This window comes from Commensalibacter melissae, from assembly GCF_009734185.1.
Classification (GTDB): Bacteria; Pseudomonadota; Alphaproteobacteria; order Acetobacterales; family Acetobacteraceae; genus Commensalibacter; species Commensalibacter melissae.
The window spans coordinates 533187-590857 of sequence record NZ_CP046393.1; the positions used below are offsets into that span (position 1 = coordinate 533187).

47 protein-coding genes, 1 tRNA gene and 1 riboswitch (2 of these 49 cut by a window edge) are annotated in these 57671 nt (G+C 36.5%); of the genes, 24 read left to right on the top strand and 24 right to left on the bottom strand.

Annotated features, from left to right (window positions below; genetic code table 11):
- The 4 genes from GN303_RS02410 to GN303_RS02425 form a co-directional block, all read left to right on the top strand.
- Nucleotides 1-709: the final stretch of an FUSC family protein gene (locus GN303_RS02410; RefSeq protein ID WP_110438655.1), read on the top strand. It extends 1472 nt beyond the left edge of the window; the window shows 709 of its 2181 coding nt (coding positions 1473-2181); the start codon falls outside the window, past its left edge; its stop codon occupies nt 707-709.
- A 42-nt stretch (nt 710-751) separates the two neighbouring features.
- A riboswitch (TPP riboswitch) is annotated at nt 752-844 on the top strand.
- Entirely contained in the window at nt 836-3247 is a 2412-nt protein-coding gene (locus tag GN303_RS02415) for a TonB-dependent receptor (protein ID WP_110438656.1), read from the top strand. It overlaps the preceding riboswitch by 9 nt.
- Nucleotides 3248-3255: 8 nt before the next feature.
- Nucleotides 3256-4188 carry an ABC transporter substrate-binding protein gene (locus GN303_RS02420; RefSeq protein WP_231504055.1) on the top strand — a complete coding sequence of 311 codons (933 nt, stop codon included), beginning with the start codon at nt 3256-3258 and terminating at the stop codon, nt 4186-4188.
- Nucleotides 4189-4655: 467 nt separating this feature from the next.
- Nucleotides 4656-4967, top strand: a complete 312-nt coding sequence (locus GN303_RS02425) for a DUF805 domain-containing protein (RefSeq protein ID WP_231504056.1) — start codon at nt 4656-4658, stop codon at nt 4965-4967.
- A 711-nt stretch (nt 4968-5678) separates the two neighbouring features.
- Here the strand turns inward: GN303_RS02425 and GN303_RS02430 are convergent.
- Entirely contained in the window at nt 5679-6593 is a 915-nt protein-coding gene (locus GN303_RS02430) for a bifunctional enoyl-CoA hydratase/phosphate acetyltransferase (protein ID WP_110438658.1), read from the bottom strand.
- 3 nt (nt 6594-6596) lie between these two features.
- A complete protein-coding gene (locus GN303_RS02435) occupies nt 6597-7118 on the bottom strand; it encodes a DUF721 domain-containing protein (protein ID WP_110438659.1) in 522 nt (173 codons plus the stop codon).
- Between the two features lie 3 nt (nt 7119-7121).
- On the opposite strand from GN303_RS02435, the gene mutY reads away from it, so the two are divergent.
- From mutY to GN303_RS02455, 4 genes are all read left to right on the top strand, one after another.
- The gene (mutY, locus tag GN303_RS02440; protein ID WP_110438660.1) at nt 7122-8183 is read left to right on the top strand and encodes an A/G-specific adenine glycosylase; all 1062 of its coding nucleotides are present in this window, start codon (nt 7122-7124) and stop codon (nt 8181-8183) included.
- 25 nt (nt 8184-8208) lie between these two features.
- Nucleotides 8209-9210, top strand: a complete 1002-nt coding sequence (gene hemH, locus GN303_RS02445; RefSeq protein WP_110438661.1) for a ferrochelatase — start codon at nt 8209-8211, stop codon at nt 9208-9210.
- Nucleotides 9211-9273: 63 nt separating this feature from the next.
- On the top strand, nt 9274-9675 hold the full coding sequence (locus tag GN303_RS02450) for a POTRA domain-containing protein (RefSeq protein ID WP_110438662.1): 402 nt from the start codon (nt 9274-9276) through the stop codon (nt 9673-9675).
- A gap of 208 nt (nt 9676-9883) precedes the next feature.
- Nucleotides 9884-10207: a DMT family transporter gene (locus tag GN303_RS02455; RefSeq protein ID WP_110438663.1), complete on the top strand. Its 324-nt coding sequence runs from the start codon at nt 9884-9886 to the stop codon at nt 10205-10207.
- Nucleotides 10208-10266: 59 nt separating this feature from the next.
- On the opposite strand, the gene GN303_RS02460 is transcribed toward GN303_RS02455, so the two are convergent.
- The 5 genes from GN303_RS02460 to GN303_RS02480 all read right to left on the bottom strand — a co-directional run bounded on the left by GN303_RS02460 (nt 10267) and on the right by GN303_RS02480 (nt 15436).
- Nucleotides 10267-11262, bottom strand: coding sequence for an aldo/keto reductase (locus GN303_RS02460; protein WP_110438664.1), 996 nt, complete (start codon nt 11260-11262; stop codon nt 10267-10269).
- Nucleotides 11263-11459: 197 nt separating this feature from the next.
- Nucleotides 11460-12542, bottom strand: a complete 1083-nt coding sequence (locus GN303_RS02465) for an AI-2E family transporter (RefSeq protein ID WP_110438665.1) — start codon at nt 12540-12542, stop codon at nt 11460-11462.
- Between the two features lie 90 nt (nt 12543-12632).
- Entirely contained in the window at nt 12633-13442 is an 810-nt protein-coding gene (locus tag GN303_RS02470) for an ABC transporter ATP-binding protein (protein WP_110438666.1), read from the bottom strand.
- A 10-nt stretch (nt 13443-13452) separates the two neighbouring features.
- Nucleotides 13453-14565, bottom strand: a complete 1113-nt coding sequence (locus GN303_RS02475) for a glycosyltransferase 61 family protein (RefSeq protein WP_110438667.1) — start codon at nt 14563-14565, stop codon at nt 13453-13455.
- Nucleotides 14566-14608: 43 nt separating this feature from the next.
- Complete coding sequence (locus tag GN303_RS02480; protein WP_110438668.1) at nt 14609-15436, bottom strand: ABC transporter permease; 828 nt, start codon at nt 15434-15436, stop codon at nt 14609-14611.
- Nucleotides 15437-15748: 312 nt separating this feature from the next.
- Between GN303_RS02480 and GN303_RS02485 the strand changes: the two genes are divergently transcribed.
- Nucleotides 15749-17281: a lytic transglycosylase domain-containing protein gene (locus GN303_RS02485; protein ID WP_231504057.1), complete on the top strand. Its 1533-nt coding sequence runs from the start codon at nt 15749-15751 to the stop codon at nt 17279-17281.
- A gap of 1227 nt (nt 17282-18508) precedes the next feature.
- Here the strand turns inward: GN303_RS02485 and nfsB are convergent.
- The 6 genes from nfsB to GN303_RS02515 form a co-directional block, all read right to left on the bottom strand.
- A complete protein-coding gene (gene nfsB, locus GN303_RS02490) occupies nt 18509-19165 on the bottom strand; it encodes an oxygen-insensitive NAD(P)H nitroreductase (protein ID WP_110438670.1) in 657 nt (218 codons plus the stop codon).
- A gap of 503 nt (nt 19166-19668) precedes the next feature.
- Entirely contained in the window at nt 19669-19920 is a 252-nt protein-coding gene (locus GN303_RS02495; RefSeq protein WP_110438671.1) for a hypothetical protein, read from the bottom strand.
- Nucleotides 19921-20061: 141 nt separating this feature from the next.
- A complete protein-coding gene (locus tag GN303_RS02500; protein ID WP_110438672.1) occupies nt 20062-20754 on the bottom strand; it encodes an SDR family NAD(P)-dependent oxidoreductase in 693 nt (230 codons plus the stop codon).
- Complete coding sequence (gene purF, locus GN303_RS02505; RefSeq protein WP_110438673.1) at nt 20754-22232, bottom strand: amidophosphoribosyltransferase; 1479 nt, start codon at nt 22230-22232, stop codon at nt 20754-20756. Before purF ends, GN303_RS02500 begins: the two co-directional genes overlap by 1 nt.
- 57 nt (nt 22233-22289) lie before the next feature.
- Nucleotides 22290-22943, bottom strand: coding sequence for a CvpA family protein (locus GN303_RS02510; RefSeq protein WP_110438674.1), 654 nt, complete (start codon nt 22941-22943; stop codon nt 22290-22292).
- Between the two features lie 214 nt (nt 22944-23157).
- Complete coding sequence (locus GN303_RS02515; protein ID WP_110438675.1) at nt 23158-24891, bottom strand: Na/Pi cotransporter family protein; 1734 nt, start codon at nt 24889-24891, stop codon at nt 23158-23160.
- Nucleotides 24892-25229: 338 nt separating this feature from the next.
- Here GN303_RS02515 and GN303_RS02520 point away from each other — a divergent pair, with 338 nt between their 5' ends.
- The gene (locus tag GN303_RS02520; protein WP_110438676.1) at nt 25230-25439 is read left to right on the top strand and encodes a hypothetical protein; all 210 of its coding nucleotides are present in this window, start codon (nt 25230-25232) and stop codon (nt 25437-25439) included.
- A 256-nt stretch (nt 25440-25695) separates the two neighbouring features.
- Here GN303_RS02520 and GN303_RS02525 read toward each other — a convergent pair whose 3' ends face one another.
- Nucleotides 25696-26853: a polysaccharide pyruvyl transferase family protein gene (locus GN303_RS02525; RefSeq protein WP_110438677.1), complete on the bottom strand. Its 1158-nt coding sequence runs from the start codon at nt 26851-26853 to the stop codon at nt 25696-25698.
- Between the two features lie 90 nt (nt 26854-26943).
- Nucleotides 26944-30441, bottom strand: coding sequence for a methionine synthase (gene metH / locus GN303_RS02530; RefSeq protein WP_110438678.1), 3498 nt, complete (start codon nt 30439-30441; stop codon nt 26944-26946).
- Between the two features lie 432 nt (nt 30442-30873).
- Here metH and GN303_RS02535 point away from each other — a divergent pair, with 432 nt between their 5' ends.
- The 10 genes from GN303_RS02535 (at nt 30874) to GN303_RS02580 (ending at nt 45870) form a co-directional block, all read left to right on the top strand.
- Nucleotides 30874-33144, top strand: a complete 2271-nt coding sequence (locus GN303_RS02535) for a peptidase domain-containing ABC transporter (RefSeq protein ID WP_408735522.1) — start codon at nt 30874-30876, stop codon at nt 33142-33144.
- A 1-nt stretch (nt 33145) separates the two neighbouring features.
- A complete protein-coding gene (locus GN303_RS02540) occupies nt 33146-34714 on the top strand; it encodes an HlyD family type I secretion periplasmic adaptor subunit (RefSeq protein ID WP_110438679.1) in 1569 nt (522 codons plus the stop codon).
- A 38-nt stretch (nt 34715-34752) separates the two neighbouring features.
- Nucleotides 34753-36606: an SEL1-like repeat protein gene (locus GN303_RS02545; protein ID WP_110438680.1), complete on the top strand. Its 1854-nt coding sequence runs from the start codon at nt 34753-34755 to the stop codon at nt 36604-36606.
- A gap of 35 nt (nt 36607-36641) precedes the next feature.
- A complete protein-coding gene (locus tag GN303_RS02550; protein ID WP_146206658.1) occupies nt 36642-39728 on the top strand; it encodes a glycosyltransferase in 3087 nt (1028 codons plus the stop codon).
- 116 nt (nt 39729-39844) lie between these two features.
- Nucleotides 39845-40873: a hypothetical protein gene (locus GN303_RS02555; RefSeq protein WP_110438682.1), complete on the top strand. Its 1029-nt coding sequence runs from the start codon at nt 39845-39847 to the stop codon at nt 40871-40873.
- 70 nt (nt 40874-40943) lie between these two features.
- Entirely contained in the window at nt 40944-42218 is a 1275-nt protein-coding gene (locus GN303_RS02560; protein WP_110438683.1) for a glycosyltransferase, read from the top strand.
- A 151-nt stretch (nt 42219-42369) separates the two neighbouring features.
- Nucleotides 42370-43437 carry an ABC transporter substrate-binding protein gene (locus GN303_RS02565; protein ID WP_110438684.1) on the top strand — a complete coding sequence of 356 codons (1068 nt, stop codon included), beginning with the start codon at nt 42370-42372 and terminating at the stop codon, nt 43435-43437.
- Nucleotides 43434-44369 (top strand): ABC transporter permease, encoded by a 936-nt coding sequence (locus GN303_RS02570; RefSeq protein WP_110438685.1) that lies wholly within the window; start codon nt 43434-43436, stop codon nt 44367-44369. Before GN303_RS02565 ends, GN303_RS02570 begins: the two co-directional genes overlap by 4 nt.
- A 6-nt stretch (nt 44370-44375) precedes the next feature.
- Nucleotides 44376-45131 carry an ABC transporter ATP-binding protein gene (locus GN303_RS02575; RefSeq protein ID WP_110438686.1) on the top strand — a complete coding sequence of 252 codons (756 nt, stop codon included), beginning with the start codon at nt 44376-44378 and terminating at the stop codon, nt 45129-45131.
- A gap of 352 nt (nt 45132-45483) precedes the next feature.
- Complete coding sequence (locus GN303_RS02580; RefSeq protein WP_110438687.1) at nt 45484-45870, top strand: hypothetical protein; 387 nt, start codon at nt 45484-45486, stop codon at nt 45868-45870.
- Between the two features lie 77 nt (nt 45871-45947).
- On the opposite strand, the gene ppa is transcribed toward GN303_RS02580, so the two are convergent.
- The gene (gene ppa / locus GN303_RS02585; RefSeq protein ID WP_110438688.1) at nt 45948-46472 is read right to left on the bottom strand and encodes an inorganic diphosphatase; all 525 of its coding nucleotides are present in this window, start codon (nt 46470-46472) and stop codon (nt 45948-45950) included.
- A gap of 288 nt (nt 46473-46760) precedes the next feature.
- On the opposite strand from ppa, the gene GN303_RS02590 reads away from it, so the two are divergent.
- From GN303_RS02590 to GN303_RS02600, 3 genes are all read left to right on the top strand, one after another.
- A tRNA-Ile gene (locus GN303_RS02590) sits at nt 46761-46834 on the top strand.
- A 107-nt stretch (nt 46835-46941) separates the two neighbouring features.
- Nucleotides 46942-48621, top strand: coding sequence for an energy-dependent translational throttle protein EttA (ettA, locus tag GN303_RS02595; RefSeq protein WP_110438689.1), 1680 nt, complete (start codon nt 46942-46944; stop codon nt 48619-48621).
- Between the two features lie 80 nt (nt 48622-48701).
- Complete coding sequence (locus tag GN303_RS02600) at nt 48702-49214, top strand: GNAT family N-acetyltransferase (RefSeq protein WP_110438690.1); 513 nt, start codon at nt 48702-48704, stop codon at nt 49212-49214.
- Nucleotides 49215-49384: 170 nt separating this feature from the next.
- On the opposite strand, the gene GN303_RS02605 is transcribed toward GN303_RS02600, so the two are convergent.
- From GN303_RS02605 to queG, 7 genes are all read right to left on the bottom strand, one after another.
- Nucleotides 49385-51061: a sugar MFS transporter gene (locus tag GN303_RS02605; RefSeq protein WP_110438691.1), complete on the bottom strand. Its 1677-nt coding sequence runs from the start codon at nt 51059-51061 to the stop codon at nt 49385-49387.
- 189 nt (nt 51062-51250) lie between these two features.
- Nucleotides 51251-51889 carry a 5,6-dimethylbenzimidazole synthase gene (bluB, locus tag GN303_RS02610; RefSeq protein WP_110438692.1) on the bottom strand — a complete coding sequence of 213 codons (639 nt, stop codon included), beginning with the start codon at nt 51887-51889 and terminating at the stop codon, nt 51251-51253.
- Between the two features lie 59 nt (nt 51890-51948).
- A complete protein-coding gene (locus tag GN303_RS02615; protein WP_110438693.1) occupies nt 51949-52611 on the bottom strand; it encodes an MlaC/ttg2D family ABC transporter substrate-binding protein in 663 nt (220 codons plus the stop codon).
- Nucleotides 52612-52626: 15 nt separating this feature from the next.
- A complete protein-coding gene (locus GN303_RS02620) occupies nt 52627-53445 on the bottom strand; it encodes an MlaA family lipoprotein (RefSeq protein ID WP_110438694.1) in 819 nt (272 codons plus the stop codon).
- A 282-nt stretch (nt 53446-53727) separates the two neighbouring features.
- On the bottom strand, nt 53728-54558 hold the full coding sequence (locus tag GN303_RS02625) for a TerB family tellurite resistance protein (RefSeq protein ID WP_110438695.1): 831 nt from the start codon (nt 54556-54558) through the stop codon (nt 53728-53730).
- Nucleotides 54559-54728: 170 nt separating this feature from the next.
- Nucleotides 54729-54953: a ribbon-helix-helix domain-containing protein gene (locus GN303_RS02630; RefSeq protein WP_110438696.1), complete on the bottom strand. Its 225-nt coding sequence runs from the start codon at nt 54951-54953 to the stop codon at nt 54729-54731.
- A gap of 20 nt (nt 54954-54973) precedes the next feature.
- Nucleotides 54974-56032 carry a tRNA epoxyqueuosine(34) reductase QueG gene (queG, locus tag GN303_RS02635; RefSeq protein WP_110438697.1) on the bottom strand — a complete coding sequence of 353 codons (1059 nt, stop codon included), beginning with the start codon at nt 56030-56032 and terminating at the stop codon, nt 54974-54976.
- Between the two features lie 370 nt (nt 56033-56402).
- Between queG and GN303_RS02640 the strand changes: the two genes are divergently transcribed.
- Nucleotides 56403-57647, top strand: coding sequence for an NAD(P)/FAD-dependent oxidoreductase (locus GN303_RS02640; protein ID WP_110438698.1), 1245 nt, complete (start codon nt 56403-56405; stop codon nt 57645-57647).
- On the opposite strand, the gene GN303_RS08920 is transcribed toward GN303_RS02640, so the two are convergent.
- Nucleotides 57648-57671, bottom strand: partial view of an NINE protein gene (locus GN303_RS08920; protein ID WP_110438699.1) — the 3' portion only. The gene runs 291 nt beyond the window's last position; the window shows 24 of its 315 coding nt (coding positions 292-315); its start codon lies off the right edge, out of view; the stop codon is at nt 57648-57650.

Genomic DNA, 57671 nt, shown 5'->3' on the forward strand with positions numbered 1-57671 from the left:
GGGTGGATTGGGAATTGCCAATTTGAAAACGCTTCCTGTATCCGCTTCCTATGCCGCATATTTACCCTATATGTTGCAGCTGGATAACCAGGTCAGGTTGAATGAATCAACATTTTTCAATAATTCCCTAGCTTTGCTAATGGGGATATTTTTCGCGATTGCTTCTTTCCGGATAATATATCCCTATAGTCCTCTTAAAACCCGTTTGCATTTACGGCAAATGCTATTGAAAAAAATGCATGCACTCGCTTCTGTATCTTTTTATAAAAGAAGTCCCCGGATATGGCTTTTTCAAACAGCCGCTTTGTTGGTTAATATGGTTCGACAGTTGAGTGGTGAGTCCAATATAAAATTGATTCATGCATATAGCCAGGGTACTGTGGCAGTGATGATGATCGGATTGAATATACTTCGTTTGCACTCCATGATCGATCATGATGTTGTGACTGAAGATATAAAGATCTTATTGAGAATTGTTTTAAGACGTATCTCCAAATATAGCGGTAAATATGGTCGGACAGTCGCGGTTTGTCATGCGGTTGTAAAAAGATTGAGAGAGCGTGAAAAAAATGAAAAAAATCTCGCCCTTCGTATGGAGATTATTGCCGCCGTATCTTGTTTGACTGTCATTGCTGATTCCTTAGATAAAAACAAGGCTTTTCTGGATGTAACTCATCCTTTCCTGCTAAAAGAGGATAGTGTCATATAAAAGACTTGTAATTAATTAAAAAATTGATAAAAATCATTTTGTTATAAATCACCGGGGTGTCCGTTAGGGGCTGAGAATAAACCCGTAGAACCTGATCTGGGTCATGCCAGCGAAGGGAGGAACTTAATGCGATCAATTTTATTTGCTTTTGTACGTTATCTTTTACTGTTAATCCCTATTTTGGGGAGGCTTCCCTCTATTCAGGCAAAAGATATTCATATTACTCAATCTCAACCAGAAACTCATTCGATAACGAGACAGGAAATGCAGTCTGATCCTGGTGAGCAGATTATAGTCAAGGGAACTTTCCGTGGTTATCCTTCTGCCAATGGATATATTGGTAAGCAAGCTGGTGGGGGATTGATTAGACCAGAAGATTCCGTTCGATCCCTTAGTACCGTTTCTTCGGATTTTATTCATAAACAGGCACCCACGTCCAATGTTTACAATCTTATAAGTCTATTGCCAGGTGCAAATGTGTCGGGATCGGATCCTTTCGGACTTGCCACACAAACGGACATGACGGTAAGGGGAATGACTTCTGATTCTATAGGATATGTTCTAGAGGGAATGCCCTTAAATGATGTGTCCGATGGCGGTGGCTATTTGAATCAGTTTGTTGATATGGAAAATCTTGAATCGGTAGGTTTAAGTCAGGGAAGCCCCGATCTTGACAGTCCTGTTTTTAATGCTGCCGGTGGCATTGTCAACATCAAGTTTCGTGAACCATCTGATCATCTGGGTGGAATGACCCAGTTTTCATATGGTTCTTATCATACGGGTAAGATTTTTGCCCGTATGGATACTGGAAAAATTGGCAAAACGGGTATTAAGGGTTTTATTTCCTATTCTTATACGGATGGGGACAATTGGCGTGGAGCCGGATATGATCATCGTCAACATGTTGATTTTAAATTTACCAAAGAATGGGGGAGTGACAATCGGGTTTCATTGCTTGGTAACTGGAACCGCTCTTTGATGAGCAGCTATTATACGCCCACTAAGCATGAATGGAAAATGAACGGAATAAAAAACGGTAATAATTATTCAGGCACATGGTATCATAATGGAGTAGACAATAGTAATTACTGGAAATTATATCAGCAAACCTTTCAGCAAATTTATCTTGCAACTCCGGGACAATTCACGCTGACAGATAAATTGCAATTTACAGTAACTCCCTATTTTCAATATGGTTATGGAAATACGCCATATGGAGCTATGCTTTCCGATCATGGATTATGGCAGGGTAAGCTTCCTGTGGAAGGGAGCATTTCCATTCCAGGGGCTGTTGACGGTCAGGGAATGGTTATGGGAGATTGGTTCCAGCGAACTTATCGTTCAGGTTTTACTCCAGAATTACATTTAAGATTAAAACATCATCATTTATACTTGGGATATTGGTATGATTATTCAGACAACTTGATAAATGAACCTTTTACGCCAGTATCAGAAAATGGCAAACCATGGGACTTGTGGGGGGGGAAAGGCAAGACGATCCGTTTACCAGACGGTCAACCACTTTATGCAAGGGATACAAGTATAATTACGCAAGTAAATGCGGTATTTATCGGGGATCGCATGAATTTTCTTCATAACAAACTGCATATTGATGTGGGATTTAAGCAAGTTATGCTATCACAGGCTGGATATAATCGTATTCCAGGACCTCAATATCGTACCGGTAACAATGTTGCCAAACCATTGCCCAGAATTGGCATGGTTTATCAATTCACAAAAGAACACCAGCTTTTTGTCAGCGCAAGTACAAATTTTTCTGTTCCCCATCAATCAACGTTGTTTGATACCTATGATCCAAATTCTGGAACATTGACAAAGAAGGGGACAAATCATTTGAAAACAGAATATTCTATCGAGGAAGAGATTGGCTATCGCTATAATGGTCCACGACTGGTTGGTTCCGTTACATTTTTTAACTATAATTATACCAATCGCATGATCAAAACAGTTTTACGACAAAACAATGCATGGATAGGATCTTCAATTAATGCGGGTGGACAGACCTCACGTGGAATAGATGCTGAATTAGGGTTGAAACCCTGGCATCATTTTAGCCCCTATATATCAGGGGAGTATTTAAATGCAACCATGGATAATGATTTTAAAACACGTGGAGATTATTTGCTTACCAAAGGAAAAAAAGCGGTAAGAAGTCCATCCTGGCAGTTTGCAGTAGGGCTTACCTATGATGATGGACATTTTTTTGCCAATGGAAATATGAAAATGGTAGGCAAGCAATATGCCACCTTCATGAATGATGAAGCAATGGGTTCTTATGCAACTGGCAATCTTGCACTTGGATACCGTTTTGATTCTATTTCTTTTGCAAAATATCCAGAAATCAGGCTTAATTTTATAAATATAACTGATCAAAAACATCTGTCAGGAATAGGTACTCCAACATCAAATGCTCATAATACGGTTGGAAAAAATGGGACTGTAATCAAGGGTTCATCACCTTATTATAACATTGGTGGAGGATTTGCCACAATGTTAACGCTAACGTCCGCTTTATGAAAGTCAGGATGATGATGAGAATTTCAAGAATATTTATCTTTTTTGCGATTTTGTGTTCCATTTCCCAGGTAAAGGCAGAGGATAAAGTCACCGTAATTTTGGACTGGTTTCTCAATGCAAGTCATGAATCTTTGCTGGCTGCTCAATATAGTGGAGCTTTCAAACGTTACAATCTCCAGGTTGAGATGATCTCACCCGCTGATCCTGGTACACCACCAAGATTGGTTGCTGCGGGACAGGCAGATATTGCGATCTCCTATCCTATTCAATTGGGCATGATGATTGACCATCATATTCCGTTAATACGAATTGGATCTCTTTTAAATCAGCCCTTAAATACATTGATTACCTCGCGGAATATCAAGAACTTACAAGATTTAAAAGGAAAAAAAATCGGTGTTTCCGTTGCCGGGGATGATCATACGATTTTGAAAACAATGTTGGAAAAGACAAACGTTCAGTTATCCGATATACAGATCATCAACGTTAATTTTCAACTAGAACAGGCATTAATGACTGGGGCAGTTGACGCAGTTATCGGTGCATCACGGAACTATGAAGTGATTGATCTTGAACAGAAGCATTATCAATTCAATATTTATAATCCAGAAGATTATGGTGTTCCAATTTATGATGAAATGATTTTTGTAACTCGTCCTGAACTTGTAAAAGATTCACGAATTATCCGTTTCATGCAGGCCTTAAAAGAGGGGAATGTATATTTGAAAAGCCATTCTCTAGAAGTGTTTAACAAGACAATTAAAGATCATCCTGAATTGAATACGCCCTTAAATAAAACCGCTTGGAATGTGACCCTAAATTTATTACCGACAGATCCAGTTATCTATGATAAAGCAAAATATCAACAATTTCTTGATTTTTTGTGGAATAAAAAGGTTATCAAGCATCCTGTACAAATTTCATCATTTACAGCTTATTGATAAATGGTAATAACCTTAATAATTTTTTAAATATATTGAAAGTAACATGGAAGTCAAATAATATCAAAATTATAATAAAATTTATTTAAGTTCGAAATTTTAGAAAGATTATTATGCAGGGTCAATTACTAAATTATATAGTGCAAGATAATAAAGGCTATATTGTTGGAGATAATGGTCAACGTTACCAATTTTCTGGAAATGAATGAAAAGAAAATCGTATTCCAACCAAAGGGGAGCGTCTAGATTTTGAGGTTGATGCCTCAGGACAAGCTAAATCAGTTTTCTTTGCTCTTGATAGTCAGAATGGTTCAAGTCATGAACAAAATAGTGATCAATTCGATCCAAACATGCATGAATTATATCAAACAGAGTCAACTTATAATATGTTTCAATGGTTCTGGAAATGCTTAAGAAATCTTTTTAATTTTTCTGGAAGGGCAAGAAGAAAAGAATATTGGTTTTATATGTTGATTTTGTTTTTATTAACTATTTTTATTAATGTTTTTGTACTTCTGGTTGTTGGTTTTATGGTTGGAAATCTTGATGACTATACAATGAGCATATTGACAAATATTACAAGTTCATTACTAGTCATTGTTTTTATAATTCCCTCATTCGCAGTAACCGTTCGACGTATGCATGATATAAATCATTCGGGTTGGTGGCTTCTAATAAGTTTTGTTCCCATTATTGGTTCAATATTATTTCTAATATGGATGTTGAAAAATACCAAATTTGAAAGAAACAAATGGGGATCACCTGCTAAATCCAGATAGATGATAATTTTTATGAAATTCGTATAATCATTAAATTTGGTATAGAATTTAAAATTCATATACTATTACGGTTAAAATCCGTAATAGTATAATTTAAAAAATCATATAGTTTTTAAAATAATTTTGCATAAAAATGATTTTAAACCAGAGGCAGATAACTTCACATTGTTGCACTTCAGAAAATAAAGGCTCTTTATGTAGAAGACAATGATCAATGTTATCAATTTCTGGGAAAAAATGGTAAGAAAATTATCATCCAGCCAAAAGGGGAATGTCTTGATATTGGTTGTTGGCGCTTTGGAACAAGCATATTTTTTTCTTGTTCCTGTTGAAAAATTCTAATAAATTTTGTGAATTATTAAGGTAGAAATAACCAAAAAAATTCGGTATCACATTTCATTTCAGGATTTATTGTTAATCTTTATTTTGTAAATATATTTTTTTAAGATTTTCATAAAAATTTTTAGGCGGTTTTGTGTTGAGAAATCTTGCTGTAATTATTCATCACTTACATGATATTAATTGTTCAGGCTAATGGTTATTGATGTATCCGATTGATAAATGTTTTATTATTATTATTTGACATGCAATGAATACATAATACCGGATTTATCAATGGGAATCTCCTGTCTAAATTTTCAACAATTAAGATATATCTTGAATTAGGGATCATATTAGAAGGCAGTGATAAAACTGCCTTAGGAATTTTGATTAATGAGTTAAACTATGATGATAGGATAATTTTGCCATAGCACAGGAAACAAGACGACTATCCAAACTGCTGGCACGACTGGTTAAAATGATTGGGGCCTTCGCACCTAGTACTATTCCAGCACTGTCTGCCTGTCCAATGAATGATAGAGATTTGAAAAAAATGTTTCCTGCCTCTAGATTGGGAACAACCAGAATTTGGGCCTTTCCAGTTACGGGTGTATCAAGACCTTTCATTGCCGCTGCCTCAGGGCTGATGGCATTATCTAATGCAAGAGGTCCATCAAGAATACCATTAACAATTTGTTTTCGATCTGCCATTTTGCACAAGGCTGCGGCTTCAAGAGTAGAACTAATATCTGGATTTACCATTTCTACGGCTGAAAGAATTGCAACCTTGGGAACGCCATATCCTAAAGCATGATGCAGATCTATGGCATTTTGAATAATATGCATTTTAGTGACAAGATCCGGGGCAATATTAATGGCGGCATCTGTAATCATGTAAGGGGTATTCCAATTGGGACCATCCATTAGGAAAACATGGGTAATGCGTTTACCTGTTCTTAAACCGGTCTCTTTATTGATTACAGCTTTCAAGAGAATGTCCGTATGCAGACTGCCTTTCATCAATAAATGCGCTTTTTGTTCGCGAATTAATTTTACACTATGTGTGGCGGCCTCAAATTCTGAAGATGCCTCAATAATTTGATGGTTTTTCAGATCCAATCTATATTGTTCGGCGATAAGCTTGATTTGTTTTTTGGGACCAACAAAAATTGGGGTGAGTAAACCAAGTTTAAAGGCTTCAAGTCCTGATTCGATAGCGGTTGCTTCGCATGGATAACATACAGCACAATAAGGTGGGGATTTAACCTTTGCTTTTTCAATAATTTTTTGATGATGGTTATACATGGATCAATTTTTTCCTTTCTTTTTTATTTGTATGTGCCCCCCCAATCGTGACAGTGCGTTTTGCAGGGGACCAGACGGTAGTATTGGAATTTCTACAGGTTCCACCAAAGATGAATGATTTATAGATTTTGTCAAAGGGTAAGTGTTGTATCGTTGGTAAACAAATTTTAAACGAGCCACAATTTTCTGGCCAAAATAAAGATTGATTTTTTCAATAAGACGTTCAGAAAAATATTGAAGTTCGGTTGCTGTTGTATTAGAACATGCAATTGTTAACGTCCCGTTGGCTAGATGACGTGGAGATGTTCTATTGCCGTATATAGGGCCGATAATATCGACCCAATTAATGCTGATCTGGCTGTGGGCAAGGGATTTTTGGCGAAAAGCCTGTTTCGTAAGGCTATGAACAGTACCGCCAATTTGACTCATTGTAAAGGTGCGCCTGTCAGGATGTCGAGAATTCTGTTCTTTTGAAGTTTGTGATAAATTGCGTTTTTTTTGGTTTTGTTTGGGAATATTTGTCATTTTATGTCAAAACAGGGTTTTTGTGCGCAGTCATTATTAGAATGGTATGATCATAATCGGCGAGATCTTCCTTGGCGAGCAAAAAAAGATGAAAAACCAAATCCTTATTATGTGCTGTTAAGTGAAATTATGCTTCAGCAAACACAAGTTGCAACGGTTATTCCATATTTTTACCGTTTTATAGAACATTTTCCAACTATTAATATTCTGGCAAATGCAGATCGTGATATGGTCATGTCACTATGGACTGGACTGGGATATTATAGTCGAGCCAGGAATTTGCACCGTTGTGCTCAGGAAATTATGCGTAAAAATGGCGAAGTTCCTGATACGGTCAAGGAACTAAAGGCTTTATCGGGTGTTGGAAATTACACAGCGGCAGCGATAGCATCAATTGCCTATAATGTTCCTGTAGTGCCAATTGATGGTAATGTCGAACGTCTAACAGCACGTTTATTTACTATCGACGCAGAGTTACCAAAAGCAAAAAAATATCTTGATGAAAAAGCTGGTCATTTAAATGATGATCTTATAGCTAAACAAAGAGCCGGTGATTTTTCCCAAGCGTTATTTGATGTGGGAGCAACAATTTGCAAACCAAAAAAACCTTCCTGTTTATCATGCCCTTTGTCTAGACAATGTTTGGGATATAAAAAGGGAATAGCTGAAACATTGCCAAGAAAGGTTGTAAAATCTTCAAGACCTGTAAGATATGGAATTGCTTTTTTTATCCAGGATCGGGAAGGCAGGATTTTATTTAGGAAACGTCCAGTAAAGGGGTTGCTGGGTGGAACCTTGGAATTGCCAGGCACTCAATGGGATTTGAAGCCAATATCACTGGATAATGCAAAAGAAAGCGTTGGGGTGAAAGGATTATTTGAGGACAAAGGTTGCATTAAACATGTTTTTACACATTTTGTGCTTAAATTAAGGCTTTATAAAAGAATAGAAAAAATTGATTTATCGTTTAGAGATCGAGATGAGTTATGGTATAGTTTCGATGACATACAATTTCTTCCATTTTCTTCATTGATGAAAAAACTTGTTCAACTGGGCTTTGATTGATAGATAAATACAGGTGGTTTTAAATATGCAAACTGTCGTAAGCCCGAAAAAAATTGGGATTTTATTGGTTAATCTTGGAACACCGGAAGCAGCGTCTTATGGCGCAATACGACGTTATTTATCAGAGTTTCTCTCAGATCGACGTGTTATAGAAATGAATCCTTTGATTTGGCAACCTATTTTACAGGGGATCATTCTAACAGTTCGGCCATTCCGGATTGTAAAACCTTATCGAATGATTTGGAATAACCAAGAAAATAAAAGTCCATTAAGTGTGATTACAGAACGTCAAATTCAAAAATTGCAATCAAGGTTCAAGAACAAACCTGTATTAATTGATTGGGCAATGTCATATGGAAAACCATCCATTGAGCAAAAAATCAGTCATTTCTTAAAAAAACAATTTTATCATTTATTTCTCTTGCCCTTATACCCGCAATATAGTGCGACAACCACGGCAAGTGTCAATGATAAGCTATTTAAAATTTTGCAGAAATATCGTAAACAACCTGCAATACGCACGATGTTTTCGTTTGCGGATTATCCGGTTTATATTCAAGCTTTATATAAACAAATTGAAACGACCTTAAACTCATTATCCGAACAACCTGAACGTATAATTTTATCTTTTCATGGTCTGCCGCAAACCTATGTCGATAGAGGGGACCCCTATGAACAGGAATGTCAAAAGACCGCCACGGCATTGCGAAAAATGATGAATAAAGATGAGCGGTATATGCCGTTGGTTTATCAGTCTCGTTTTGGGCCCGGCAAGTGGCTAGAACCTAATATCACTGATGTTATTAAAAAACTTGTCACGGAAGGTGTAAGAAATATAGCGGTTATGGCGCCTGGTTTTATAACAGATTGTCTTGAGACAATTGAAGAAATCGGTCATCAATATAAAGCTTTATTTTTAAAAGAAGGAGGTAAAAAATTCATTTATATTCCCTGTCTAAATGATGGGGAAATAGGAATTGATATGCTTGAGGGCTTGATTAATGAAGAATTGCGGGGGTGGATTTAAATATCTGATTATTTTGATGAAATATTGAAATAAATGATTTTAGCTTAAGGAATGAGAAAGATTATGCAAAATATATATAGAATACGCAATAAATTTTATTATTTGTTTATTATAGGTTTCAGTTTTATTTTACCATCAACAAGTGTTTCGGCTTTGGTTGAGCATCAGAAAACCTCTATAAAAACTATTTCTTCAATTGTATCTCACCCTGACAAATCAGATAACGACAATCCTGTTATAGATTCAATTTTATTAACCGGAAATAAAAAAATAAGTTCTGAAAAATTATTACGTGTTATTCTACTTCATCAAAGAAGTAATGTAAATGAAACAAAAATAATGCAATCAATGTTTAAAATTGCGAAAGAATATAAAAAAGCAAATATAAAAGTAACAATAACCCCAATTATTGGTAAGGTTATTAATAATCATACATCTATTCAATTTGATATTCACGAAAAATAATATTAAAATTGATTGAATTCATTTGTATCTTGGGAAATTCGTTCTTCAATTGTTTTTTTGGTTTTTAATGTGGAGCCGATAATTTTCAATATAAATAAAATCAACAGGCCAATGATAATGTCAATAATAATCATAGTGCCAAAAATACCCATAATCTTCCCCCTTTAAAAATTCTAATTTATTATATGTTGAAATGGTTTGATTGTTAATGCCTTATTTATATTTAACAATGGCTATCTGTATTGAAATTATTGCGACAAGCAGTTTAAAAGCATCAAATGGTTTTACAAATTTGGGATTTACGATTGTTTCCCTGATAGGATATGCCATATCATTTTATTCATTATCGATCGCATTAAGGATCATTCCTGTTGGAATAGCCTATGCAATTTGGTCTGGGGTGGGAACAGTAGGAATTTGCATGATTGGATGGGTGATTTACCAACAAAAATTAACTATGACTTCAATTATGGGAATATTATTTATAATTATAGGAGTTTTGATTATTAATTTAGGACAAAATTCTCATTAGGAATTAATTGGAAGCGTTGATTCCATTTAATGATTATAGAATAAACGCCCCAATTTATTTTATCGGCTTGGTGGAGCCATAAAAGAAGGTTCTATATTTTTCTTAATATGTTTGGCAAGAATTTCATCAAGTTCTTTATAGTCCTCTTTTGTCAATTGCCAGCCTAAAGCATCTTGAACACCATTTATCTGTTGGGGTTTTCTAGCTCCCCAAAGTGCAATATTGCCTTTATAACGATCAATGACCCAGCGAACAGCCAAGGCTAGCAAACTTTTATTGTAGTTTTTTTGTGCATATTCTTCCAAATCTCTAGTCGCTGCCAAATAATGTTCGAAAAGGGGTGGTTGAAATTTAGGATCAGATTTTCTCAAATCATCCCCCGTGAATTTAGTGTCTTTGTTCATTTTTCCACTTAACAAGCCACGGCAAATTGAACCGTAACAAAGGGTGGCTAATTTATGTTTTTCTGCGCAAGGAAGAATATCATTCTCGATACTTCTTTCGAACATGTTATATGGAGGTTGAATAGCGGCCAAATCGGCATATTGGCTGAATTCTTCAATTTGTTTGGTTGAAAAATTGCTGACACCGATTGCTTTGATCTTGCCCTCTTTTCTCAATTTTTCCATAGCCTGTGCCGTTTCCTTAATTGGGGTTTTATCATCTGGCCAATGAATTTGATAAAGGTCTATATAATCTGTATTCAGTCTGCGTAAAGAATCCTCAATTTCTTTTTGAATACGTTTTGGGCTGGAATCTCTAAACATTTTACCAGAATTATCCCAATTTAATCCGACTTTAGTGGCCAATACAATATTATCTCTTTTCCCTTTTAAGGCTTTACCTACAACTTCTTCTGCATGGCCAAAACCGTAAACTGGCGCTGTATCAATCATATTGATACCATTGTCTAGTGCTGCATGAATGGTCTTGATAGCATTGTCGTCATCGGGTCCTCCCCATGATGATCCGCCGATTGCCCATGTTCCTAAAGCAATTCGAACGATTGTTTTATCGATATTGTGGATTTTGATTGTGTCGTGTTGATTAGTCATGATCCCTCCTTATAAGACTTAAATATTTATATCAATAATAAGTTTATCATGATTTATATTTTGCGCGTAATTATTATTTAAATATTAGTAGTAAAGATATTAATATTTAATTTTTCATTAATTCATATAAATGAATATTTAGTAATAATAGTAGTAAATAAAATTTTTATTTATGTTTCTACAGTTTTATTGCTGAATCATTCAATGGGGGGCAGTTCTTCATCTGATTTCAGTTTCGGAGTACTGGCATCCATAATGGCTAGTATTGCAGCTGTCAGAGGTGAAGCAAGGATCAGTCCTGGCATGCCTAAAATTGTACCAAAAACAGTTTGAGATAAGATAGTGATAGCAGGAGGCATTTTTACAGTATGTTTTTGAATAAGAGGTGATAAGACATTTCCTTCTAAAAACTGGATGATACAATATAAGATTATGACTAATATACCTTCTTTATTCCCTTGAGAAAAACCAATTAAAACAGCAGGAACAGCCCCTATGATTGCTCCAATATAAGGGATAAAATTCGCCATGCCGGCAACAAAACCCAATGCAAGGGCCAGGGGTACCCCAATAATGCTTAAACCAATGAAAGAGCAAATCCCGACGACTAGCATATCCAGAGATTGTCCAGCTGTCCAGGACCATAAGGCATGTCCGCCAACCATTAATAACTTACGGATTTTTGGACGTTGACGACCTGGGAAAAGACGGAGTAGGCCATTACCGTATAAATTTGGTGAGGCAGCAAAATATAAACCCGCTATGAATACAACAAATATGGTGCCAAGAACCCCAAATACAGATGTAATGAAACCGGTCATTGAACCTGCAATTCTAGAGCCAAGGGTAAAATGAGCATTACTATTATTAGAACCCCCGCCAATAGAATTGGGAAGATAATTCATAATCATGTCTCCCAAGGGATTATTATGCAAACGATCCCTGAAAGTCCCGACTTGAGTTCCAAGAGCATGTTTTAATTTGATAATTTGTTCATTAATCTGCGGTCCGCTGGTTAGGATGACTGCACTAATAATGCCAACAATTAAAATTAAAACTATGGTCAGAGCTAGCCAGTGGGCAAGATGTGTATGTTTGCGAACGATCGTTGCAAGTCCCTTCAGAATTATGGCGGTTAGTGTTGCCGCAAAAATAATCATCATCAAATCGCCAATAAGCCAGATTGCTATAACCCCTACGGTTAGCAAGATGACAATTTGAAGAAGAGAATAGAGCTGTTCCTGTTGGGTTGGTTGTTCTGAATTAGAATTAGGAGACATTTTATTATATATTAATAATATTATGAATATGATCCATCATGCGATGATTGTTGTGATAATTCAATAGTTAAATAATATCATGTTGAGTTTTTAGAAAGAATTTTCACGCATGTTTTGTTCATAATGGCTGACTGTCTCTTCCACTGATCCGTCAGCGTATATTTCTCCAGCCTTTAGCCATATTACACGGGTACACCATTGCCTGATGATTGGCATGGAATGTGTTGTTAAAACAACAATTTCTGCCTTATTGATTATATTTTCCAATCGTTGTCTTGCCTTACCCTGAAAATTGTTATCTCCAGCCATGAACCATTCATCCATTAGCAAAATATCTGGGGTTACAGATGTTGCCAGACCAAAGCTTAATCGCATCATCATACCTGCAGAATATGTCTTGATTGGCAAATCAAGAAATTCATGCAATTGTGCGAATTCCTCAACATCTTTTTCCAGGGCTTTGATCTGCTCATTATTGTATTTAAGACGTTTACCCCTTAAATAAATATTTTCTCTACCAGAGAGAATACGGTTCATGCCTGCATTTGTATCCAATAAAGATTCTATTATACCGTTAGTAATGATTTTTCCAGAATTGGGTTCGTATATTCCAGTGATTGCACGAAGCAGGGTTGATTTTCCTGCCCCGTTGTGGCCGATCAATCCAACACGCTCTCCCGCTTTTATTGATAGATTGATATTTCGCAATGCTTGAACTGTTATACGGTTAGTATTGTCAACCAGAATATCAGCACCTGTTTTCTGGTTTAAGGATTGTTGTTTAGAGATGAACTTTCCTGCTTTAGCAAATAATGTTTTTTTTAAGGAACGATGATTGCTATGATAAAGAGGGAATTGTAATGAAAGTTCCTCTAATTTTATAAAACTTGATTGAGTCATTGATTGGATTTTATAACGCTCTTATATTACGAACAGTTTTTTTTAAAAATTCTATATTGATATTATCTTTTAGCATGTCAATAAAGCAGTAGTTGATATTGTTTGTGGAGGCTATTAAAAAAGGCCAGCATGATATGCTGGATTTATTTTTGTTAAAAGAAGTCAATTCCAATAAGGTTGTGTCTTTTTGACAGAAATATAGATTAATCAGTTCAGGACAATGTGGGGCTATGATAAATTCAGCCTGTGAAAAAAGTGCGATTTGTGATTCCCAATCCATATTCTCTAAATGGATAATGGGTAAATTCAATTCATTACAAGTCTGGGTCAAGATTGATTGAAAATGATCAGAAAAACAGGATTGATTTTTCTGGTTCGTTGCAATCAAGAAATTTGTGGGAAGGTCATTTTTATATTGGGAATTTTTGTTAATGAAATTGAAGATTCTTCTAGTGTCATGAAAATTGAAATAATCGTAAGGATAATGACTGTTTGGATGGAATAATGCTAGTTTTTTCGCTTTATATATACCGTCCTTCAAAAATATTGTACGAGAGTTTAGCTTAGCTTTTTCTAATGTGTTATCATATAATTCACGAGATATTGAATTACCAATGAATATATTATTGTTTCTATATTCAGGAATGGCAATTTTCATTGTTGTAGGTGTATATAAATTTGCTAGATAAGATTTTGACAGACAATATCCCATCCAGTGGTCGTATTGCATCCATTTGGGATCAAAAGCGAGAAAAATTTCTTCTAATAATTGTGCATCATTCAAATCAATCTTTATTTGATCTAAAGACTGATTTTTACAAAAATGAAGAGTTTCATCAATTAATTGTAAATCATTTGTTATAACTACACCATCGAATCCCTCTTGAATAATAAAATAAGCATTTTCAAGAATTGATAAAAAAAGATTTCCTTCAGGGATATAGGTTAGAATATCATTTAAATTGTTATTGTGCGGATCAATCTCAAATCCTAAATCATTTAAATTTTGCCTTTCGTAAGCCGGGATCAAGGGATGACGCAAACGTTTTGAATGATTAACTGAGCTTTTCAATACGCCAGGCGGGCGAAAAGTAAAAATAGAACAATTTTCCTTAATATTCATAGTTCAATCGCTTTGTATATCTTATAAATAAATAGTTTAAATTTTATATCCAAAAAGCCAGCCTTGTTCTCGACCGTATAAACATTATCCAAGCAAGTCCCCATAATACCAAACTATAAGCTAAAGCACTTAGATAAACAGAAATGGTAGGGATTTCTCCCAGAATAGGTCCCTTAATAATCTGCATCGTGCTGTATATTGGATTAAGCAAAAGCAATGATTGAAAATTATGAATCTGAGATGGCATCCACATGATCGGGGTAATATAATATACGATTTGTATCAGACTGTTGATTATTTGTGGAATGTCCCGAAAACGTGCACAAATACTTCCCAGCAAAATATTGATGGCGAGACTATTGATAATCCAAATAATAAATCCTGGTATGGATAATAAAATAATCGTTCCAGGCCATTTATGATAATAAATAAATACAAGAAAAGGAGTAATGCAGTTTAAAAAGGTAATCAGGAAATTTCTGATAACGGTACGGATTGCTTGCAAGAAGAAGGGAAGCTTTAATGAGTGGATGAAAGTATCTGTTTGTAGAAAACATTGACATGCATCAACAATCATATTGGCAATACCATTTTGCCAAAAAATTAGGGAAAAAGAAAGATAAGGTAGGTAGGTTTCTGTATGGATTTTAAATAGGGAACCGTAAATGAGACCAATTGCCAACATCATCGTCGCTGATGAGAATGTCATCCATATAGGCCCTAAAAAAGAACCCTTATAACGTAATTTGATATCTAGCCATGCCATTGAATAAGCCAGTTTCCACAATTTTAAACTTTCTTTGATATCGATCCAACATTGTAAATGTCGATAATAAAAATTCTGATTACTGGTTCGTATTTGCGTGGACATTTTAAAGATTAGACATCAATTCTTGTTGAAATAAAATATTTAGTCATGGTTTATCACAAAGAATAAAATATACACAAATTATTCTTCAAAAAATGACGGGGATTTTTTTATTCTTATACTTTTAATAATAAGTTTTCTTACTCTATTGTAAAGAAATGCTTTATAATGTACACCTTAGATAGAATTCTTAAAGTGTTTATCTGATTCGTGCAAGTCTTTGCAATCCGAACAGCTTCGTAAGATAACACTGAAAAAAAATGGATTTATTTGGAAATAAATTCTTTATGGAATGTAGATAAGGGTAAAGGTATAATGAAGCGATCAGAAGATTTTACAGGATCTGGCGAAAAACTCAAATCTGGTTCAATGAAGTTTATTATTTCCAGACAAAACGAAAAACAACTTCATGATAAATCTCTTTATTTATCCTTGGTTCGTTTTGGTGTGCTCGGATGTATTATTGGAATGTTGGCTGCATGTGCAAACAATGCACCCCGTCAGCAACAAATACCTATTGCTCAGGAAGTTGCGCATTATAAAGCGAATGCCCGTTCTTACTATACTCCACCAGGGCCTCCAGAGGATCCATGGGGGCCATATATTCAGGAAGCATCTGCTCGGTTTGATGTGCCGGAAATATGGATTCGGGCAGTTATGCAGCAGGAGTCTGGTGGAAGTTTATATCATAATGGGCAACTGGTAACTTCTGGTCCCGGTGCGATGGGGTTGATGCAGTTAATGCCCCCAACATATGATGAAATGAAAATTGCTTATAATCTAGGGGATGATGCTTATGATCCTCATGATAATATCATGGCTGGAACGGCATATATTCGTCAAATGTATGATATTTATGGCTCTCCAGGTTTTTTGGCTGCATATAATGGGGGGCCTGGCAGATTGGATGATTTCTTAACACATAATCGTACATTACCTTTGGAAACCCGACGGTATGTTGCCTCAATTGGCCCTCAAATTCAGGGTATAAAACCAAACCGACAATCGCAAGCTGATTTGATGGTAGAGGGTCATGAAAATGGTATGGGTGTCAGTGCAGTTCAATATGCTGCGGCAACGCAAGCCGGATTTCAAAGAATGGCATTATCGCCTCAAGCTCAGGCAGTGCAGAATGCATGGCAAAATCGCCAGACGACAGAAACGCTTAATCAGGCCAGTCTTAATGGGACAAGCTCTGCAACAACTGATAGTTTGAACAGGCAAAGTTTACAAGGAGCGGGCTCAGCAGCGACACAAGTTGCTATGGCATCACCATTGCCTTCACAGCCTGCTGTATCAACCTATCCAGTTAAATGGAAGAATTTTGACACTCATCCAGTTGCTTCTTCAACTGCACCATCAGTCGTTACGCGTCAAGATGTTAAATCAGCATGGTTGGCTAGGGGATATCAATCAACCCAGGCACCAGCAATGCAATCGCGTCCAATGCCTGTTCAGGTTGCATCAGCTCCGGCAGCTTTGCCATCAAGATCAGAACGGAAACAATATTATAGACCCATTTCCTACCAATTTCCAGCTGCAGTGGCTACTGTAAATTATAATCGTAAAAGAGGTATGGATTTAACTAAAAAAGAAAATGAGTCATCATTATCAGGGAACTGGGGAATTCAGGTCGGAGCTTTTGCTTCATCAAGTCAGGCGAAAAATGCTATTGGTATTGCAAAAAATCGAGCTTCTCTTTTTTCAGGTAAACAACAGGTACAAGTCGTTCAAAAAGGTAAAAGCAAGATATATCGCGCTAGGGTGACAGGATTAAGTTTAAATGCCGCCCAGATGGCCTGTAAAAAACTAACTGCTTGCATCATGGTAAAACCATCCAATAGTTAATGATTCTAAAATTTAATTCATTAGCTAATATTAAAAGCGTGCCAAATAATTATATGTCTAGTTCGCTTTTATTAAAAATTAAATTGTGAATATCTGCAATTTGGGTTCAGTTATTGCCCGAAAAAATTGAAGGTCTGTTATAATCTTACGGTTCAACTGTTCTACTGCAATTCATGATCAGTATGGATTATGCATAATTGTTCTTCCAATTGCAATGGTATCAGCTTGTATGACTTGCCAAAATAGTTTTGGCTTTCAATGGAAAGGATATTACAACAACAGTAATAGTTGTAATGTCTGTTTGTTGCTTTATTTTCTCTGCAAAAAAAGCTTAAAACCTGGTTGGCAGGAATCAGCAGACCAAGGTCAAGATTGCAGATGAAACGTGAATAACAGCAAAACCTAGTTTTTCCGATTTCTTGCAGAACAAGATGGATTCTTACAGATTTTATCCGATTTTGACTTAATCAATAGCGGAAATTTTTGCCCAAACAAGAATGTTGGTAGAAATTTCTTTCTTAAGGCTTAATAAACCTTTAAAGGGAAATGTATGTGGTTAAGTGAGTTTTTTTATATTAATCTGATCTGAGATTAGATGGTAGAAAAAGAAAAGCATGAAGTAATATTCATTAACCATATGAATGTCGATGTCATTCAAACCGATTATTTTTTCGTTGCTAATTAATTAATAAAATCCAGATTTGTTTTTTTGATTACCCCTTGATGGTCGTTCTCGTTGGCACAGGAGAAACCAGAAAAAATGGCTGAAGGAACAGTGGTTTGCCTGCCATATAGGTCAAGATGGAAGAATAGGATGCATATCTTTGGTTATGGGTTTTCCATGGAATATGAGTTGAAACTTTTCAATCAGCATAGACCAGTTGAATGGCGACTGACATTGATGATTAACGTTGTATATAGAACTCAAGACCATTTTTAGTTTGTTTGCTTCTTCAGGCCATAATTCGACACAATGAGGACAAGTTTTTCTTTTAAGTGAAACAGCTGTTGCCTTGATAATAAAAAAAACAATTACAGATTTAATCTACTGCCAATATGAACAAGATGCCAATCTGTTTTTTTCAACATTGGCACTATATTGGCATAATGGCGGTATGATAATACGGTTTTCCAGAGATGGGGAACCGATTTTATGGTTCAAAAAGGTGAATCAATAACCTATTATTGTTACACAATATTGTAATCGTTAAAAGTCAGTTATCCTGATTAACAGAATGTAAAGAGTTCCTCTTTGGGGAAACGTGATTTAGGTTGTTTGGCGTTATAATCAGTTTTATCATGATAACCTAAAGTAATTACAAGAATACTTGTAAATCCTTTTTCTTTTAGGTGGAATTCTTTGTCTAAAATATCTGCATCAAATCCTTCAATGGGACTGGCATCTATATTTGCTAACGAGGCACCTAGTAATAAGTTTCCAAGAGCAATATAACCTTGTTTTGCTGTCCAATTGGGAAGATCCTTTAGAATTTTTTTATGCAGATTCATATATCCGATATAAAGATTGATAAATTCTTCCTTGTTTAAATTTGGGTTATGACGGCCATCCTTAATTTCTTGTTCAATAATTTTGCGAATATAGGATTCATCCATATCTGTTTTTGAACAAATAACAATTGTATGTGAAGCACGGTCAACCTTGTGTTTATTATAAAGGAATTCTTCCCTTACCATTGATGAGGCAACGCGCTTAATACCATTTTCCGTGGAAGCAACAATGAAGTGATAAGGTTGTGAATTAATTGAAGTAGGTGTGTAGCGTAAAAGGTCAACTAACTGATTTATAATATGATCAGGAATTTTTTTTGTTGGATCATATCTTTTAGCGGTAAAGCGACGTAGTGCAAATTTTTCGATATCCATGATTATCCTTACGTTAATAATTCATAATAAAATTATATACATGTAAAAAATGTATAATAAATTAATATATGCCTATAATCGTAAAATGAATGGAAAAAGAGATCAACCTTAAAATGGTCGGTTTATATTACGATTATTATAAAAGTGATAAAGAATTATATAGTTACAGCCCGTATAATGATAGATAAGATATACATGCAATTCAATTCTTTAATTATTAATTAATTTACAAATCTTAGCTTGTATTGAGTGTTTCGTGAAATGTTTTATTAATATAGAAATTTGCACCAAAAAAATTAATTTATCAATTTAAACATGTTATTTTTTAAAAGTGTATTTTTTCAAATTTTTTGTGTTCATTTATGAGATTCAACAACATTTTAATTCTTCATAGTAAATAGATGAATAACTTGAAGATTAGGCAGTGTATTTAGATAGGATTTTACGGTTATTTTGTACAGTGGTATTATCTCAAAATATTTTATTAAATTTTTAATAAGATATCAGTCAAAAAGGTTTTGACATTTTATTTTACTAAACAGAATTGATAGCGTAATAATCAGCAAGGTAAATAAATTTATCGAGGTTAGAGAGGAAAGATGCGATAATTTTATAGGAATGGGACCTGTAGTAACAGATTGAGGTCCATAGGTTAAAAGGGTAAGGGCATAAAAATCAATAGTGAGAATATAAATTGTCCATGCGATAATACTGCTAAACAAGATACCATAAATGATACGGTTAAATTTTAACATGCTTCCTTCCTCCTTTCACAGGATATGATTTTTACATTCGTAATATCCCATTATTTCAAGTAGGTTTACCATTATATTGAAAATTATAAAAAAAATCAATTTAATAAAGTGGTTATATCAATTAATTTTGACTTATTAACGTTATGGATTTTGTTTTTTTAGTAAAAAAGCAAGAATTATTTTTGCCGTTTTTTCTGGCGAATTAAGCTTATCTTTATCTTCCGCAGGAAAAAAGGATTGCCTTAATAAGGTTTTAGTTGGCGGAGGGGTAATGGTTTGAACATGAACTGTAGAGATATCCTTTATTTCTTCTTTCCAACAATTTATAAGATTTTGAATAGCTGCCTGAACAGAGGTGACTGATCCCCAAAATGCACCGGGTTTTGTTATCCCCTGAAGAAAAAGAGCTTGAGAATTTGGTGTGGCGCATAACAATGGGGACAAAGTTCGAACAAGTTTCATACAGCTTGTAAGGTTGATGGAAATATTTTTTGACCAGTCTTGATCCGTTATTTGGTCAACAGGTGTAAGTGGCGTGTAATAAAAGGCTGCATGAATGAAAATATCAAGTCGATGGAATTGCTGGGCAATGGAAGGGCCAATATTATCAATTGTTGTATCGAATGGATTTTTGGGTTGCAAATCAAATGGAAATAAGGTGGCCTTACCACCTTTTTGGCGGATCATATTATCTGTCTGTATTAATCCTCCCTGCGTTCTTGCGCTGAGAACGCAGTGTGCACCAGCCTCGGCCAATGCTATGGCACAAGCCTGACCTATGCCACGACTTGCACCAGTAATGAAAGCCACTTTGTTTTTAAAAGACAGTTTCATTATTTATTTTGTGTTAGGTTCATGTCATGATCTGTAAGTTGAATAGGATAGTCTCCTGTAAAACATGCATCACAATATTGCGGCTTTTCGTTATTTCTTTCCTTTTCTTCCAGAGCTTTGTATAATCCATTGCATGAAATGAATCCCAGTGAATCTGCCCCAATCAATTTGCACATTTCATCAATATCATGTGTGTGTGCCAATAGTTTTTCTTTTGATGGAGTATCAATTCCGTAATAACAGGAAAACCGTGTGGGGGGAGAGGCAATACGCAGATGAACTTCGGCTGCTCCTGCAGCTCTGACCATTTCAACGATTTTTTTGGATGTTGTTCCACGGACGATGGAATCATCAATTAAAATGACGCGTTTGTCTTTTAAAATTGAACCGTTTGTGGAGTGTTTGAGTTTTACTCCAAGATTACGGATTTGATCAGTCGGTTCAATAAAAGTCCTTCCTATATAATGACTACGGATTATGCCTAACTCAAATGGAATATTGCTGGCTTTTGCATAGCCGAGCGCAGCAGGCACACCGGAATCGGGAACAGGAACAACAATATCTGCCTCAACGGGATTTTCAAGCGCGAGTTCGGCTCCAATTTTTTGACGTGCTATATATACGGATTTATTTTCAATAATGGAATCGGGACGGGCAAAATAAACATATTCGAAAATGCAAAAGCGATGAGAAATATTATGAAAAGGTTTAATGGAACGGATACCCTCATCATTAATGATGATGACTTCACCAGGCTCGATATCACGGACAAATTCCGCGCCCATGCTGGAAAGTGCACAGGTTTCACTGGCAACAACCCAGCATTCTTTTTCCTTATTCTGGTTGAGTTTGCCGAGTATCAGGGGACGAACACCTAACGGATCACGAGCGGCAATTAACATATCCTTGGAAAGGGCCACCAGAGAATATGCACCCTGAACCTGTTTTAAGGCATCAATAAAGCGGTCAATAACATTGCTGTAAAGGGAAATGGCAATCAAATGGATAAAGACTTCGCTGTCTGTACTGGATTGAAATAGGCATCCTCTGCGTACCAGGGATTGTCTAAGGAGTTGTGCATTGGTAAGATTTCCATTATGGGCAACAGCAAATCCACCAAATTCAAAATCACCATATAAAGGTTGTACATTACGAAGCTGCGTGGCACCTGTTGTAGCATAGCGATTGTGACCAATCGCAATTCCACCTGGTAATTTGGCGATAACCTGGGGATCAGCAAATACTTCACCGACCAGCCCCAAACCACGATGAATATGAAAATTTCCATCGTAAGTAACAATACCTGTCGCTTCCTGACCTCTATGTTGTAAGGCATGTAATCCCAATGCAGTCAATGATGCGGCATCCTGTGTTGTCCAAACGCCTACCACGCCACATTCCTCATGAAATTTATCATCTTCATGATCTGGGGATGTATGTATTGTTGAATAGGATATTGATTCGCTAGATTTATTCATCGCAATTCCGAAAATAAATGAATAGATAAGGGTTTTATGAGTTAAAAATGGCCAGGATTATTGTGAGGGAGCAGTTGAGGAATATCCCCCCTCTGGTTGAACAGCAGACAGCTCATCATTATGCGATTGATCTGTTGAAGAGGATTGATGAGATATTCCATTATGTAATCCAGTTCCGTCAGGTATTGATACTCTTGGTGTCTTTGTTTGGGGGACAACAACATCCCGTTGCATTGAGCTTGGGAGAAGATTATTAATCAGGACAGCTCCCTGATATATATAGGAAACCATTTGACTTTCTTGAAGAGGTTCAGGCCATTGTGCGGCAGGAAAAATTATTCCGCCAATCAGATAGAGAATGGCCAACCCTGCATATCCCTTAACCCCACCACATATTGCACCAAGTAATCTGTCCAGACGACCCAAAAGGGAGATTCGTGCAGAATTTTGACCGACAACGGCATTTGCCAGCGCATTAATGACAATACAGGTCAAGGCAAATATAACAATAAAGGAGGCAATATTTGCCAAATTTTCAGAGTTTACGTAAGGCGATAGCTTGGGGGCAAGATCGGGATACCAGCGATTGGCCAAGCTGGCTGCAATAATCCATCCAAATAGACCTATACATTCACGAGTAAACCCTCGCGTAAGACCGGATAAGGCACCAAGGATAATTACACCAAGACAAACAAGATCAATCCAGTTCATAGAATTAAGCACTTGATTAACTTATTCCCTTTAATAAGATTATAAAGCGGTATTAGTAAATAAACAATTCATTTACCGCAATGGGTAAATAAAAAATATTTTTATAATTTTTAATTACAAAAAACAAATAACTGTAAATTGTTTGATAATCATGGATCTCAATTATGAAGGTGGTTGAACTATATCATAAATAGAAATTATTTTTTAGAGTTTTTCAATCACGGGTTAATATATTATCTTCACGTTGTAAAATCTTGATTGGATCATTGTCGTAATTTTCTGTATCCTCTTCAGGTTGCAGACGGCTGGGTAATAGCATTCCATTCTGATCCAGAACAGGGTAGGCGGCTGAAGCTACAACATGAGTGTTTGTACGTTTTAAATCACGGGCCAATTCAATCATGAATGAACCATACTGAATCTGGTTTTTTTTATCGTCTGTGCTTTGTCGAAGATTTTCATAATAGATAGCGATAACTTTGCTTTCAATTTCACGGAATATATCCTTCTCTTCGGCAAGTTTACGGGCAATATTCTCGTCTTCATTAATCAGCAAGGTTGCTGTTGTATGCAGATTTTTATGGATGCGTCGCATCATTTTTTGCAATGGATCCATCATGGGTTTTGGTAAAATGATTCTTTGTTTAACCATTTTCTGTACGGTTGAAAGAACATTCCTGTCCAGGACATCACCCGCATTGGCAATTTGTGTACAGAAGGTTAGGATTTTTTCCACCTGATTCAATTCATTTTGATTCAAAGCTTCGGGATCCAAACCGGTGACGTAACTTTGTATTGAGTTTGTTAATTTATCTAGCGTATTATCAAAACGTCGTGCGGCGCTGGCAATTTGAGGCGTTTGATTTTTAAAACTATCGTCAACACCATTCAGCATTTTTTCCAAAATATCACATAAACGCAATGATTCTCGGGTTGCATTGCCAAGGGCAAGAATAGGTGATTGAATGACGGATTTATCAAGATAGACTGGTTTGGAGGGATCTTGAACAGTTTCCTCTTTTGTGCGTGGAAATATTTTTTTTAGTAAATTGGCGTAGGGGGTTAGGAAAGGCAAGAATAGAAGTGCCGTTGCAATATTAAATAATGTGTGAAAATTGGCAATAGATCGGTTGATATCAGGATAGTAATATGTGAACCAATGGGTGAGTGGATGAATAAAGATAAAGACAATGGCCGCACCGATAACACGGTTTATTAAATTTCCCATAGGTAAACGTTTGGCAATCACGTTTTTCCCTGTTCCCTCTATCACGGGATTGAGAGCGGTACCGATATTGGCGCCCAAAACCATGATAAAGGCTGTTTCAGCAGGTATGACATTGTGAGAGGCGAAGGACGCTATTAGCAATACAACCGCCACGGAAGAATGCATAATCCAGGTTAGGATCATTGATAATAAAATTGTAATAAAAGGCATATCTGTAATGTTGCCCAATACTGTACGAAGCGCTGGTTGGTTGGTATAGGGATGAAGGATTACCAGAAATTGATGTAGGGAGATCAGAATCAGGCCTAATCCGATGAAGACGCGTCCAAAATCACGGATATGATTAAGACCCCGGCGAAACATGATGACGCCTACCAAAACAAAAAGGGGTGCGATACGGGACACGTCAAATGATAATAGCTGGACAATTAGGGTGGTTCCAACATTTGCCCCCAGCATAACCGCCAATGCAGAAGGTAGTCCGATTACCCCATTGGCGGCAAATCCAGTGATCATAAGTCCCGTTGCAGTTGAGGATTGCAAGATTGCAGTGATACCTGCACCTGCGATAAAAGATTGGAATCTGTTTCGTAACATGGTTGACAGGAAATGATTTAACCGTGCGCCAAACGCTCGTTGCACACCGGTTTGAACCATATGAACACCCCATAAAAGCAGGGCAACACTACCAGCAAGATCAATTACAGTAACAAAATTCAAGGAATATCCTCTTTTAAAGTTTTAAGTTATTGAAGTTAGAAGAAAAATTTTTTTAAATAAAAAAAGTTATAAATTAAAATTATATAAATAATTGAAAAATTCCTTGTCAAAAGGTGAATATAGCATAATTTTATGCGCTTGAAATTAAACTTTCCAATTTAATTATCGAAACTGTCGGATTTAAATTTAGAAAATATTACTGGTATCGGTTTTCGTTAATTGGGATATTTTGATAATATATTGATTTTTTTGATATTTTTCAGAAAGAAAATTGCTTTTCCATCATTTATATCATAAATTGAAACAATTACTATTTCTATATAAAGGAGAATATGAATATGTCAGTATCGGATCATGATTATATCAATTTTTCACAAGATGATGAATTGAATTATATTTTAAAAAAATATCATAAATCTCAAACGCATGAAAATCGGGTTGAACTGAAAAAACTTGGTCAAGCCTATAAGGATGAAACAAAGTCAAAAATGCTAAAACATGCTGAGTTTTATCCTTATCTAGAAAAACACTTAGATAAATTAAGATAAACTGGGGTTGAGGATGATAAGGGATTATATGTTTTAAAAAAATTGTGGTAAGGGATTAATTTTTAAATAGTAAAAGGTGATAAAGCCATCACTATGTTATTGTTATGTAAATTATAAATTATTCTAACCTTATCACAATGTTATTGAATATAAATATAAGATTTAAATTAATTATTTATTATTGTGAATCGAATAATTGATTATATTTTTTAATAAATACCGTTTTGCTAATTTTAAATTCTATTTATGGAATGATTTATAACGGAAAACTATCAATAATTTGGTTCTTGGTGTTTTCGAGTTTATCAAAATAGCTTAAATCAAGTTGTCTTAATGGAATATGATTTAAATTTTTGAATAAAACGGGGTTATAAAAATTTATTTCTGTACGATGTATGCCTGCGAAATAATCAAAGAATTTCCATTTTCCTCCATCATGCAATTTATTATCCCACAACCAAATATTTGGGATATGATAGCTGTCTGCAATAACAAGTCCATGTAAACTGCTGGATGCAATATATTTGCAGGATTTTAGCTGGTCAATAAAAACGTTAATATCAGGATCGGTGATATCAATAAAAAGAGTATTGGGTGTATTTTGTAATATTTGCTCTACCCAGCTCTTTTTATATTGACTGTGATGAACAATAAGACCCCAGTCATATTTTTTTTCTTTGTTGGGGTTATATATACGATCACATATTAATCCAGGATCCCCATAAGGTAATTTACATTTATGTGAAGTTAAGGATTCATGGGTCAATGGTCCACGTAATAAAGAAATCTTGAATAATTCAGTAGGTAATGAGGAAGGTGAAAGAGTTCCGCTCCCCCATACAGGATAAATTCTGTTTCTTGGTGTTGCCCAGTTTAAAATGCTGCCTATTCCGATTAAGTCTGTGTTTTTTAAATTGGTTCTACATATTATTTTTTTACTTAAATATCCAATAATATATAAATTTAGTTCATCACCTATATTTGTGAACTGTTTGTTGCGCCACCAATACAGATTAACAGAATTGTTCATTTTTTTGTTAACCAGAGTGTTGAATTGGTTTATATCAAATTTTATTTTATGTGCTTTTTGAAGCTTAAATTTCTTCCATTGTTTATTTTTTAGCTGTACAGTTTGAAATAATGTTTGATGATGATGTGTTGTAATGGGAATATTATAATAATAACAGTTTAATCGTCGGGAAATAAAAGAGTAATTTCCGGGAAATTGATGTTTTATAATAACATGATCAAACAGGTTTTTTTTATCATGGATGAATCCTGTTTTCATATCAGTTGTGGACAAATAAACAGGGTGGTGATTGTTTTTTTTCTGAACCATATAGAGGTGATGGTTTAGATAGCATAAAGAAGATTCTTCTTCAGTTCTGCAGATTATAAAATTTTTAAGTGACATAGTTAAAAAAGTTTTTAACCTAATTTAAATTTTGTCACCTAAATTAAATGTGAATGTTTATTGCGTCAATGAAAATTCATATTTTTATTGTTATACAATAAAATATTTTGCTTTAGGATGAAAAATTACCAAAGCTGACGTTGACTGCTCTGGATGCAATTGCCATTCTTCAGATAGGGAGATTCCAATCTGCTTTGCGTCAAGAAGATTCAATATATATTTTTGATCCTCAAGATTAGGGCAAGCGGGATAGCCAAACGAATATCTGGACCCGCGGTAATTTTGCATCAACAGCTTGTTCATATCAGGATCATCTTCACTACTGAAACCTAGCTCTGCCCTCATTCGTTGATGCGTATACTCAGCCATTGCCTCGGTTATTTCAACAGATAAACCATGCAAATATAAATAATCCTGGTAACGGTTTTCTTCAAACCAGATTCTGGCTGTGTCTGAAGCTTTTTGACCTACAGTGACAATTTGCAAGCCAATTACGTCACGAATGGGATCATTATAATCCCGGATATAGTCAGTGATGCAAATGCGTTGATTGCCAGGCTGTCTTGGAAGGGTAAATCGGCACAATTCGGTTTTCCCATCCCTATCGAAGAGGATTAGGTCCTCAGCGCTCGCAGCGGCTTTCCAGTAACCATAAACGGCTTGTGGTTGAAGGATTTTTTTCTGTTCACATTGTTGGATCAATTTATATAGGATTGGTCGTAAATTTGTTTTCGCATCTTGCAGGAATTCTTCCAGCGTTTTTCCCTGCTTTTTCATTCCCCACTGCAATTGATATAAAGAACGTTCGTTTAGGTAGGGTAAAACAGCTTTTAAACTGGTTTCCAACTTTCGCGCACCCCAAAATGGTGGATTGAGGGGAGGTTCGTGAGAAGTCATTTTATTTCTTCGCAAGGATGATTCTTCCATGGAAAGGGGAACTACAATGGTTTTTTCCTTTTTTTCGGGACGTTTGGGTCTTTTATTTTTGATTTTTTGGGCAGCAAGATAATTATCTAAATCACCATGGGTTAATTGTTCCATAAGTGTCAAACCATCAAAGGCATCCCTGGCATAGGCAACCATCCCGTTATTTTTTTTATAGATTTCCGCACAATCTTCTTCAACGTAGGCACGTGTTAAAGCTGCTCCTCCGAGTAGGACAGGTATGCTGAGGCCTTGTTGCGCCATTTCTTCAAGGTTTTCTTTCATGATAACAGTTGATTTGACCAATAATCCAGACATGCCGATCGCGTCAGCATTATGTTCCTTTGCTGCCTTAATCATGTCTGCTACAGGTACTTTAATGCCTAGATTGACAACCTTGAAACCGTTGTTGCTTAAAATTATATCGACAAGATTTTTGCCAATATCATGTACATCCCCTTTCACCGTTGCCAAGATCATCGTACCCTTGGTTTCATTATTTTTCTTTTCCATAAAAGGTTCAAGAAAGGATACGGCTGCTTTCATTGTTTCGGCAGATTGCAAGACAAAAGGAAGCTGCATTTTCCCAGATCCAAATAATTCCCCTACCGTTTTCATGCCATTAAGTAAAAGGGAATTGATTATTTCAAGGGGGGCATAGGTTTCCATCGCCTTTTTTAAATCATCCTCCAAACCTTTGCGATTTCCATCTACAATTCGATTATGCAATTGTTCTTCAATGGTGGTAGCGATAGCGCGAGTTGCCACTTGTGTGGCTTTACGATCAGCAAAAATTTCTAAAACTTTTTTGAGTGGGTCATAATCATCAGTTCTTCGATCAAAAATCAAATCTTCAATGACTTTAACTTCATCTTTGTCCAAAAGGTGCATGGGCCGTATTTTAGAAACATGAACAATGGCAGCTGTCATTCCCATTTTCTGGGCATGATAAAGAAAAACAGAATTCAAAACTGCTCTGGCGGCTGGATTAAGTCCGAATGATATATTGGATAATCCGAGCACAATTTGAATGTCAGGGAATTCATCGTGGATGGCTTTGATCCCTTGTATGGTCCACAAACCCAGTTTACGGTCATCTTCTACTCCGGTGGCAATAGTAAAGGTAAGAGGGTCAATCATCAAATCGGAGTGAGGCAGGCCATATTTGTTACAGGCAAAATCAACTAATCGACGGGTGATTCGTAATTTGTCCTCAGGTGTTCGTGCCATTCCTTGTTCATCAATGGTTAATGCAACAACAGCGGCACCAAATTTACGGGCTAGTTTTAAACGATGAGCCGCTATTTCTTCACCATCTTCAAAATTGATTGAATTAATGATGGGTTTTCCACCATGAAGTTTAAGACAAGTTTCAATCACTTCCGTACTAGTAGAATCTATAACGAGAGGAACATTGATAGATGACGTGAGGCGAGGAATAATTTCCTTCATATCCTTTTTCTCATCATGACCTACAAAAGCCATACAAACATCCAGGGCGTTTGATCCTTCTTTCAGTTGTTCACGACCGATTGTAACGCATCCATCCCAATCTTGTTGATCCTGTAAATCACGCCATTTCTTAGAGCCATTGGCATTACAGCGTTCCCCAATCGAAAACAGACTATTTTCCTGTCTTAAAGGTGTGGGGGTAAAAAGACTTGAAACCGAGGGAATCCATATTGAACTTCTGGGTATACAGGCTGGTCGGTCTGTGAAGCATCCCCCCAAAGCCGCTTCGTTTTTGAGCATCTGATCAAATGCAGCAATATGATTAGGATTAGTTCCACAGCAACCACCGATCATATTTATTTTCTGTTCTTTTATATAACGGGACATCCAAACGGCCATTTCTTCTGGAGAAAGTGGATAGTGCGTTTTACCGTTGACGAGTTCTGGCAATCCTGCGTTAGGTTGCATTGAAATTAAATGCGGCCAGTATTGAGAAAGCCATTTGATACCCTCGGCCATTTCCCGAGGACCTGTTCCGCAATTCATTCCCATCATTTGAACATCCAACGCTTCAATGACGGTCGCTGCGGCAGCGATATCACTTCCAACAAGAAGGGTGCCTGTTGTCTCAATGGTTACTTGTACAAAGATTGGTAAAAAAATATCAGCTTCTTTTAATGCTATCTTGGTTGCGTTTACAGCAGCCTTGATTTGAAGTGGATCTTGGCATGTTTCAATTAAAAAAGCGTGAACACCTCCTTCAATCAAACCTCTACATTGCTCTGTAATTGCATCTTCAAGTGAATCATAATCAATATTTCCCAAGGAGGGTAGTCTAGTCCCGGGTCCGATTGATCCAAGGATATATCTACTTTTTTTATCAGCAAATGAATTTGCGGCTTCATTGGCAATTTCAGCGGCACGTTTGTTGATTTCTCTTGTTTGGTCTTGAAGGTCAAATTCGGATAGGGTGATGGAAGATCCTCCGAAAGAATTTGTTTCCACCATATCTGCACCTGCTGCAAAATAGCGTTTATGAATATCCCTAATCAAATCGGGTCTAGATAAATTAAGGATTTCTGTACAGTTTTCCTTTCCCCAAAAATCTTTGTTAATATCGAGATCAAGTGCTTGAATGATGGATCCCATTCCTCCATCACATAAAAGAATCTGTTCATGAAGTTGATTCAAAAGCTGACTTTGTTTGGACATAGAAAACCTTGATGTTAGAATTTTTTATTTATTAAAATCAGGATACTCAATTGAAATATCTACCATAATTTTAATAAAATGAAATTTATTAAATAAACAAAGAATGAGATGTTATCTCGCATTTTAATTATTTGAATTAATTTTTGATACTCTAAGTCCGGTTTGAAGATATGTGAAAAGAATGATAAGGTATAACCCATTATAGTATTTATTGCATATTCAGCATGAAAAGAATTGAATTATTAAAATGATAATGATATTTTGGCAGAAAAATTGCAAAGCATTAATAGATATAGTTGATTAAGGATAATGATTTTATTGTTTATTTTAATGGTCAAATAAATTTATGATAATGAAAACTGCATATTAAAAAGCTGTTCTTATTAAAAATTTGTAAAATATTTTGTTAATTTAATTGATAAAGGATGATCGGTGGATCAACCAGATAAGGGCTCCATACAGTTAGGAGCAGGGCAAAGCAATAATCAAGGGAAAACGCAGAAGCTTTCCCCAATGATGATTCGTTTACGGGCAACAATGGCAGCTGCAAAATATCATGGGGTTGATCTAGATATACGTGATTTTGCAGCTGAGCCTGGTGAAGACTCACCGTCCCCGGCAACTTTGGCACGCTGGCTGAATAGTCAGGGATTGATTGCTAAAGGGATGCGTTTGAAATGGCGATATTTGATACGCTTGTATAATTCACCTCCCATTGTACTAATGTTTAAGGATGGTTCTGCAGGGTTGATGGTGGGTGTCAATCCTGAAAAAAGAATTGTTTTTTTAAGAGATCCGTTGAAGGGGGAAGGTGAACCCCCTATCCCTGTTGAAGAAATTCGCTTAAGGCAGGCCTGGACGGGTGATATTCTTCTTGTAAAGCGAAATAAAAATCTTTCTGAAAGTGAAGATAAGATTGATTTTAAATGGCTTTTCAAAATGGTATTGCGTGAACGTGCCTCTTTGCGTGATATTTCAATAAGTTCAATGATAATAAGTATTTTGCAAATTTTTCCTGCTTTTATAGTGATGCAGGTAGTAAATCGTGTGGTTGCTTTTCAATCAATGGCGACACTGATATCGATTAGTGGGTTGTTGATTGTCTTAAGTTTTTATGAGATCTTAATTAGTTATGCCAGACGAGAGATTACCAACGTTATGGCAACACGTTTGGATGCTCGTATATCTATTCATACCTATAATCGTTTACTTTCTTTGCCATTGGAATTTTTTGAACGGCAACAGGCAGGTCGTTTAATCGGGAAGGTTTCTCAGATATATCAGGTGCGAGATTTTATCACGGGCCGATTAATGACAACTTTTCTGGATATGTTTACGTTAATTGTTATTTTACCTTTCTTATTTTATATTAGCGTTATTTTAGCATGGCTGACGGTTGTTGCAGCAGGTTTGATCGGTTTAATTGTGGTTATTTTTATTAAACCATTAACATATTATTATAGTAATCGTATTGAAGCGGAAATGACGCGTGGATCTGCAATGTATGAAACCGTTGCAGGTATACGAACTGTTAAAACTTTAGCTTTGGAACCTTCCCGTCGTCGTGATTGGGATAATATTGTTGCTGAAGTTTGTAAATGGCGGTTATCAACAACGCGTATGCAAAATTGGCCTGAAACATTGGTTATGCCGTTGGATTTCTTTATTAATCGAGGGATTATTTTAATTGGTGCCTTTATTTGTATAACCAATCCAACAGCGGGAGTTGATGCTGGTGCAATTGTCGCTTTTATGATGCTGGGAGGGCGTGTTGCGGCTCCTCTCGTTGGATTGGCTAAATTAATGACTGTAATAACAGAAGTAGAAACCTCATTAGTTCAAGCGGGAGAAATTTTAAATAATCCAACGGAAACAAAAGCGTTGACTACAGGATTGAGACCAAAGATTATTGGTGCACTATCCTTTGAAAATATTAATTTTACATATCCTGGAGGAAGTAGTCGGGCGTTAAAAGATTTAAGTTTTTCAATCCCAGCAGGTACTATGTTGGGTTTGGTGGGACGTAGTGGATCCGGTAAATCCACTATAACACGTCTTTTGCAGGGCGTAAGCCGAAATTATGAAGGTTTTTTAAGGCTGGATGGTGTAGATTTGCGTGAAATTAATCTTACCCATTTAAGGCGCTCTTTTGGTGTTGTTTTACAGGATAATTTTTTGTTTCGTGGAACAATTAGGGATAATATTACCGCTGGACGTCCAGGATTGACAATGGAAAAGGTTATCTGGGCAGCACGAATGGCTGGCGCTGAAGAATTTATAGAGCGTATGCCCGCTGGATATGACACTTTTATCGAAGAGGGCTCAACGAACATTTCAGGAGGACAAAGGCAACGTCTTGCAATTGCAAGAGCTGTTATTCTAGACCCAAAACTAATGATTTTAGATGAGGCAACATCCGCTCTTGATCCTGAAAGTGAAGCATTGGTTAATGCCAATTTGGAGCGAATTGCCAAGGGAAGAACGATGGTTATTGTTTCACATCGATTATCATCATTAGTGAATTGTGATCAAATACTGGTTATGGATCAGGGTGAAATGCAGGCAATTGGAACACATGAACAATTATTAGAAACCTGTGAAATTTATCGTACTTTATGGTTGCAGCAAAATCGACATGTTGATGAAAGAAAGCATTCAAAAAAAAATGAAGCCCAGAAACCTGTAATTACGGAAGGAACATAAAATGGTGGATGATAATCATAAAAATCAATTGCCAGGAAATGTGAATTCTGAAAATAACAATGAAAAATCTAATATTTCTAATGAATTGACAGATACTACTGAAAAAAAAATAAAAAAAACTTCAGAAAAAAAAGATGTTTCATTGAATGATGAACAGTCAAGTATACCAGAAGGATATTTGCCTGCAGCAGATAACACGGCAGAATCTCAAGCTGATATGCCGATAGCTTTACTAGAGTTTACTTCACCTACTGCAGCTATTATCAATATGCCGCCAACAGCTTCTGCCCAGTATATTACTTGGGTTATTGGAGCTTTGGCGCTTTTTTCCATTATCGCGTTATGTGTATTTCCACTTGACAAAGTAGTTTCAGCTCAAGGTCGACTGGTTTCAGTGGATCCACCTTTGTTAATTCAACCAATGGAAGAGAGCATTATTAAATCAATTGATGTTAAAGAGGGGGATTTTGTAACGAAAGGACAGGTTTTGGCTCATTTGGATCCGACAATTCAACAGGCCGATATTGATAATCTACGTTTACAAGTTGAAAGTGGACAGGCTGAGTTTGATCGATTGCAGGCCGAAGCTTCTAATAAAAATTATACAGTGGACCCATCAAATCCTTATTCGGTAGAACAGGGGAATAGTTTTATAAAAAGAAAACTTGAGTATGATGCGAAAGTTGATGGTTTCAACCAGAAAATCAACGAACAATCGTTTCAACTTAAAAACTTTCTTGCAACTACTGCTGTATTGAAAGGGAGATTGCAAGTTGCATCTGATATTCATTTGATGCGGAAAAAATTGCAGGAACAACAAGTGGGAAGTCGCTTATCAACTTTAGGTTCGCAAGATACTTTAATGGATGTTGAGGATAAATTAATAACGGCACAACAATCAGCGAATGCTACGCAAAAGAAAATAGCATCTTTATTAGCTGATAAACAGGCTTACATTGAAAGTTGGAAGGGTGAAGTTTATAAGAATCTAACTTTAATTCAAAGGCAATTGGCAAAAGATAAGGGAGAGTATGAAAAGGCGAAACTTCGTCGTAAAAAAGTCTTGATGAGGGCCGAACAGGATGCAATTGTACTATCAATTTCAAAAGGTTCTGTTGGTTCTATACTAAATTCTGGAATGCCGTTTATGACTCTAGTACCTGTTGGTACAGGTTTGGAAGTTGAAGCTGCTGTACAAGATGCGGATGTTGGATATATGAAGTTGGGTGATAAAGCGATTATAAAATTTGATACTTTTCCCTATACACAATATGGTGGAGCGGAAGCAGTTGTAACAAATGTTAGTGCCGATGTCTTTCAGCCTGGTGATACAGGTCAGGATATGAGTAATCGTCGGGGTGCAGCACCTTTACAATTTCGAGAAAAACCTTTTTATCGTGTAAGATTGAAAATCAATAAATACACTTTGCACAGTATACCGAATTTTTTTCATCCAACCCCTGGACTTACTGTTACAGCTGATGTTCATGTTGGTAAAAGGACAGCGGCTCAGTATTTAATGAATGGTATTGTACCTAAGTTAACAGAAGGGATGCGTGATCCACAGTAATGTAAAACATAAGGTGAAATTGAATTGGAAAATTTATAATGCGTGTTTTTTTTAATCCCTTGAATAAAGTCAAAAAAAAGAAAATTCAAAAATTTTTGAATAAGGGGAAAAAACATTATGAAAGAAAAGAATATGTTTCAGCATATAATTGTTTTTCACAGGGCGCATCTTTAAAATCCCCTGAAGCTCAATATTACCTGGCTTTATGTTATTTAAATGGACATGGAGTTGCTTTTAGTCTGCAAGAAGCATCTTTATGGTTTGAAAGTGCAGCATCAGCTGGCTATAATGACGCTGAATATATGCTTGCATTATTATATATGCGTGGACTTCCCGAACTTAATGCAGTAACTGGACATGATATATTTACCCTAAAACAGGCTAAAGTTTCCGATGACTTAAAAACCGATTATGAAAAAGCTCGTTATTGGGCTCAAAAAGTAGCTGAAAATGGGTCTGCTGATGGTCAGGCCCTCTATGCTTATCTCTTATCAGAAATCACATCTGAACAAAATCAATTTGATGAAATAATAAAATGGTATGATAAGTCAATTTCCCAAGGTTCACCGCAAGGTTATATGGGGAAAGGGTTGTTTTTATTAAAAATTAGCAAAACCCAGGATGATTTTTCCAAAGCGGCTGCATTATTGCAAGTTGCAGCTGAAAATGGACTTGGTACGGCGATTTATACCTTGGCTATTATGTATGAAACTGGAAAAGGGGTTGAAATTAATCATGAATATGCTGTTCAGTTGTATAAACAGGCTGCGGAATTGGGTATCCGACAGGCTCAAGCATTATATGGCATTGCCTTACGAAAAGGAAACGGGGTTGAGCGGAATTTCATTGAAGCTGAAACTTGGTTAAGACGTGCTGCCGTAGGTGGGGATGTAGAGGCTGCTTCGGTATTGGCCGATATGTTGGCATCAGGTAATAAGGATATACCACCTAATTATACTGAAGCTATAAAATGGTATCAGTTTGCGTTTTTAGAAAAACAGCATGTTGGTGCCGCTTTTGCCTTGGGATATTTATATTTTAATGGTTTAGGAGTTGTTAAGGCTGTAGATAAGGCAATTGATCTTTATAAATTTGCTGCGGATAGAGGATATTTGCCAGCGTTAGATATTCTTGCCGAAATCGCTCTTACAAATTCTCAATATATTTCTGTAGAAGAAGTCGTCGATAATTATTTGCGTCCCCAAGCGGAAAAAGGCAACAAGAAAATTATGTTAAAATTAGCGATGGCATTGACAAACAATAAAAATTCTGAAGTTGATTTAAACAAAGAAAAAGAAGCAAAAAAGTGGTTGCAAATCTGTTGTGATGAAGATGCAGAAGCTCAATATTGGTATGGGCGCATGTTGTTGCAGGGAATTGCTGGGGAAAAAAATCTTAAAGAAGCTTGTAAATGGATCAAGTCTTCAGCGGAGCATGGGATAGTCAAAGCGCAATTATTATGGGCTTCCCTTTTGTCGGAAGGGAAAACGGAAGATGGAAAAATTCATATTCAGGAAGCTTTAGAATTTTTTAAAAAGGCTGCTGAAAAAGGTGATGCATCGGGCATGTTTTCATTGGGTGCAATTTATGGGGGTGGAAATCATTTAAGAGAAAATAGGCAGGAAGCTCAAAAATGGTTTGAAAAAGCTGCTGAATTGGGTCATTCAAAAGCTCAGCTGATGTTGGGACGTTATTTATATGACGGTTTAGCGGGAAATAAAGATATAGCTAAAGCGCGTTATTGGTTTGAAAAAGCAAAAGATAATGGGGAAAAAGAAGCAGGGTTGGTATTGAATGTACTAAATGAGGAAATAAATCAGCAAGATTTGAAACCTGTTAAAAATAAACAAGTGGAAGTGGCTCCTGGTTTGTTTATATTTCAAGACACATAGCTAATTTATATTTAATTGCTTAATTGTGAGGCGTTGTGTCAGGAAAAAATAAAGCACAATTAGTGGTTTACGCTAGAAAAAAAGCAGAAGGGCTCGAAAAACTAAGAAAGAATGCACAGATTGCATATTCAAAAGCCCAAGAAGCTAAGCAAAATGGACAAATTGAGATTGCACTTCAATGGATGTGTAGAGCGCATCATTTAACACGAGGCAATCCGAATATTATCTTTGATTTGGCAGTTTTAAATCTAAAAACTGGTAATTTAGAGGATGCCCATGATTTATTGCAGCCTTTATTGAAGCAATATGATTTCTATGAAGGCTGGATAGCACAAGCAGTTATTTATTCTTCTCGCAAATCCTCAAAACAATTAATTGAAATTTTGAATTATTTTCTTTCTCATTACAGTCCATCCCCGGAAACATGGTTATTGACTATTAATCTCTTGAAACAGGTTTCAAATATTGTCGGCTGTTGTTGTATCAAGGGGTCATTAAATGAAATATGGATAGATTCATTTAATGATTATCAAGTCAGTATATATTTGGATAATCAATTATTTATTAAAACAAATCAGACAAAAATTATTCTGCCCTCAGGATGGCAGAAAAAATATAAAAAATTGCGTATTGAACAAGATGGTGTTCCTTTTGTAGGCAGTCCTGTTGATTTGGAGTCAATTAATCTAACAATTGGGTTTGTAGAAGTTAAGAATGAAACATTAATCGGGTGGGTTTGGTGTCCAGCCGAGCCCAGTCGAATACCTTTGATCACTATAAAAGATTATAAGGGAAAGATTTATCATCAATTTCGACCCAAGGATGATATTGAGGTTGTTACTCTTGAAACACCTTTGTTACAGGCAAAATCTTTTAGAATTTCCATTCATGATTTTTCTGCTGGAATGTATTCTGTTCAAGATGAGTTTTTGCGTCATTTAATTGGTAGTCCTTTGGATCCTAGCTTGGAATTCAGGGCAAAAACTTTTTTAATTCATATGCAAACCCCTGCATACCATAAGAAAAATATTAAAATTTCAAATGTAGCTCATTTTTTTCCTGTTCAAGCAGTATATAAAGGATATGACCCAGTAATACTTAAAAAATCATCAGAGGGCATAGTTATTGTCATACCTGTTTATAAGGGAAAACAGATAACATTGGATGCACTTCAGAGCGTATTGAATAGTGTACCGGAAAATGTAAAGATTCAATTGGTTAATGATGCTTCTCCTGATAAGGAACTGGTTGTTTCATTAAAGGAATTCATAGATGACCAGCAAGTTTTTTGCATTAATCATAAGGTAAATAAGGGTTTTCCCACTGCTGTTAACAGTGGTATGAAGGCTTGGCCTGGATACGATATTATCTTGTTAAATAGTGATACCTTGGTAGGAGGGAAATGGACCGAAACGCTTTGTCGGGCCGCTTATCAGGAAGAAAATATTGGAACGGTAACTCCTTTTTCAAATGATGCGGGTATTTATTCTTATCCTTATCACGATAAGAAGAATTTGATGCCTGATAATCAAACAATTTTTCATTTTTCAAAAATATTTAAAAAAATAAACGAGCATCAATTAATAGAGATACCTACGGCACATGGTTTTTGCATGTTTATCCGACATGACTGTCTGGCGCAAACAGGATTGTTTCGTGAGGATTTATTTGCCCAGGGATATGGTGAGGAAAATGATTTTTGCATGCGTGCACGGCATTTAGGTTGGAAACATGTTTTGGCAGCTGATTGTTTTATAGGACATAAAGGGGGTGTTTCATTTGCATATGCAAAAAAACTATTAGGGAAAAGAAATACGGAAATTCTCAATCGGCTTTATCCAGGATATGATGAAATGGTACAGGATTTCATACGTGATGATCCGTTATTGCCATTCCGTCGAAATATTGATCTATATAGAATTCAAATCCTGCTTGATGCTCAAAAGAAACGTCATGAGAAGTATCAATTTGTTTTACTGGTCACGCATCAATTTGGTGGAGGGGTGGAAAGGGCGGTTCAAGAAAGAACAGATATTTTACGTTCCCAAGGTTTTATTCCAGTATTGATCAGACCGACAATTTTGGGAGATGGCTGTCAGATTGAAATTCAATTCAAATCAAAAAGAAATTTGGAAAAAGAAATAAACCTGATTTTTCCCAATCTAATTTTTTATTTTCCTCATGAATTAGAAAAATGCCTAAATTTTCTACAATTTCTTTCTGTAGATTCGTGTGAAATACATCATTTGAAAAAACATCATAAATTGATGACAGATTTATTACTTAAAATAAATAAACCTTATGATGTATATATTCATGACTATCTGATTTTTTGTCCGAGAACCGTTTTGTTAAATGAAACCATGCATTATTGTGGAGATCCGAATGATTTGCAGATTTGTCAAAATTGTGTAAATAGTTTGTGGAAGGAAGAAGAAAGCCCTAATTTCATTGATATGGAAAAATGGTGGCATGATTCATGGAAGGAATTAAAACAGGCAAGGGCTGTTTATGTGCCTTCTAATGATGCATTTAAACGTGTTTCAAAACATTTTCCAGAATTGGGACAGTTGGCGTTAAAATTTCTCGAAGACGATCGTCCTGATCTCACTATGAAACAATTAACATTCTTTTCTCAAAAACCCTGCCAGTTGAATGGAAAGATCAAAGTTAGAGATAATAGTTCAAACCGTTTCCGTATTTGCTTAATAGGTGCGATTGGAGTGGAAAAAGGGTTTGATGTCATTCTTGCCTTACTTCAAGATGCTGATAAGCGTGATTTGCCGATTGAGTTTGTATTAGTTGGTCGTTCCGTGGATGATGATTTGCTAATGCGTTCCGGTCGCATATTTGTAACAGGAGAATATAAGGAGGAAGAGGCAGTTTCCATGGTGCGGGAACAAGAGGCTGATCTTGCATTTTTCCCGTCAATTTGTCCGGAAACCTGGTGTTATTCACTAAGCATTGCTTGGCGGGCTGGATTGAGGACAATAAGTTACGATATTGGTGCTATTGCTGAAAGAATTAAGCGAACTGGACGAGGAAATGTCATTTCGTTAAATTTATCTATTGCCAAACAGAATGATTTTTTATTAAAAGAATGTAAATATGTTGGTCATTAAATAAAAATTAAAATTTGTTTTGAGAAATTATTAATTTTTTATTAGTTTTAATAAAATATTATTTAGTTATTTTAACTTTGCTATACTTAGCCATCTTTTAAAAAGGAAATATATTAATGTCAAAGTCTGATGATCAATCAAATAATAATCAGTATCAACAACGAATTATTGATTTAAATGTAAATGGTCATTTAATGAGTTTGGACACTGGATTATATTGTATTTATCATGTTGCCAATCAAATTCCAGCTGATGAATTTGGTTTGCCTGGCCTGCGTATTTCTGTTCCTCCCTTCAAACAGAACGCTACAGTTGAGATCAAGACTTTTGAAAATGATGGGTGGCTAGGCGCTGAAAAAAATGCTGTTCTAGTACGTATTTCGGGAGATGCTGGTTTGGTTCTTGTAACAGTTTATCGGAATCCATCAAATAATTATCCCGCACCTCAATTACAGGTTATTCGACTTAATGATGCTTCTGAAAATGATAATTCAAATAATTTGACAAATGGATTGGGCAATCAAAATTCAGGTATCAATGAAAAAATAGCCAGACAGTCAAAGCGTGCGGTCGCTCAACAACAGAATGAAATTGAAAAAGAAGGTAAAATGCGTGTTGTCGCCCATGTTCAACGTCTTGGTGACGTTAGTGTCGAACTTGGAGATTGGATTGGTATTCCAGACAGTAAAACATGGATTGAAGGATTCGGTTTATCATTAGATGATCGTATACAGCCAGAAGATATTGAATATCAGGCTGTATTGGGAAAAGGGTGGTTTTCTCCCTGGTATAAGGGTAATGAATTTTGTGGAAGTAGAGGAATGTCACTTCCTTTGTGCGGCTTGCGTGTTAGATTGAATGGTGATGCCGCGAAAAAATATACCTTATCCGTGAAAGCAACCTTTATAGATGGAACTAAATTAGGTCCTGTCGATGATGATACCATTCTTTCATCGGAAACAATTGCGCCTCTAGAGGCATTTAGCCTGGATTTGATTGATCATGACAAGGGAAAAAATAGCAAGGAAGTCCCTGAAACTCATGTTAGTTCCAGCAATGTAAAGGGTATAAAACCAAGAACTAATATCAAGGTTAAAAATGCTAAACATAAATCTTCATCTAATCAGAAAAAAACTGAAAGCTGATTTTAACCAATATTGATTACCAAAATTAATTATGTTTAATTAATAATTATTGAATTAGCTCGTTAAAATTGTGAAATATTTATTCATACATCAAAATTTCCCCGGTCAGTATTTACATATAATAAAATATCTTGCGGGAAAGCCTGATAATGAAATTGTTTTTGTCAGTCAAGTGACGAGACGAACAATTGGGGGAATTCGGAATGTCTTTTACGGTAAAATTGATTCCGTAAATGAATTGCACTCTTCCTTGAACGAATTGCATCAGGCCGTTAAAAGAGGAGAGGAAGTTTACCAAACTCTTAAAAAATTAAAACAGCTAGGTTTTGTCCCTGATATCATTATTGGTCATCAGGGATGGGGGGAGATGTTGAATGTTCAGGATATTTATCCTGATGTTCCAATATTGAAATATTGTGAGTTCTATTATCATTCAGATGGATTGGATGTTAAATTTGATCCGGAATTTTTATCTGATGAACTGCTTCCGTCACGGGTCAGAATCAAGAATACCATTAATTTAATCTCTGCGAATAATCCAGGTTGGGGACAGACCCCTACGTTGTTTCAGTGGAAAACCTATCCTGAATGGGCGCGTGGACAAATTACAGTGTTGAGAGAAGGGGTTGATTTAAAGATTTGCAGTCCTGATGCAGATATATATAATCATACAATGAAATTCGAGGATTTCATCATCCACCCCAAAGATAAATTGGTCACCTATGTTGCCCGTGGATTGGAACCCTATCGAGGGTTTCATATTCTTATGCGCTCCTTACCCAAAATTTTAAAAGAACGTCCAGACGCAAAAATCGTTATAGTTGGTGGGGATCAAGTCAGTTATGGTGCTGCGCTTCCCGGTAAATTGACCTGGAAACACTATTTTCTTCAACAGTTGGGTAATCAACTGGATCCCACTAGAATTTATTTTGCCGGGCTTTTGTCTTATCCCGTTTTTTGCAAACTTTTAAAACGGTCAGATGCGCATGTGTATATGACCTATCCTTTTGTTTTATCGTGGTCTTTACGAGAAGCGATGGCGATGGGTTGTCCGATTATTGCAAGTGATACTGACCCAGTCAAAGAATTTATTGTTCATCAGAAAACTGGAATTCTGACACCTTTTTTTGATAAAGAAAAACTTGCTGATAATGTTTTGGAGGTTCTAGAAAATAAGGATCTTTCAAGTAAAATCAGACATTTTTCTCGGGAAGAGGCTGAACGATCTCTTTCAATGGATATTTATTTAAATAATTATAATACATTAATCGATGATCTTATAAATCATCGAACGCCAGATCTAAGTCTGGGTAAATCTCCTGCCATGATTGGAGAGGAGCTGTAGATCATATCCATAAAAGAGAATTTAAATACTTTAAATTATTGTATATTACAATTTTTTTTAAATTAAGTTATATTAAAATTGTATTTTATTGAAAAATACTGATATATACGTTTTTTGCCAAATTCTCTGATTTATAATAAGGAAAAACCTTATGGATTTTGATCGCATCAGCCGTCGTAAATTTACGCGTTCCTTTCTAATGGCTTCTGGTGCCGCTTTTATCGCCGGTCGTTGTGGAAATCAGGCATTCGCTGAAGAGCAATCTCAAACTGGGGATAGTCATTTTCCTGATTTGGGAACAATGCAAAAACTTCAGGGGGCTGCAAGAAAAATAACACTTGCTTGGAGTGCGGATTCAATATGTACGGTTGCCTTTCCAGTTGCACAAGCTAAGGGTTTTTTTAGTAAATATAATCTGGATGTAAATTTTATTGATTTTGCAGGATCTGTCGACCAAATGCTGGAAACAATGTCGACAGGTAAGGCTGATGGTGCGTCAGGTATGGCCCTGCGTTGGTTGAAACCTTTACAGCAGGGATTTGATGTTAAACTTGTTGCGGGGTTACATTCTGGCTGTTTGCATTTATTGGCTTCTGGTACAAGTTCCATAAAGAATCTAGCAGATCTGAAAGGTAAGACAATTGGTGTTGGAGATATTGGTGGACCAGCAAAAAATTTTTTCAGTATGCGTTTCAGGGAAATCGGGATAGATCCTGAAAAAGACGTAAATTGGCGTCAGTTTCCATCTGACATTCTACCTTTGGCTATAAAACGTCAGGCGATCCAGGCTGCAGGACTGGATGATCCCTTGGCTTATTTACTTAAGCAGGAACATCATCTTGTCACTATAGATTCCAATATGTCAGGTGAATGGGCAAAAATCGCCTGCTGTGTTGTCGGTTTAAGAGGGTCATTGATAAGAAAAGATCCATTGGTAGGTAAGGCACTTACTCAGGCAATTCTGGAAGCAGGTCAATGGGTGCATCATAATAAGGAAGAGGCGGCTGAAATTTTTAAACCCTATGCGCCCAAGGCAACTGTTGGGCAGTTAACTGAAATTCTTGAATCAGAAGGAACTCATCAACAGGTTATTGGCAGCAATCTCCGGCAAAATGTATCTTTTTATGCACAGCAATTAAAACAAATAGGTGTTTTTCCTCTTTCTCTCGATATAAATGCGTATGCCGATAAAGTTACCGAGGACATTTTTGCTTTATGATTCAAAAAGTAAAAATAGTATATTGGTCGCAATTGGCAGCTTTTATAATGTGGTTTGGGACTGCTTTTCTTACCTATTTTATCAAAAATGCTGATGATTTTCCCAGAACAACTGAATTTACCTGTCTATGTATCATTATAGCAGTTTTTTGTGTAGTAACGCTTCCATTTAATAAAGTTAGATATTATGGACCATGGTTGCTGGCTCTGGCTCTTATTACAGGAGGATGGGAAATTGTACAGGCAAAGTGGTTATTACTGCCGCGTCCTTTTTTTGGTGCACCACAGGAATTGTTGGATGTATTCATAACAGATTGGTATCGTCTACTGGATTCCCTGTTACATTCCCTAACGTTGCTGTTGGGTGGATATATTTTTGGTTGTCTTATTGGCTTTTTAATCGGAATAGGAATGGGATGGTCTTTACGTTTTGGTTATTGGGCCCATCCTGTATTGAGGTTTTTTGGACCTTTGCCACCTGTAGCTTTTTTACCTTTACTTTTTGCTGTTATACCATCCAGTTGGTTGGCGGGTGAACTGTTAATGGCATTTGCCGCCGCTTTTCCTGTTGCAGTATTGACATGGTCAGGAATTGCAGGGGTCAATCCGGGATATTATGATGTTGCCCGAACGATGGGGGCAAGCTCATCCTTCTTGATTCGTCATGTTGCCATTCCTGCAGCTTTACCTTTTGTTTTTGTAGGGATGTTCATGGCTTTGGGTTCCTGTTTCTATATGCTTGTCGTAGCGGAAATGCTGGGGGTTAAAGCAGGTCTCGGGTTCTATATGCAATGGGCGCAGGGATGGGCTGCCTATCCAAATATGTATGCGGCTTTAATCATCATGGCGGTAATGTGCACAAGCTTCATGACCCTACTTTTTAAAATTAGGAATCGTTTACTGCGTTGGCAAAAAGAAAGTATTAAATGGTAGGAATGTATGGCGGAAAAACAAAGGATTGACATCACACATTTAAGCCATGGTTATAGTCTGGATAATGATGATTTGCCGGTATTGGATGATATTAATCTGACAATTGAACCACAGGAATTTGTTGTCATACTGGGCCCATCAGGATGTGGTAAATCAACATTGTTACGAATGATAGCGGGGCTTGAGCAACCTTTGAATGGATCGATTCAGGCAAATGGACAGGAAATTTCTGAGGCAGATCCATCAAGAGTGGTTGTTTTTCAGGATCCGACCCTATATCCATGGTTGACAGTTTGGGATAATGTCAATTTGGGTTTCAAAATCCGTAAGGAAAAGAACGATCATGCCGTTCAACTGATGCTTGAACTGATCGGGTTGAATAGTTTTAAAAATGCCTACCCTCGACAATTATCGGGTGGCATGGCACAAAGGGTGGCGTTGGCCAGAGCCTTGGTTAATGATCCAGGCATTCTTATTTTGGATGAACCATTGGGAAAATTGGACAGCCTGACTCGCATTACAATGCAAAAAGAGTTGGTTCATTTATGGCAACAAAGAAAATTCACGGCAATTATGGTAACCCATGATATTGAGGAGGCATTGTTACTGGCAACGCGCATCATTGTCATGCGGCATCGTCCAGCGCATATCATAGGTGAATTTCGGCTCAATATGGATTATCCAAGGCATAGAGACTCGGAAGAACTGATTAAAATTCGTAAAGATATTTTTCATCTTTTGGGTCATCAATCTGATTGGTAATGGATTAAAAATATAATTTATATTACATAATTTCATATTAATCACTTGATATAGTATGATATTGAAAAAAAACATACTAAATATAGACATTACTATAGAAAAACAATTGACATACTTGGTGGAATTAATATAAAAAAGAGTGATAAATGTTAAATTAATATTAAGACTGCCCGTCACGTATTAATTTTTAACATTTATTAATTATTTATCACTCTTTATAAGAAGGTTATATGTCATTATCATAATGTTAAAGTTATACAACCATTGTTCCTATTTTGCATTATTTAGACCCATTGTAAAGAGTGATTTGAAAATAATTATTTTTTTTAATTTTTTGCAAATGGAGTAAATAATGCAAAAAAATGATAAAAATCAATTGAGATTTAGTCTTTCAATTCCATCTCATGCTGGAAAAGTTAATAAAATCACAGAAAAATATCGATCTCATACAAGTTTGTCTCATGATCAATATATTCATGCTCGACGTTTGAGATTACCACCGTTTTGCTTGGAGTTTGAAAAAATATCTCAAAAACTTAATGTTCCTCTGGATCAAATTAAAATTGCCTTAAGAGGTATAAGAACAAGAAATAAAGATCCTAAACGTGGCATGTTAAATTGTGATAGACGTTCAAGAGAAATAATTTTGGCGATGGCTAAAAAATTTAATGAACCAGTTTACAAGGTTATACAACGTTTATTGATAGAATCTGCATGGGATAAAAAAATTACTAATTAATTTTTACTAGATAACTTATCAAATCTACGTTTTACTATTAAAGAGCGGCAATAATATTATTGCCCTCTTTATAGCATTTATTTTTTATACTTTTTAATTGCGGTTTCAATTAATTCACAAGCTTTTGCCTTATTGTCCCAGCCTTGGATTTTAACCCATTTACCCTTTTCCAAATCTTTATAATGGGTAAAGAAATGTTCGATTTCTTGGCGGGTAATTTCTGGAAGCTCTGAAACTTCATGAATTTTCGAGTATAGAGGATAGATTTTATCGTGTGGAACACAGATCACTTTTTCATCCATGCCTGATTCATCCTCCATTTTTAAAACACCGATTGGACGGGCACGAATAACACAACCTGGAACCACCGCTTCCGGAATCAAAACCAGCATGTCAATAGGGTCACCATCAGCTGCAAGGGTGTTGGGAATAAATCCATAAGCAGCAGGATAAGCCATGGGGGTAAAGACAATACGGTCAACAAAAACAGCACCGCTTTCTTTGTCAACTTCATACTTTACTTTTGAACCCTTGGGAATTTCAATAACAACATTAATATCATTAGGCACGTCTTTGCCCGGTGCAATCTTAGAAAGATCCATAATTATGTTCCATTATTATTTAAAACAGAAATACTAGCGAATTGCCGTTGATTTATCAATATTGAAACGGGTTAAATTGCTAAACAGGGATGACCTGATAGTCATATCTGGACTTGATCCTAACATTTTGGAAAAATTATAAAAATATATCCCAAAACTTTTGATGATATCAGGATTATGGATAAATGAAATTGAATGGAATGGGTAATAATCAAAGTTTTTTCGGATAAACGTAAAGAAAACGCTTGCAAAAATGATTGTTTTGCGGCAAATATGAGCTGCGTCAACGCGCCTGTAGCTCAATTGGTTAGAGCCGACCGCTCATAACGGCCTGGTTGCAGGTTCGAGTCCTGCCAGGCGCAGACGCTTTTTATCCAGCCTGAGGGCAATAAAAGATAACGGTGATTGTCTCAGGTTCTTCCCCCTAAATATTTAATACTAGATAGATGATATAAGGAGCTTCTTAACGATGGCTGGGCCTCAATATGTATACGTGATGAAAGATTTGACAAAGGCTTATCCCGGTGGTCGTGAAGTGTTTAAAGGCATAACTTTGTCTTTTCTGCCTGGGGTAAAGATTGGTGTTCTTGGGGTCAATGGTGCGGGTAAATCAACTCTATTACGCATTATGGCAGGAAAGGATAAGGAATTTGGCGGGGAAGCCTGGGCAGCTGATGGAATCAGGGTTGGATATTTAGAACAAGAACCGCAGCTGGATGAAACTAAAACGGTTGGTGAAAATGTTGCCGAAGGTTTTGGCCCTTTAAAAAAGGCCGTTGATCGGTTTAACGAAATTTCAATGAAATTTGCCGAGCCGATGGATGATGACACCATGAATGCCTTGTTGGCAGAACAGGCTGATCTGCAAGAAAAAATTGATGCCGGTAATGGTTGGGAACTTGATCGTCAAATTGAAATTGCCCTTGATGCGTTACGTTGTCCACCAGCTGATGCAAGAGTCGATAAATTATCAGGAGGTGAGCGACGTCGTGTCGCCCTGTGTCGTCTGTTGCTGGAAAAACCGGATATTCTTTTATTGGATGAGCCGACAAATCATCTTGATGCGGAAAGTGTTGCATGGTTAGAACAGACATTACGGGAATATGCTGGTACCGTTATTCTGATTACCCATGATCGATACTTCCTGGATAACGTTACGAACTGGATTTTGGAAATTGAGCGTGGCCGTGGTTATCCATTCGAGGGTAATTATTCTTCATGGCTTGAACAAAAGCGCAAACGTCTGGCTCAGGAAGAAAAAGAGGAAAGTGCACGTCAACGGGCCCTGGCGGCAGAACAGCAATGGATCAATTCCTCACCAAAGGCACGTCAGGCGAAAAGCCAGGCCCGTATTGCAAAATATGAGGAAATGCTTTCTCAAAGCCAGGAAAAGGCAACAGGTGTTGCGGATATTTATATTTCTCCTGGCCCCCGTTTAGGTAATGTTGTTATTGAAGCGTATAATCTCAGCAAAGGATTTGGTGACCGTTTACTAATTGATAAATTAAACTTCAAATTGCCTCCTGGAGGGATTGTAGGAGTAATCGGTCCAAATGGTGCGGGTAAATCAACCTTGTTTAAAATGATTATAGGTGCTGATAAACCTGATGAAGGTGAGATACGTATTGGTGATACGGTAAAGTTGGGATATGTTGACCAGTCCCGTCATGAATTGGATCCTAATAAAACCGTATGGGAAGAAATTTCCGGTGGGACGGATGTCCTTTATCTGGGTAAGCGGGCAATTCCTTCGAGAGCCTATGTTGGAACATTTAATTTCAAGGGCTCGGATCAGCAGAAAAAGGTTGGTGTTCTATCCGGTGGTGAACGAAACCGCGTTCATCTTGCCAAAATGTTAAAACAGGAAAGCAATGTAATCCTGCTGGATGAACCAACCAATGATCTTGATCTCGACACTTTGCGTGTTCTTGAAGAGGCTTTGGAGGAATTCCCCGGTTGCGCTGTAGTCATCAGCCATGACCGATGGTTTCTGGATCGTCTTGCAACTCATATCCTTGCATTTGAAGGGGATAGCCATGTCGAATGGTTTGAAGGCAATTTTGAAGCGTATGAAGAGGATAAGCGACGGCGTCTGGGCCCTGATGCAACAGAACCTAGTCGTATCAAATATCGTCCAATTTCACGATAATTTCGGTTATTATTGATTTAAATTGAAAAAGCCCATATGATTTTTGTCATGATGGGCTTTTTATGTAAGTTTTGATATCTGTGAACTGGTTGGATTTAAGAACTTCACGTTTGATTTTATCGCCGGTAAATTGGCAGGATATGCCGGATATTTTGGCTTTAAAAACGGATGTATTGACCTTTAGTAGTATGTTGGGTGGTGTTCGAACTTCATGGCAAGTGCAAAAGGAAATGGCTGAAGATATTCTTTATTGGGGATCACATAGGATTGGCATATATACTGTCCGCAAGCATATTCAAAATAGAACAGGTCAATTTTTGGGAATAACAGGTATACACTTGCGCAATGATAACCGTGGGCATGCATTGAGATTTGCACTATGGGGATGGGCGCAAGGGAAAGGATATGCCCGTGAGGCAGCATTTGCTGTACTATCGGCCGCCCATGAGCGTGGGTATCAACGGATAGTGGCGGTTACCAAAGAAAGAAATATAGCCTCTCGTCGTATTCTTGGAAGTATTGGCATGAATGTTGAGGAGCAATTCATGCGTCATGGATACAAGATGCTAACCTATGTCAGTGTATTATCGTAGAGAGAATGACTGTATAGTCCGACCAAAATTTCAAAAGATATAATGTATATTGTAATTTTTATGCAGACATGAAAAATCCAGAATACGGACAAAAAAAATTATTTTCTCAGTTAAAGGCACACCCGTATTCCAGATTCCAGATTTTTTAAAGAATTATACTTATGAATAAATTATGCTGTTACCTTTTTTGGTTTGGAGCCTTTGGCACCGTAATATAGAATAAATGCGTAACAAATCAGGGTTAGAAAGAAAGCATGCTGAATTCCAATGGAATCGCTTAGCATTCCCTGAATGAACGGTACGACTGCACCACCAACAATAGCCATAACTAACAAACTCGATGCCTGTTCTGTTAGAGGGCCCATTTCTGCAATACCAAGTGAGAATATGGTTGGGAACATTATAGAGTTGAACAACCCAATTGCCACGATGGAATAAACTGCAACGTACCCTGTGCTAAACATGGTTGTCAATAAAAGACAGAGATTGATAATTGCACACCAACTTAGCATTTTACTTGGCGAACTTTTGACCATCACGGCTGATCCAACAATCCTGCCAACCATGGTGCCTCCCCAGAATAAAGTAACATATTGTGCAGCTTGCTGTTCAGACATTCTGCCTATTTCTGGCAAGGTCAGATAATTTATCATAAAACTGCCCAATGCGACTTCGGCACCAACATAACAGAAGATTCCTATGGCGCCCAAGACTGCATGAGGATGTTTGAACACGTCAGAAAGTTTATAGTTTTGTTTCTGTTGGTTTTGATTGTCGTCTTTGCTGGTAGGTAATTTAAAGATTGCTACAAAGCCAGCCAGTAAAACAAGGATTATTCCAAGCACTGCATAAGGAGTTTGAACAGATTTAGCTTGTTCTTTACGATACTGTTCAATTTTAGTATTGGTTGAATCAGAAATATGTTGTTTGAGCTGTGTGAGATTTTCCTGATCAATTGGTTGCAATTTCAGGGATGAAAAGCTTTCAAGAGCTTCAACCAAGGACCCGGTTGGAATTTGATCAATTTGTTCAGCGGTGAAATGACTTAATAAGCTTAATTTTTTTTCAGTTGGTATATTGTTTAGTGTTGTTCCAATTAATCCGGGTGAAAATTTTTGTAATTCTTGTTGGATTAGGGAATCCGGAAGCTTTTCGTATACATAAGGAGGTATGTTTTTCAAAGCATAAGCAACATTTTCATTGGAGGCCTTTGCAAAAATTGCCTCTATATCATTTGTTGGATTATTTTCAAGAGTTGAAATTAACTGGATGGTCTGTGGATCGGATGCAATCCTGTTGGGTATTGTATAAGCGGCACCGGTTAAGATTAGGATACTGCCAAGATAAGGAGCAACAGTCGTCCCAAGGGCATTCAAGGCCTGGGCCATGTTAAGGCGGCTAGAACTTGTTTTTTGTGGCCCTAAAAGTGTGACATAAGGATTGGCTGAAACTTGCAGAATGGTAATGCCGGTTGCCAAAATAAATAGGGCAAGAAGGAAAAAGTAGTAATTGGCAATTGTTGCTGCCGGCCAGAATAAAAATGTTCCAATGGCGGCAATAATCAATCCGGTAATGATTCCTTTTTTATAGCCAAGTCTAGATACAATTTTGCCTCCTGGAACAGACATTAAAAAATATGCTCCAAAAAACGTGAATTGCACCAGCATCGCTTGTGTGTAATTAAGGTTAAAGACGGTTTTGAGATGTGGAATCAAAATGTTGTTTAGACAGGTTAAGAAACCCCACATGAAAAACACGATTGAAATAACACTTAAGGCAATAGGGTAATTGGTAAATTTATTGTCTTGAGTTGTTATGGTTGACGCTTCATTTGAAGAATGACTCATAAACTTAATTCCCTTGTTATTTAGGGTTATATTTTATATCAAGATGGTTTCTTTTTTAAGGTAAATATAGAAAGGCAATATTTATTTAACAAGAACTCATAAATTATAGCAAAGCATAAAAAGTGTCTGTTCAAAAGTTTTTTTTAATTAAACCGTAAAAAATGCCATGAAATTTTTAGTCTTGAATTGCTATTTGATGATCCATTTATTTTTTTGCGAATTACGCTTTTCCCAACCTTTTTCTTCAAGCTCTGGTTTATCCCGGATCGTTTGCGGATATCCAACACAGAGGTAAGCGATAAATTCAAGGGTTTCCGGTATTTCAAGAATCTGATGTATATCCTTTGGTGTTATGATGGAAACCCATCCAACGCCTATACCATAGGCTCTGGCAGCTAACCAGAAGCTATATATGGCCATAACAGTTGAGTAAGCGGTGGTTTGCGGCATTGTCTTGCGTCCCAGGCCTTTGCCTTGATCGGGATTGCGTTCGGAAAAAACAGCAATATGATGTGGAGCGTCATCCATTCCGGATAGTTTTAAAGAATTGTAAAGCTTTTGTTTATCGGAACTGTAATCACGGCTTGCCTGTAAATTATTTTTTTTAAAAACATTATGGATTTTCTGTCGCAATTCGGGCCTGTTAATTTTGATAAAGTACCAGGGTTCACTCAATCCAACAGAAGGTGCCTTACATGCAAAAGACAATAATTGATCCATTATTTCGTCAGGTATAGGATCTGGTTTAAAATGCCTGACATCCCTTCGCCAAGTGAACAGTTGTTCAAGTTCATTTATAAAATGATCTGAAAAACGCTCTTTAGTCATGATTACTGGCAGGATAATTATTATGCCATCATAAAATATTTTATGATGGTCAATTTAATTTAGGAGTGGTTTTGAAGTTGGCGTTTTAGAGCTGCAATCAAAGCGGATACATCATTTTGATGACGTGCAATAAAAGATGTGTAATCTCCTCTTTGAGTTACGGCAAGTGACGCATTTTCACCAATAATATCAACAACCATTGGGGAGCCATTTTTAATTTCAATAATCCACTGAATGACGACATCTGGCTGTTTTGGACGTTTCAAGGTAGTCTGAATGGATTTTTTGTTTCCCTCTGTTGACGTAATTTCGCCAATGGTAAACGAAACCCCTTTATATTCTCCAAGCCGATTGGTAATTGAATTAACGAGTACCTGATGAAAAAGCTGGGTATATTCTTGTTGCTGGTCTGAAGTGGCGACTCTCCAAAAACGCCCCAGACAGAATTTCGCGATACCATCGACATCTACATATTTATTCAAAATAGGCAGAAATTTTTCTTTTTGTTCAGTCTTCGAATAATCTGCATTTACAATGGCAACCATTTCATTCCCGGTGGATCGCAGCCACTCTTTCAACTGATTGTCGGAATAGGTGGCTTCTGAAGCATGAACTTGGGTTATAAGAGGGAAAATCGCTTGTTTTGAAACAACGTTCCCGGCAAGGAGAATACCGCTAATCGCAAGTGCAGGAAAAAAGATTTTACAGGGATGAATTTTCAAAATATAGCTCCTAAATTATTTAACATACCATGCAGGGACAGTTGCTCTATGATCCTCGATAAGTGCTTTGATTTCAGCATCTTGCTGTTGTTGATAGGCACTTCGGATGGTTGCGTAAGGATCCAAAGAATCCTGTTGCAATTGATTCATTGCATCAAGATAATCAGCCCTCGAACTTATTACACCTAAAATATTATATGCCCAGTTAAAAGTTATCAAGCCATATCCTCTGGGGACATAATTCCATGGTGACAGACCAACCGCAATGATGGATCCCCCACCTTCACGTAGAGAGGTTGGTCCCATGAAGGGAACGAATAGATAGGGACCTGATTTTACGCCCCAACTGGCCAGAGTCATACCGGGGGTGGTGTCATGATGTTTATATCCAGCCATTTCGGCTACATCTATTAATCCTCCAATTCCGGCCACCATATTTATACACCAACGGGCAAAAGCATCTCCAGCGCGTCTTGATTTACCTGCCCCGACATCTGAGAAAAAGACAACGGGTTCATCCATGGTGCGTATCATATTGCTGAGTGATTTTCGGACTACTTTTGGCACCGCCCATACATACGCTTTGGCTACAGGTTTCAGCGTATATTTATCCATTTTCATTGTAAAATTGTACATTTTACGATTGGTTGGTTCATATTTGTCATTATTATGTTTATATTCAGCCAAGGCTTCAGGATCTTTTGGTGGCGGATTACTGCATCCATTCAGAAAAATGCCAAGACAGCCCAGAAAAGTTAAACAAGGTAAAAAATTCTTTTTTTTCAGTTCGGATGATTTTGGAAAATTAAAGAAAGAAAATAGGGTGAAATTCATGGCAACCTTTGTTAACTTTTAATTCGTTATAACAATTTTAAATTTTGATCATACAATTTAAATGAATTAAATAAATAATCATAACAATTTAGGCAATAACAATTCAGAACATAGCAGATTCATCATTAAACAACAGAAAAAAGAATTTGTATTAATTAAAATTGAGACATGAAAGATCTGATTGTGGTAATAAAACAACAAATAACGAAAGATCTTTTATGTTATGCTCATGTCTCAAAATTAAGAATCTGATCCAAACGATTATATAGAAAATTGTTGAAATTAAATTCCACGATTATGTTTAATATAATCCCATGCAGCATTAATTTTTACGATTTTTTGGTTTGCCTTTTCAATTTCCTGTGGATTTCCCCCTTTTGCTGCAATAAGGTCAGGATGATAGATGCGAACAAGTTCACGCCAACGGTTGCGGATAGTTTCGGTATCCGTTTTAGGATCAACCCCAAGTATTACGTATGCATCAGGTTCGTCAGAAACAGAACGGGGACTGCCTCCTTGGGCTGCATAATCCCATACTCGTTCTGAGAGACCGAATATATGCTGGATATGTCGCAAATATTTTTCTTCAAGCGGATGAAGAGGTTCCGATTTTTTTAAATCAGAACGGGCCAGCATATATAGAAGGATAAAAACATTTTCAAGTTTGCCTTTTTCCTCTTGGAAATTATGTTTAAGAATTTTTGCAAATTTTGGATAATCATCAACTCTTGAACGGGCCCGATCAAAAAGCATACCTATTTGCTTTTCTTGCTGTGGTGGAATATGAAGATGATGTTTAAAATAATCAACCTCACTTCGGTTGACCGGACCATCACATTTGGCAAGCTTGGCAGATAAAATGATGAGACATAATGCCATAACTTGCTCTTTTTTACCGGCATTTGAGGCCATTTGCACAGCAATATAGGTGCTGGCACCCACAAGATCGGGAGAGATCTTATGTTTCCATTGTTCAACCCATCCTCCCAAAGGTGGATTTAACAGCTTGTTTTTATCCGCAGCATGACCAATGGCAGCACCTAGTAATGCTCCAAGAGGACCACTTGTTGCGAAGCCGGCGATTGTTCCAAAAATTTTTCCAAAAACAGGCATTGAATTAATATAATAGAATTAAACTCGCTTCATTCTATTATTCTTTTGTTAAAAGGCAAATTTATTTTAAAAGTTTTCGTGGCATATATTATCTGTAATATGAGGGATAATTTATTTATTTAATTACAGTCAATGATTTTTATTGAAAAAAAGTTGGAAAAATCAAATAATTATATATTTTTTAATATAAAATGTAACGCTGTTAATCTTAGCATAGAGGATAGCGGATGATTTGCACACCGTTTTGCATCAATTTCAGTAATCAAATGAAGCAGGGTAAGATTTTTTGATACCGCCATTTGATCTAAAATATTCCAAAAGTCCTGTTCCAGAGCGATGCTTGTGCGATGGCCAGAAATTTGAAAACTGCGTTTTTTTAAATAATGTCGTGACATGATTTTTGATTGGCTTGCAATTATACGGATATCATAAATTGATCAAATGCCCATTGGGCTGTTTCCTTAATAATAGCATTATCATGATTTTTCCAATTTATTATTAGTGGTAAAAGATTTTCTATATTTGAATTACCTGCCGCAATCAGGATATTCCTGATAAATCGTAAATGACCAATACGCTTTACAGGAGATCCAGTGAAAAAACTTCTGAAATCTTCCTCATTGAATTGAAGAAATTTTGCAAGTGGGGGTGAAACAAGTTCGGTTCGAGCCTGTAACTTGATGTGACGACTTTGGCTGGCGAAACTATTCCATGGACAGACAGCCAGACAATCATCACAACCGTAAATTCGATTATGCATAGCCTTACGAAATTCGATGGGGATACTGCCAGCATATTCTATAGTGAGATACGAAATACAGCGTTTTGCATCCAGTTTAAAAGGCTCGGGAAAAGCTTGAGTTGGACAGGAAACCAAGCATTTTTTACAGGAACCACAATGTGATTTGCTTGCAGGTAGAGGGGGAATATGAAGGGTGGTCAATATCTCACCTAAAAAAAGCCAACTGCCAAATTGACGGGAAACCAGATTTGTATGTTTTCCCTGCCAACCTAAACCTGCCTTTTGCGCGAGAGGTTTTTCCATGATGGGTGCCGTATCGACAAAAACCTTAACCTGTTCATTATTTGAATAATATTTTGTCTCTTTTAATATAAATTGGGCTAAATGTTTCAGCCATCCCTTGATTATATCATGATAGTCCCGATTACGGGCGTAAACAGATATATTTGCATATTCAGGATGTTTAAGATTTTCCAGGGGATTTTCCCGGGGACCATAATTTACTCCCAAGACAATTGCCGTTTTCACTTCTGGCCATAAATGGTGGGGACTGGAACGATAATATAGACGATCTTCCAACCACTGCATGGTTCCATGTCGTTTGAGAGAAACAAACTCCTTAAGCAAAGCCGCTTTTTCTGGTGGAAGAGATGCTTCACAAATGCCACATTGATCAAATCCCAATTCAATCGCTTTTTTTTGTATAAGTTTGGAAAAGTTTTTAGGTAGCATGAAGATATGAATATATAACTACATCAATTGTAATTCAGATTATCTATTTTATAGAATAGGTTTGTATATTCAAACAAGTTTTCTTTAAGTGTAAAAAACATTCTTAAAATGAAAAATATCCAGAGATATGATTTTTATTGTCACGTAAATAAATATAGAAATAGGTCATGATTATAGTTTTATTTGCAATTGACCTAATTATTTAAAAATTGTAACGTCATAATTAAAGAACAAATAATAAGTTGTTGTTTTAAGAAAAGTAATAATTCAAATAAAAAATTCAGTTTATCAATTAAACAATTGTACGTTTTTTTTTAAATCATAAACTTTATAAGTATTCAATTAATATCACGTAAAGGGGCAAGTAAAAATGCAGAAAAAACGTATTGTTGTATTAGGAGGTGGAATTGCAGGAATGGAATTCGTGACCCGATTATCCTCTTTATTGAAATCTGAACAATATGAATTAATGTTAATTGATAAAAGCGAATATCATATTTGGAAACCGATGCTGCATACATTTGCTGCAGGAAGTGCGAAACCCAATGAACAGGGGATTAACTTTCTTACACAGGCCAAACGTGATGGTTATATCTTTAATCCGGGAAATGTTTCAAAAATTGACTTGAAACAGAGAAAAATCACTTTAGACGCATTATATGACAAAACCAATAAAGAAATACTTCCGGAACGGAATATTGAATTTGATTATTTGGTTATTTCGATGGGCAGTAAAACCAATGATTTTAACACTAAAGGTGTAAAAGAATATGCCTATCCAATTGATGATCTGGATCATGCTCTTGATTTTTACAATGATTTAAGGAATTTTATAATACAAGCTGCAATTTTGAAGGAAAAGCATCATGTTGTCATTGTTGGGGCCGGAGCGACTGGAGTTGAGTTAAGCGGTGAAATTATCTATCAGCTTAAACAGTCTTCACAGTATGTTGGGTATGATTTTACCGATTATTTGCATTTGACAGTTGTGCAATCGGGGGATCAGATCTTACCCACTTTTGAGAAAGAAATTGGTAATGCTGTCAAAGTGACCATGAATAAAATTGGCATAAATACTTTGTTATCAGCGCGCGTAAAGGAAGTAACCAAGGATCACGTATATCTTGAAAATGGTGCTGTAATTCCTGCAGATCAGGTTGCTTGGACAACCGGAATAAAAGGTGATAATTTATTGCAGGAAATTGATGGTGTCGAATATTCCAAACGATCCCAGATTGTTGTGAACCCACGATTACAAGTCATTGGGTTTCCCTATGTATTTGCAATGGGAGATTGCTCTTCTGTTCAAGATAACTCTTTACCACCAACCTCGCAAGTGGCTACGCAACAGGCCTACTATTTAAGTCGTAATTTTTTAAAACTGATTCAAGATCCTGCTTCGGTCAACCCTTTTGATTATAAAGATTATGGTTCACTTGTCAGCGTTGGACGTTATCAATCTTTTGGTGTTTTTGGTCATCATATTGCAATAAGAGGGTGGGTTGCAAAAATTGCACATTTATATTTGTATCGCTCACATCAAATCAGAATATTGGGTTTGAGACGTGCAATCAGCGCAATTTTGGCAGATAAATTCAGAAAGCTGTCAATATAGTTAGGCTCGATAAAAGGTTTTGGG

What these genes read in the sequence shown, in the direction of transcription:
- GN303_RS02625 (WP_110438695.1), bottom strand. Translation starts at nt 54,558, where the DNA reads ATGCCTGTTTTTGGAAAAATTTTTGGAACAATCGCCGGCTTCGCAACA.
- GN303_RS02425 (WP_231504056.1), top strand. Translation starts at nt 4,656, where the DNA reads ATGTTGATTTTGTTTTTATTAACTATTTTTATTAATGTTTTTGTACTT.
- GN303_RS02475 (WP_110438667.1), bottom strand. Translation starts at nt 14,565, where the DNA reads ATGAATATTAAGGAAAATTGTTCTATTTTTACTTTTCGCCCGCCTGGC.
- GN303_RS02580 (WP_110438687.1), top strand. Translation starts at nt 45,484, where the DNA reads ATGCAAAAAAATGATAAAAATCAATTGAGATTTAGTCTTTCAATTCCA.
- GN303_RS02495 (WP_110438671.1), bottom strand. Translation starts at nt 19,920, where the DNA reads ATGTTAAAATTTAACCGTATCATTTATGGTATCTTGTTTAGCAGTATT.
- GN303_RS02540 (WP_110438679.1), top strand. Translation starts at nt 33,146, where the DNA reads ATGGTGGATGATAATCATAAAAATCAATTGCCAGGAAATGTGAATTCT.
- GN303_RS02480 (WP_110438668.1), bottom strand. Translation starts at nt 15,436, where the DNA reads ATGTCCACGCAAATACGAACCAGTAATCAGAATTTTTATTATCGACAT.
- ettA (WP_110438689.1), top strand. Translation starts at nt 46,942, where the DNA reads ATGGCTGGGCCTCAATATGTATACGTGATGAAAGATTTGACAAAGGCT.
- GN303_RS02545 (WP_110438680.1), top strand. Translation starts at nt 34,753, where the DNA reads ATGCGTGTTTTTTTTAATCCCTTGAATAAAGTCAAAAAAAAGAAAATT.
- GN303_RS02435 (WP_110438659.1), bottom strand. Translation starts at nt 7,118, where the DNA reads ATGACAAATATTCCCAAACAAAACCAAAAAAAACGCAATTTATCACAA.
- bluB (WP_110438692.1), bottom strand. Translation starts at nt 51,889, where the DNA reads ATGACTAAAGAGCGTTTTTCAGATCATTTTATAAATGAACTTGAACAA.
- GN303_RS02620 (WP_110438694.1), bottom strand. Translation starts at nt 53,445, where the DNA reads ATGAATTTCACCCTATTTTCTTTCTTTAATTTTCCAAAATCATCCGAA.
- queG (WP_110438697.1), bottom strand. Translation starts at nt 56,032, where the DNA reads ATGCTACCTAAAAACTTTTCCAAACTTATACAAAAAAAAGCGATTGAA.
- nfsB (WP_110438670.1), bottom strand. Translation starts at nt 19,165, where the DNA reads ATGGATATCGAAAAATTTGCACTACGTCGCTTTACCGCTAAAAGATAT.
- purF (WP_110438673.1), bottom strand. Translation starts at nt 22,232, where the DNA reads ATGAATAAATCTAGCGAATCAATATCCTATTCAACAATACATACATCC.
- GN303_RS02525 (WP_110438677.1), bottom strand. Translation starts at nt 26,853, where the DNA reads ATGTCACTTAAAAATTTTATAATCTGCAGAACTGAAGAAGAATCTTCT.
- GN303_RS02520 (WP_110438676.1), top strand. Translation starts at nt 25,230, where the DNA reads ATGTCAGTATCGGATCATGATTATATCAATTTTTCACAAGATGATGAA.
- GN303_RS02640 (WP_110438698.1), top strand. Translation starts at nt 56,403, where the DNA reads ATGCAGAAAAAACGTATTGTTGTATTAGGAGGTGGAATTGCAGGAATG.
- GN303_RS02460 (WP_110438664.1), bottom strand. Translation starts at nt 11,262, where the DNA reads ATGACTAATCAACACGACACAATCAAAATCCACAATATCGATAAAACA.
- GN303_RS02430 (WP_110438658.1), bottom strand. Translation starts at nt 6,593, where the DNA reads ATGTATAACCATCATCAAAAAATTATTGAAAAAGCAAAGGTTAAATCC.
- GN303_RS02510 (WP_110438674.1), bottom strand. Translation starts at nt 22,943, where the DNA reads ATGAACTGGATTGATCTTGTTTGTCTTGGTGTAATTATCCTTGGTGCC.
- ppa (WP_110438688.1), bottom strand. Translation starts at nt 46,472, where the DNA reads ATGGATCTTTCTAAGATTGCACCGGGCAAAGACGTGCCTAATGATATT.
- GN303_RS02630 (WP_110438696.1), bottom strand. Translation starts at nt 54,953, where the DNA reads ATGTCACGACATTATTTAAAAAAACGCAGTTTTCAAATTTCTGGCCAT.
- GN303_RS02555 (WP_110438682.1), top strand. Translation starts at nt 39,845, where the DNA reads ATGTCAAAGTCTGATGATCAATCAAATAATAATCAGTATCAACAACGA.
- GN303_RS02450 (WP_110438662.1), top strand. Translation starts at nt 9,274, where the DNA reads ATGCAAAATATATATAGAATACGCAATAAATTTTATTATTTGTTTATT.
- GN303_RS02605 (WP_110438691.1), bottom strand. Translation starts at nt 51,061, where the DNA reads ATGAGTCATTCTTCAAATGAAGCGTCAACCATAACAACTCAAGACAAT.
- GN303_RS02420 (WP_231504055.1), top strand. Translation starts at nt 3,256, where the DNA reads ATGATGATGAGAATTTCAAGAATATTTATCTTTTTTGCGATTTTGTGT.
- GN303_RS02570 (WP_110438685.1), top strand. Translation starts at nt 43,434, where the DNA reads ATGATTCAAAAAGTAAAAATAGTATATTGGTCGCAATTGGCAGCTTTT.
- GN303_RS02500 (WP_110438672.1), bottom strand. Translation starts at nt 20,754, where the DNA reads ATGAAACTGTCTTTTAAAAACAAAGTGGCTTTCATTACTGGTGCAAGT.
- GN303_RS02415 (WP_110438656.1), top strand. Translation starts at nt 836, where the DNA reads ATGCGATCAATTTTATTTGCTTTTGTACGTTATCTTTTACTGTTAATC.
- GN303_RS02575 (WP_110438686.1), top strand. Translation starts at nt 44,376, where the DNA reads ATGGCGGAAAAACAAAGGATTGACATCACACATTTAAGCCATGGTTAT.
- GN303_RS02455 (WP_110438663.1), top strand. Translation starts at nt 9,884, where the DNA reads ATGCCTTATTTATATTTAACAATGGCTATCTGTATTGAAATTATTGCG.
- metH (WP_110438678.1), bottom strand. Translation starts at nt 30,441, where the DNA reads ATGTCCAAACAAAGTCAGCTTTTGAATCAACTTCATGAACAGATTCTT.
- GN303_RS02565 (WP_110438684.1), top strand. Translation starts at nt 42,370, where the DNA reads ATGGATTTTGATCGCATCAGCCGTCGTAAATTTACGCGTTCCTTTCTA.
- hemH (WP_110438661.1), top strand. Translation starts at nt 8,209, where the DNA reads ATGCAAACTGTCGTAAGCCCGAAAAAAATTGGGATTTTATTGGTTAAT.
- mutY (WP_110438660.1), top strand. Translation starts at nt 7,122, where the DNA reads ATGTCAAAACAGGGTTTTTGTGCGCAGTCATTATTAGAATGGTATGAT.
- GN303_RS02485 (WP_231504057.1), top strand. Translation starts at nt 15,749, where the DNA reads ATGAAGCGATCAGAAGATTTTACAGGATCTGGCGAAAAACTCAAATCT.
- GN303_RS02465 (WP_110438665.1), bottom strand. Translation starts at nt 12,542, where the DNA reads ATGTCTCCTAATTCTAATTCAGAACAACCAACCCAACAGGAACAGCTC.
- GN303_RS02470 (WP_110438666.1), bottom strand. Translation starts at nt 13,442, where the DNA reads ATGACTCAATCAAGTTTTATAAAATTAGAGGAACTTTCATTACAATTC.